This is a genomic window from Pedobacter zeaxanthinifaciens (assembly GCF_003313335.1).
In the GTDB taxonomy this organism is placed as follows: domain Bacteria; phylum Bacteroidota; class Bacteroidia; order Sphingobacteriales; family Sphingobacteriaceae; genus Pedobacter; species Pedobacter zeaxanthinifaciens.
The window spans coordinates 57,672-115,342 of the sequence record NZ_QMHP01000003.1; the positions used below are offsets into that span (position 1 = coordinate 57,672).

The following is a 57,671-nucleotide window of genomic DNA, read 5'->3' on the forward strand; positions in this document are numbered from 1 at the left end:
TAGCGAACATTGCGCACTCATTGTAGACAAAGGATTAAACGAAGTTGCTGAAATTGAAACCCACAAGATTGAATTGAATAACAATAGGGCAGTAATTAAAGCAAAAAAATCTCCTGAAGATGCCATACAGGCTGTAGTAAAGCAGATAAGAAGTTTAGGCTACGATGTATCAACAGTGAAACAGACATTCCCTGTTGTGAATCTTTCTTGCGCCTCTTGTGCAGCTAATACCGAAGCCATTTTAAATCACCAAGCGGGTGTAGTTAAAGCAGAGGTTAACTATGCCAATACCTCAGCAAAAGTAGAGTACATCCCAAGCTTGGTTAATCCCGAAACGTTGAAAAAAGCGGTACAGGCTTCAGGTTATGATTTGCTGATTAGCGAGCAGGCCAAACTAACCATTGATGACATCAAAAATAAGCAGTATGACGTACTAAGAAAAACTACTATTGGGGCTGTAGTTTTAGCGCTGCCTTTGTTCATCATTGGAATGTTTTTTATGGACATGCCATTTGCCAACTATATCATGTGGGCATTAGCCACGCCGTTGGTTTTCATTTTTGGTAAGCGGTTTTTTGTTGGCGCTTGGAAACAGGCCAAACATCGCTCTGCGAATATGGATACCTTGGTTGCTATAAGTACCGGAACAGCTTACATTTACAGCGCACTGATTACGCTTTTTCCCGAGTCTATGCATCGATTGGGAATTCATTCGCATGTTTATTTTGAAGCTGCTGGAATTGTAATTGCTTTTATCCTTTTAGGGAAGCTGCTGGAAGAGAAAGCTAAAGGCAACACCTCATCAGCTATAAAAAAATTGATCGGTTTGCAACCTAAAGACGTGACTTTAGTTCATTTGGATGGCCGTCAAACGCAAGTGCCTATTCAAGATGTGAAGGTTGGCGATACCCTTTTAGTGAAACCTGGTGAACGCATTGCCGTAGATGGCACTGTGACTACGGGCAGCTCCTACGTTGATGAAAGCATGATTAGTGGCGAACCAATTCCCGTTTTTAAGGAAGAAAGTACTCTTGTTTTTGCCGGTACAATCAATCAAAAAGGAAGTTTTCAATTTAATGCCCAAAAAGTTGGCAGCGATACCTTGCTGGCGCAAATTATTAAGATGGTAGAAAATGCCCAAGGAAGTAAAGCTCCTGTGCAACAACTGGTAGATCGAATTGCTGCTGTTTTTGTACCTATCGTAATGAGCATTGCAGTTTTAAGCTTGCTACTTTGGGTAATTTTAGGCGGAGAGAACGGCCTAAGTCAAGGCATAGTGGCGTTCGTTACCGTATTGGTTATCGCTTGTCCCTGCGCTTTGGGGTTGGCAACACCTACCGCAATCATGGTTGGCGTGGGAAAGGGAGCGGAAAGCGGCATTCTTATTAAAGATGCGGAAAGCCTGGAGCTAGCTAAAAAAATTAATGCCGTTGTATTGGACAAAACCGGCACCATTACCGAAGGGAAGCCTCAAGTTAAGGGCTTGGAGTGGTTTGTTGACCAGAACCAGCAGCTAACTAATATCCTTTATAGCATTGAGAAGTCCTCAGAGCATCCATTGGCAGATGCCATTACCGAATTTTTAGCTCCAAATGCGCAATTTGTACAAGACATTGACATTGAGAACATTAGTGGACAGGGCATAAAAGGAACATATGATAACGAAACTTTTATCATTGGCAATGAACTGCTAGCTAAGGAAATCCATATTGAGTTCACTGAAACGGCAAAAAGCTGGGTTAACAAACAACTTGAAGCCGCTCAAACTGTAGTATTATTTTGCAGCAGCACATCGCTATTGGCTGCAATTGCCATTGCAGATCAGATTAAGGTGAGCAGCAAAAAAGCAATCCGTGAACTTCAAGACAGCAATATTGAAGTTTACATGTTAACTGGTGATAACGCCCAAACTGCAAAAGTTGTAGCCAATGAAATAGGCATAGGTAATTACAAAGCAAATGTTTTACCTAACGATAAAGCGGCGTTTGTAGAAAGTTTACAGCTGCAAAATAAAGTGGTTGCGATGGTAGGTGACGGCATTAACGACAGCACAGCTTTAGCGCAGGCAGATGTGGGCATTGCTATGGGAAAAGGCAGTGATATTGCCATTGATGTGGCTAAGATGACGATCATTTCATCCGATTTATTGAAAATTCCTGAGGCCATTAGCTTATCAAAAAGAACGGTGAGGACAATCAAGCAAAACTTATTTTGGGCTTTCGTTTACAATGTAATTGGCATTCCGATAGCTGCTGGTTTACTTTTTCCAATTAACGGTTTTTTACTTGATCCAATGTGGGCTGGTGCTGCCATGGCGCTAAGCTCTGTGAGCGTAGTGAGCAATAGCTTGAGGTTGAAATATGGGGCTTAACTTGTTAATGGTTAATGGTTAATTGTTAGTGTTAAGTTTAGAATATCTTAACTAATTTGAATTATGGCTATATTTTAACTACATCTTAATAACTTACTGAAGGCTCGTATTGACCTGTCGCAAAGTGAACGCTGTGCAGTAAAATAAATTCGGCATCACAAAGCTACAATAATCATCACCTTGGATTTATTTCAGGTTCAATTAAGCTAGCAACACTATCATTTTAAATTAATGACCGCTACAAAATTTTTACTTTAAACTTCACTTAACAAATGGAAACATTAAAATTTAAAACAACAATAAACTGCGGCGCATGTGTAGCCAAAGTAACGCCGATACTTAACGAGCAAGAAAACGTTAAAAACTGGTCGGTAGATACAGGAAATGCGGATAAAATACTAACCGTTGAAGGAGAAAATATTGACGAGGCAACGTTAATACAATCTTTATCTAAAATTGGCTATAAAGCTGAAAAGATATAGCAATACCTTGTTATTCTGAGCTTTGCGAAGAAGCTGACAGCTATGGGAAATTCTTCGCAAGCTTAGAGTGACAAATCAGCTCTATTTAATCTCTGCCATTAAATTGGGATAATCCGTAACGATACCATCAACACCTAAGTTTTTAAGGTAATTGATATCCTTTACTGTATTCACCGTCCAAGGTATAATTTTAACACCCGCAGCGTGGCATTTATCTACCAATCCCTTACCTACTAGCGGCATGTAAGGACTGTAAATAGTTGGCGTAAAACCTAAGGCTTTAATATTATTTTCGAAATCTTCTTTTTCATCAATACCTAAAGAAGTAGGAATTTGTGGATATTTTTGATGCAAATATTGCAGTGTTCGAATATCGAAAGAATGAATTGTAACTCTTTTTTCTAGCTTCTTATCTTTAATCACAGCCATTATCAGCTCTACATATTCTTCGGGACTAGGCTGAAATTCGCCATCGCCTTTACGAATCAACTTAGTTTCAATGTTGTAATGTGGTTTTGGCTTTTTTTTCTTTGCCACAAAAAACTCCACTTTATCAATCAAATCACTTAACAAAGGTTTTTCTACCCTGAATTTTTCTTGCTGTGGAAACCTTGGATTTGGCTTAGAGCCCACATCAAACTGTTTAACTTCCTGATAGTTCATTTGATAGATGTTAAACTTCTTCTCGTTTTTCAAGGTGATTTCCTCGCCAGTTGGCGATATACTGATGGCATGGTTGAAATATGGTTCCTGAGAAACCACCACTTGTTTATCTTTCGAAATTACCACTTCCATCTTTAGCGTAGTAGCACCAACTTCTAATGCCTTAATCATACCCGGAATGGTATTTTCGGGCATTAAGCCCCTTGCCCCACGGTTTCCTTGAACTTCAAAAGGCACCTTTTTCTGTGAAAAAACGCAATGAGCAAAGCAAAACAATAAGGCAAAGGTGAAAGTAAATCTCATATCTATCCGTTTTAATGATAACGTCGGAAACATCAAATATTGGCAAAATAATAAAATTATCCAGTAGCTAGAAAACAAAAAAGGACCTTGACACCCGGTCAAAATCCTAGTTTATATTGATGTTGGTTTATGCGCTGTTATCGCTCTGCTAAAGTGTATATCTGTGAAATGATATTCCAATTGCCATCATTTTGGCGTTCCCAAATAAAAACGTAGTTAAAACTTTCTCGCAAATCGGTTTTATAATCAATAGTGGCCAAACCATAAGTGTAAGCTAAATCTCCACCTAAAGCTTTATCTGCCTGTGTTGTTTTAAGGTTAATTTTATCAATCATCCGATTGTTAAATGCTAAGATAGCATCTTTTCCCAAAATAGTTTCGGTACCAGGAAACATTAAACGAGCATCGGGATTTAAAAAGCCTGAAAAAGCATGCACACCATGCGTTTTAAGCATCGTATTTAGCGTTCTTTCTGTACCATAAATAATTTCAGTGGCCGCTTTAATATCTTTGGCAGAAGCAAACTTTGGACTATAAGTGCCGCTAGGTTCTACAAACGTGTTTTTTGGCTCCTTACCTTTAATTGGTTTTACCGCTTCGGCACCTAAATCAATCACTAACTGCCATTCGCCATCTTTTCCTCTCCATACTGAAAGGTAATGACCGTATGTTTTTTTATCGCTACCTGCAACGTAAGTACCCGAGGTAACCCCCCAATCTCTGCTTCTAGATAAGCGAGCATAATTTGGTTCCCAAGTTAGTTCTTTAGTATCAGCAGCGCTAGCAAAATACTTTTTTGCATTAATGGCATTAGGACGAAAAACGATACCATCAGCCGCAGCAAACTCCATAAAAGCAGCGTTTACGCCATCTTTAGCAGCTTTTTGAGCGAAAGACTTTTCAGTACTTACTAATGATTTTACCGTACCGTCTGATTTTTGAGCATAAACACTTGACGACAGAGCCAAGGCAAGTACCGATAGATATATTTTATTCATTTTCTTTAATGTGTTTACGAATTTAGTGTTTTACACCAGCGAGTAGCGAAAAAAGTAATCAACAATTACACATTAAAATTAATTAAGGTGACAATAATTGATTAACATTTGCTAGCTATAATGCTGATTTTTCTCTGTAGATTGTTTCCAGCATGGTTTGCCCAACAGCCTTTAAGGTGTTGCGATCAATGTTGTTTAAATTATCCAATTGCGTATGCCAGTTGCTGTAAAAACCACTCGCATCCGAATAATGGATTACATCTATTGCAGGGATACCAGCTTGGTTAATCCAATAGTGATCGTCTATCAAATTGCCCGAAGCAACGTTGATAAAGTAGTTGCCATATCCAATTTCAGCGGCAATACTCCACACTTTACTTACTACCGTTGGTGCATATTTTCTAGAAACTTCGTCCTGCGTAAATTGTGCATTGCTACCGCCAACCATATCCAAATTGATTGCATAAATAGGCTTATATCCTTTTACTGGCGGATTTTTATACCAATACTGCGAACCTAGGCACCATGTAGTTTCATGGGGTGTTTCATCGTTGGCACTGCCATAATCTTCAATATCCCATAAAATAAAATCCACACCTACTTCAGGTTGTTTCTCCTTAATTTGGCGGGCCATTTCTAAAATTACCGCCACGCCACTTGCCCCATCATTAGCGGCATCAAATGGTTTATCCCTCATGCCCATGTTAGGATCTTCGTCTGAAAATGGGCGAGCGTCCCAGTGTGCCGTAACCAAAACACGTTGTTTTTTCTCAGGGTAAAAAGCAGCAATGATATTTTTAAGCTGATGCGATTTGCCGTCGTAAGTTTTGGCAGTAGTTTGTTGAATAAAAACCTCCCCTCCAAACGACTTTAGCTTAGATTCCAAATAGGCAGCGCATTTTGCATGAGCTGTTGTCGAAGGAATTCTTGGACCAAAATCAACCTGAGCTTTGGTGTAGGCAAAAGCACTATCGGCATCGAAACTTGGCGATTGCAGCTTAACTTCAGCTGCAGTTTCATCAGCAGCGGGCTTATTTTGCTGACAAGATTGAAAAACCGCAGCAGCCAACAGGCCTATAAAAATGTACTTTTTATTCATTGAAATATCTTTTACGCAGCAAGTAACGCACTTAGATTTTACTCCAAGTGGTGCCCTCTTTGCTATCTTTTAATTGAATTCCTATTTTCTGCAGCCCAATCCTAATCGAGTCAGATGTAGCATAATCCTTATTTTCTTTGGCTTCTCTGCGCAAAGCGATGATCATTTCCAGCACTTCGTTTAAATCGCCGCTGCTACTTTCTTCGTCCTTCAATCCAAAAATATCAACTACAAAATCATTGATTAATTGTTTTAAGGCTTCTAATTGTTCAGCGTTAATTTTTGCAGTGCCGTCATAAACAGAGTTGATGATACGAGCAGCTTCAAATAGTTCGGCAATAGCTACCGGACTGTTAAAATCATCGTTCATGGCATTTACACACCTTTCCCTAATTGGCGCAATATCGATATTTCCATCTGCCGCAGGCGATAATTTGGGCAACAATGCTACTGCGTTCATTAGCCTTCTAAAGCCCTTTTCCGAAGCATCCAAGGCATCGTTACTGAAATCCAAAGTGCTACGGTAATGTGCCTGAAGCATAAAAAACTTCACCGTCATCGGGCTATATCCTTTTCGCAACAACGGATGACTGCCCGTAAAAAGTTCATGTGGCAAAAATCCGTTACCAGCAGATTTCGACATACGGGTGCCATTAACTGTAAGCATATTGGTGTGCATCCAGTATTTAGCAGGCTGTTGGTGGGAGCAAGCTTCCGACTGTGCAATTTCATTGGTGTGGTGCGTAGCCGCTAAATCCATTCCACCACCGTGAATATCAAACTCGGCACCTAAATATTTAGCACTCATAGCCGAGCACTCGATATGCCACCCCGGAAATCCCATGCCCCATGGAGATTGCCATTGCATTAGTGTTTCTGGTTTGGCTTTAATCCAAAGTGCAAAATCTAAGCGCCCTTTTTTATCACCCTGGCCACTAAGTTCACGGGTATTTTCCAACAGTTCTTCTAATTTCCTGTTGGTTAATATGGTATAGTTGTACGCTTTGCTGTATTTCTCTACATCGAAATAAACCGTACCGTCAATTTCATAAGCATATCCGTTGGCAATGATTTTCTTCACCATCTCAATTTGCTCAATAATGTGTCCGGTAGCTGTAGGCTCAATGCTAGGCGGCAACGTGTTGAACATGGCTAAAACTTCATGAAAACCCAGTGTGTACTTTTGCACAATCTCCATAGGCTCCAACTGCTCTAGCTTAGCACGCTTTGCAAATTTATCATCTCCCTCATCCCTATCGCCCTCCAAATGGCCAGCATCGGTTATGTTACGCACATAACGCACTTTATAACCACTGTATTTTAAGTAACGAAAAATAAGATCAAACGAAATAAAAGTACGACAGTTACCCAAGTGCACATCACTGTAAACGGTTGGACCGCACACATACATGCCTACATGTGGCGCATTGATGGGCTCAAAAACTTCCTTTTTACGGGTAAGTGTGTTGTATAACTGTAACTTCTGTATCATAGCTGCAAATGTAAAATTTTTACCGCTGAAAAGATGTTAACCTTGTGTCTAAATTTAAAAAGCTATCTACCAAATGTATCATAGTTATCTTCGGCATATTTCTCAAATTTTTCCAATAATTTGATATTCTTTTTCTCTAAGGAAGTAAGTTCCTTTTCTACATTATTGCTAATTGGCACGTACCAATCTACATAATCAAAAAACTGCCGATAAGTTTCTTTCTTAAAGGAGTAGCCATGTCTTGCGAAAATGGTATTTCTTAAGATTTGAAGATCTAACTTGCGCAAATTCTTCAAATCACTTTCTTTAAGCTCTTGCATTGAGGAGTTGATTTTATATACAGCATCAGACGCACTTCTATAGTATTGATTTTCATAAACTTCTACTTTACCATCCACCGTAGCGGTATCTTTCTTTAACTTTTCATTGTGCCAATCTGTCAAATCATCTTTATCTGTCAACATAGCTGTGGCATCATAAACAAAAGCCTTTTTCGTTAGCTTAAAATTCCGCTTCGTAACATTAATATTCTTATTAAAAGACTCCCAGCTACCTTCAAATAAATCACCTTTGAAAATAATATCAAATTTTCCGTCATATTTATCATCACCAGGTTCTTCTAACGTCAAATGGAATTCCCCATCCTTTTCAATCAATTTTCCATAAAAAGGCCTGTCGTTGCCAGCAACTATACTGCGACCTGTAACTACGTCCTTTTGAATGTTTTTTATTATCAGCGTGATTTTGTTGGAGCTTTCAATGTTATCTTTTGATTCCGATGCAGTGAAATTCCCCACCCACGAACCAAGTAAGCTATCTCGGCTTAAGCCCGAAACAGCTATCGTATCTTCAACAACGTTTTCTGTGTTTTTTTCAACGGGCTTGCTTGTGCAAGCGTAAAATGCCGCTACAGCGACGATAGAGATCAATAGTTTTTTCATAAGGTTTGTATTTTTTTATTGGTATTATTTTTAATCAGCCATTCAACAAAAAGTAAATTAGGCACCCAGCCCAACCATGCAATAATTTGATAAACATCCATAGGTGCGGGTTGAAATAAATATACAAGAATTACTTTCCATAAGCGCAACGTAACTGCCGAAAAAGCTAGCGCAAAACTGCGAAGCATAAATTCTCGATGTCGTTTAAAATCCCTGCCTTTTGCGCTCAATGTAGCATTTAGGGTAAAAACAAACCATAAAATAGCGAGGATAACAAAAGCTACTTTTGAGCTTAACCCTCCGTTAGCAAACAAACCTATTACCAGCCCCGATGGCGCCGAGAAAAACAGCACTACGATTACATATAAATAACCTAGCACCCGATGTAAATTTCGGTAGCTTTTTAGGAGGGAATTATTGAATTGTGTAAAACCCGCAACAAGTACCAAGATAGAACTGTACACATGAACGTAAAACGTTGGCAGGTAAAATGAAACATTGTTAACTTCGGTTTGCTTGATTTGTAAAAATGCGACATCACTATTGAAAGGAAAATACTTTAAGGTGATTCGCAGCATTAAAAAAAACAAGAAGAGGAACGCCAATAGCCAAGCTAAGTACCAATAATTGCGGGTTAATTTGCGCAAAAAAGCCATGGGACTTACAACAACTTTAGGATATCGTCCACATAATCCCTATTGTTGGCTAAACGTGGAACTTTGTGCTGACCTCCCAACTTACCCCTGTTTTTCATCCAATTATAGAAAGTATTTGGAGGGGCGTTATGTACTTTTGGCCTACGCAAAGCCATATCTTTAAAGCGCTTGGCATCATAATCCGAATTCACTTCACGAAGCGTTTGATCTAACACATCAACAAACTGTTCAAAGTCATCGGGTTGTTTTTCAAACTCAATGATCCACTCGTGCCCTCCAGCCTGCTCACCGCTAAAATAAATCGGACAGGCGGTATAGTCTTTCACCTTCGCTTGAGTGGTAGCACAAGCTTTAGTCAGCGCATTTTCTGCATTATCTATAATCACTTCTTCTCCAAAAGCATTAATAAAATGCTTGGTACGGCCAGTTATTTTAATTCGAAAAGGATAAAGCGAAGTAAAACTCACGGTATCGCCAATCATGTATCGCCATAAACCACCATTGGTACTAATGATAATTGCATAGTTTTTATGCAGCTCTACTTGCTCCAACGATAGTGTCTTCGGGTGTTCATCGTCAACATGCTCCAACGGTAAAAACTCATAGTAAATACCATAATCTAACATCAGCAACAATTCCTCTGAATTTGGCTGGTCTTGTATACCGAAAAAACCTTCCGAAGCATTGTAGGTTTCCAGGTAATACATTTCAGAAGTAGGTATAAGCTCTTTGAATTGCTCCCGGTAAGGCGTAAAGTTAACAGCCCCGTGAAAGTAAGCTTCTAAGTTAGGCCAAATTTCCAGCAAGTTTTTAGCACCAGTTATTTCCATCGCCTTTTTGGCCAAAACAATAGTCCAAGTAGGTACGCCAGAAATACTGGTTACATTTTCTTTGATGGTTGCTTCTGCCATCTTATCCATCTTCTGCTCGTAGTTGTCCATTAAGGCAATAGACATATCAGGGGTGCGGTAGTACTCTGCCCAAACTGGCAAATTTTTAATCAGCACAGCAGATAAATCACCGTAATGGATATCTTCACATAGTTCGTTTATTTGATGGCTACCGCCTAAAACCAAGCCTTTTCCGGTAAAAATTTGCGCATTAGGCCGGTTATTGCAATAGATAGACAGCATATCTTTTCCGCCTCGGAAATGGCACTCTTCCAAAGCTTCTTCAGATACCGGAATAAACTTGCTACGATCGCTGGTAGTTCCTGATGATTTGGCAAACCATTTGATTTCAGAAGGCCAAAGTATGTTTTGTTCGCCTTGCAACATTCGTTCGATGTAAGGCTTTAGTGTATCATAATTTTGGATGGGAACCCGTTCTTTGAACTGCTGTAAAGTCAAAATCGACTTGTAGTCGTACAGCTTTCCCCATTCGGTATTTTCGGCACTAGCAATTAAGGTATGCAACCATTCATCCTGTACATCTAACGGATACTTCATAAAAAGCTCAATTTGATGAATGCGCTTTTTCATGTACCACGTAAAAATAGAATTTACTATTGCCATGCTTAATTATAGATTTTTTTTACGTAGAACGAAGTTAGATCCTAAATATACTTTACGCACCATTTCATTGGCTGCAAGTACTTCTGGCGTACCAGATTCAAGGATTTTTCCCTCAAAAAGTAGATAAGCCCTGTCTGTAATAGAAAGCGTTTCCTGTACGTTGTGGTCGGTAATTAAAATACCTATATTCTTTTGCTTTAATTTAGCTACAATACTTTGGATTTCCTCTACAGCAATAGGGTCAACGCCAGCAAAGGGTTCATCCAACAAAATAAAGTTCGGATTAGCGGCCAATGCCCTAGCAATTTCCGTTCGGCGGCGTTCACCCCCGGAAAGCAAATCGCCACGATTTTTGCGCACTTTGTGCAAACTAAATTCGGTGAGCAATTCTTCCAATTTATCTTTACGTTCTTCCTTAGTCAGCTTTGTCATCTCCAAAATTGCCATGATGTTATCCTCAACCGACAGCTTGCGGAAAACACTTGCCTCTTGTGCCAGGTAACCAATTCCTTTTTGAGCACGACGATACATAGGATCTTTGGTGATGTCTTCTCCTTCCAAAAAAATATTCCCTTCATTTGGCTTAATCAAGCCAACAATCATGTAAAACGATGTAGTTTTACCAGCGCCGTTAGGGCCTAATAAACCTACAATTTCACCCTGACTTACTTCAAAAGATACATCATTAACAACAGTACGTTGCTTATATTTTTTTATGAGATGCTCTGCTTTTAAAATCATTTAATTTTGGTTGTTTAGATGGTTGAAGTATGGGTTTTTAGCCTTTGCGGGCTCAACACTTATTACTCACCACTTAAATTTTAATTCCTTTTATATTCAGCTGTAAACGCCTTTTATCTTTCCAAATGTTTTCTTCTATGGTATAACAAATAGAAAACGGCTGGTTTGGTTTTAACAATTTTTCAAATTCGCCCAAGTTAAAACCGATAGCTTCAAAAATAGTTGAATTTTGTTGTTTTACATTTATTTTTAAATGTTTTGCACCTACTATCTGCGGAAATCCCACTAAGCTTACCTGTTGACTGATAAAAACTGGCGCTAAATTTTGCGGACCAAATGGTGCCATTTGCGATAAAATTCTGAAGAACTTACCATCAATTTGTTGCAGCTCAATACAAGCATCGATATTAATTTCTGGAATAAGTAAAGACGGATGAATACTGCCAGCTACCACCTGTTCAAAACGTTCAGCAAACAATGGCAAGTTTTCCGGTGCAATGGTTAATCCAGCGGCATATTTGTGCCCTCCAAACTGGATGAGCAAATCGCTACATTCTACCAAGGCTTCGTACAAATCGTAACCCACTACCGACCTTGCCGAACCCGTATAATTTCCATTGGAGTGCGTTAACACAATGGTAGGCCTATAGTATTTCTCCGTTAACCTTGATGCTACAATCCCAATTACGCCCTTATTCCAGCTGTCTTGGAAAACAACCGTTGTTTTTCTATTAATCAATACTTCATCCTGTTCAATAATAGCCAATGCTTCAGCGGTAATATCTTGATCAAAGCTCTTTCTTTCCGAGTTTTGCAGGTTAATTAGTGCGCTTTGTTCATCAGCGATAAAGACTTCGTTGCTCAACAACATTTTTACAGCTTCGCTGGCATGTCCCATTCTCCCTGCGGCATTAATGCGGGGCGCCAGCATAAATACCACATCCGAAATGCTATAATTTTCGGTTTTACCGGCTATTTGCATTAATGCTTTCAGCCCCATTGATGGTTGCTGGTTCAACTTCAGCAAGCCATAATAGGCCATCACCCTATTTTCGTCGACAATGGGAACAATATCCGCAGCGATACTCACCATGCACAAATCAAGGTATTGCTCGTAAAGCTCGTCAGGCAAATCATTGGCCATGCAATAGGCTTGTGCCAACTTCAAACCAATGCCGCATCCGGCAAGTTCCTTAAACGGATAGTCACAATCGTTACGTTTTGGATCCAGCACCGCCACAGCATTGGGCAGTTGCTCGCCCGGCAAATGGTGATCGCAGATGATAAAATCGATACCCAAGCCATGAGCATAAGCTACTTTATCAACAGAGCGTATGCCACAATCCAATGCAATAATTAATGAAAAGCCGTTAGCCTTGGCAAAATCTATTCCCTGCGTGGATATACCGTAACCTTCGGCGTGCCTATCTGGAATGTAAAAATCAATATTGGCGGTAAACTGACTAAAAAACTGATAACATAGGGCCACTGCAGTTGTACCATCTACATCATAATCACCATATACCAATACTTTTTCGTTACTAGTTATGGCATTTTGTATCCTTACAATGGCTGCCTCCATATCCTTCATTAAAAAAGGATCATGTAAATGGGCTAACTGAGGCCTAAAAAAATGGCGGGCATCCTCAAACGAACAAATTCCACGCTGCACTAAAATGCTAGCCAAACTGCGGTCAATATTCAGTTGCTGGGCAAGTTCATCAACCTTCTCCTCATCATCGCACTTACTAATTACCCATCGTTTATTCATAGTTATGGCATTTTTTTTCGTTGCAGACCTATTATCAAAGCCTGTACGTATATTTGCAACCTGTAAATATATCATTAATTTTCTTTCGTAAAAAAAGATGGCTATACAAGTTTTCACCTTATCAGAAGGTTCATATTCGGTTGATGCAAGTAAGAAATTTATTCCTTTTGATCCTCAGAAAGATAATCCTAAAGACCGACCTGCGTCTTTGTTTATCCATGTACAGCCATTTTTAGTGAAACTGGAAAACAGCTTGGTGCTTTTAGATACTGGATTAGGTTACAGCAACGCCGAAGGAAAATTACATCTGCATGAAAACATTCGTAAAGCAGGTTTCGATCCTGATGATGTAGAGCTGGTGTTGATGTCGCACTTACACTTTGATCACTCGGGTGGTATGGTGCACCAACATGATGGCAAAATGGAACTCAGCTTTCCTCATGCTACTTACGTAATGCAGCAGGGCGAGTGGGAAACTGCATTTTCAAGCAAATCTTCATCATACTGCACCGAAATTTTTGATTTCATACAGCGCAATGCACAAATCCATTTAATTGAAGACAGCGGCAAGCTAACTAACGAAATCAGCTATGAATTTACAGGAGCGCACTGCCCGTATCATCAGGTTTTTTTAATTGAAGATGGGGAGGATAAAGTATTTTTTGGTGGCGATGTACTTCCAGAACCGGAAGAACTCATCAGAAAATTTGTAGCCAAGTATGATTACGACGGTCGTAAAGCAATGGAACTTAGGGACGACTTTGGCCTTAGGGCAGCAGCAGAAAAATGGAAATGCTTATTTTATCATTCCAAATCCAAAACGCAAGCCTTTGTTGAACTGAACGACGATAAATTTATAATCGTTTAGCGGATGGCTTCTAGCAATTCTTTCAATCTATCGATAGATAAAGGTTTGGAAATAAATCCTTTGACAGATTTGTAGCTTTTTGCCTTTTCGATGTCATTTTCATAAACAGATGACGATAGCATATACATGTCGTTATCAACATTTAGGTTAAGGGCTTCGTAAGCTTCTATAAATTCCCAGCCGTTAAGTATGGGCATATTGATATCGATGAGTACCAAATGGGGCAAGGCTTGGTTAGCAGCAACGAGTTCATTGATGTAATCTATAGCGAGTTGACCGTTATGTTTAGCGCAAATTTGCACGTTATACCCTGTTTTCTCTACAATTTTACTGATGATGAAAATGTTGATATCGTCATCATCGATAACGAGAAGGTTAATTTGAGAAGAGTGTATAGGTTGCATCTTAGTTTATGAAATACGGCTGTTTTATACGAAGGTATGTTATTTCATAAATGGATTTCAATAAAGATACATTATTTATTTCAAAAAAAAATCCGAGCAAAACTCGGATTTTCTAAACACCTATTTAATAGGAGATTATTTTTTTGCAACTAAGTTTACGCTAATAGTGAAATCATCGTAGATAAAGTTGTCGCCAATGCTACTGAAGATAGATTTTGATTTGTATTCGATACCATATTTAGTTCTATCAACTACAATTTTTTCAGCAACGGCACTCACCGATTTATCTGCGTTCCAAGTAAGTTTAGCTGGGAAACTTACCGAGTTGGTTTTACCTTTGATTGTTAAATCACCAGTAATTTTAACATCAGCGCCAGATCCTTCCACTTTTTTAATCACGAAGTTTGCAGCAGGGAATTTTTCAACACCAAAAAAGTCGTCATTTTTCAAGTGTTTTTCTAAGCCAGCACTTCCGTCAGCATCTTTAATTGTAGTCATGTTAGCTACAAAGCCACCACCAACTAATTTTTTACCTGTAAATTGTAAAGTTCCTGAAGTTAATGCCACAGTACCATTGTGTGATCCTGAGAATTTTTTACCTTCCCAAGTAACAGTTGATTTTGCCGCATCTACAGTGTAAACATCAGCCCTTGGCGCAAATGCCAAAAAAGAAAAGCTAGCCACTACAGCTAACATTAAAATAGAAGTGATTTTTAGTTTCATATTGATGAATAGTTTAATACAAGCAAATGTATTTAATTTCTATTCACTTCGTATTGACCTATGTTAAGATTTTACAATTTTGTGTTGGGTGCGTTGGTTTGTTGGTCGTTTGGTTCATTGGTCATTGGTGGGTTGGTTATTGGTTATTGGTTCATTAATCATTAACCATTACACCACTCTCATCTCCTTTAGTATCAACCATATGAAAACATGACTGTTGGTTAAGGCTTATTTTTGTAAATTAGCGGCTTTTAGAAAGCGAAATAAATGTCCGATATCATTCAACTTTTACCCGATAGTGTAGCCAATCAAATAGCAGCAGGAGAAGTAGTGCAAAGGCCGGCTTCGGCAGTAAAAGAATTGCTTGAAAACGCTCTTGATGCCGGTGCAGATAAAATCCAGTTAATTATTAAAGATGCGGGTAAAGCTTTAATCCAAGTTATTGATAACGGTTGCGGCATGAGCGTAACTGATGCCCGTATGTGCTTTGAACGCCACGCCACTTCTAAAGTACGCAAAGCGGATGATTTATTTGCCATCCGTACCATGGGTTTTAGAGGCGAGGCCATGGCTTCTATTGCTGCTATTGCGCAAGTGGAGATGAAAACCAAACGCCATGAAGATGAAGTAGGAACTTTAGTGGAAATTGAAGGTTCTACAATTACCAAGCAAGAACCCATAGCAACAGGTAACGGAACTAGCATTTGTGTTAAAAACTTATTTTACAACACGCCTGCCCGTCGTAATTTCCTTAAAAGCAACCCAACTGAAATGCGCTACATTATTGACGAGTTTCAGCGGGTGGCATTGGCAAAACCACATATTGCTTTTAGCTTACACCATGATGGCAACGAAATTTACCGCTTGCCAGCCGCTACCATCAAACAGCGTATTGTGCATTTGTTTGGTAATAATTATAATGAACGTTTAATTCCAGTTGAAGAAGAAACTACAATTATAAATTTGAAAGGCTACATTGGCAAGCCCGAATTTGCGAAGAAGACTCGTGGAGAACAGTTTTTCTTCGTTAATGATAGGTTTATTAAGGATAATTACCTGAACCATGCCGTTAATAAAGCGTACCAAGAATTATTGCCAGATGACAACTTCCCATTGTACGTGTTGTTTATTGATATCGATCCTGCGAAAATTGATGTTAACGTTCATCCAACTAAAACTGAAATCAAGTATTTAGACGAAAAATCTATTTACGCCATTATACATTCGGCCGTAAAACGTTCGCTTGGCAGGTTCAATATTAGTCCAACATTGGATTTTAACCAGGAAACGGCCTTTAGCAATATGATTACGCCAAAAGCGCCGGAAGATATTGTACCGCCTAGCATTTCATTCAATCCCGACTTTAACCCTTTTGGAACACCGAAAACTGCTAGTCCGAAAACCACGTATTTTAAAGAACAATATCAGCCAAAAGAGGTGAGCCAAAACTGGGGTTCGTTGTACGAGATTACTAATTACAGCCAACCTGAGCAAACCACTATTGCACTGAACGACGATAAAAATGATGAGCTTATTGCTACGACTAACAAGCAATACATGCAAATTCACAACCGATATATTGTGTCGCAAATTAAATCGGGGGTAATGGTAATTGATCAACAAGCGGCTCACGAGCGGATTTTGTATGAACGCTTTTTACTGCATTTGGAAGATCGGAAAGGTGCTTCACAGCAAAGCCTTTTCCCACAAACCGTAAACTTAAATGCTAGCGATTTTGAATTGGCGAAAAGCTTGCTGGATGATATCAAAAGTTTGGGTTTCGATGTACGAGAATTTGGCAAAAACACGTTAATTATTGATGGTATTCCGGTTGATTTAGGCAGTACCAATATTAACGAAACGCAACTTTTTGAAGATTTAATTGAAGGCTTTAAAAACTCTCAGCAAGAATTGAAGTTAAATAAACGCGATGCACTGGCCAGAAGCATGGCCAAAAACAGTGCAATAAAGGCGGGCACAGCGTTAAGTCAGCAAGAAATGAACAATTTAATTGACGAACTTTTTGCCTGCAAAACGCCTAACTTTAGTATTAATGGGAAGCCCGCTATACAAACCATCACTTTGGCAGAATTAGCACAAAAATTTGAAAAATAGAAGTAGCATTACAAAATGAATAACATACAAATACCTCCAGTAGTAAAAAATCTTTTGATCATCAACGGCATCATGTTGCTGGCTTCATGGGTTTTTGAGCAGCAACAAGGAAGAGAGTTGTCCGAATTATTAGGGGCTTACTATTTTGATTCTCCGAATTTTAAAGTTTGGCAAATTTTCACCTATATGTTCATGCATGCGGATATTTCGCATTTATTTTTCAATATGTTCGGTTTGTTTATGTTTGGTGGCATCCTTGAGCATAAATGGGGACCAAAAAAATTCCTTAACTTTTACTTTATTACTGGACTTGGTGCACTAGCGTTGCAATGGCTAGTGCAAGGAATTGAAGTTTATCAAATTACCGGTTCATTTTTAAACAAAAGCTCCTTACCGTTAGAGTTGTTTGCCGAAGGCAAATTTAATCCAAATGTTTTTTCTCCAAGTCAAGCCTCAACACTTTACTCATCTTATTTTGGCCCAATGGTTGGCGCCTCGGGCGCTGTTTTTGGTGTGATGACTGCCTTTGCGGTAATGTATCCAAACATGGAGCTGATGCTTTTGTTTATTCCATTCCCGGTTAAAGCAAAATATTTTATTCCCATTTACATCGTTATAGAATTGTTTTTAGGTGTAGCTCGTATTCCGGGAGATTCTATTGCGCATTTCGCCCATTTAGGCGGTGCTTTAATAGGATTTATTTTAGCGAAAATTTGGAAGGATAAAGACAGATTTTACAATTACTATGAATAACAACTTTGGAGATTTACGGTATCGATTTTTTAAATCGGGCAACCCTGCAATGCTATACATTGCAATTAATATTATTGTATTTATAGTAGTTGGAGTAGGTAGTTTGTTTTTACCAGCAAACATGGGCGATTACTACGTTAATGAATATTTGGCTTTTCCAGCGGATATTGCCCAGTGGCCTTTTAGATTTTATACTATAGTTAGCTATGCTTTTTTACATGGTGGATTATTACACATCCTTTTTAACCTGCTTTGGTTGTATTGGATGGGAAACTTATTTCTGGATTTCTTAAAACCTCGTCAATTTCAGGTGGTGTATTGGGGCGGTGCAATTGTAGGTGCCTTGGCATTTGCATTGATATTTAACTTAAGTCCGCAGTTGGACAGTAAAAATGCAACACTTATTGGAGCTTCGGCCGCTGTTATGGCTATTTTTAGCGCAATTGCCACGCTAGTTCCAAATTACAGTGTCCGTTTATTGCTATTTGGCGATGTAAGATTGAAATATTTGTTGTTGGTATATGTGCTTATTGATGTGGTGGGCGTTACTCCAAGATCGATGAACATTGGTGGCAATTTAGCCCATTTAGGTGGTGCACTATTTGGTTTCATCTATATCAAATCACTTCAAAGAGGAACTGACCTAAGCAGTTTTCTGATAAAAAAACCTAAGTTAAAGGTAATCAAAAACGAAAAACCTAAACAAAAAAGCGCCGCGGTAAACCAAGTAGAAATTGACGCTATTTTGGATAAAATTTCAAAGAGTGGCTACGAAAATTTAACGGCAAAAGAAAAACAAACTTTATTCGACGCAAGTAAAAACTAATGAGCCAGAAAGCAAAGCTTCCTTTATTCGATAAATTGATGTTAGTGTTGGCAGTAATTCTGCTGGTAATTTTGGCTATGGGAATGTTGGCCGGACAAACCAATCCAAAGGACAATGTATGGATTGCCTTTGCGGGATTAGGCTATACATTTGCATTGATAGCTAACGTACTCTTTGTGATTTTTTGGTTATTTAGACGACAGCTTTTATTTGCTGCAATTACTTTAGGCATTATCCTTATTGGTTGGAAACCGCTAACTGCAACGTATCGTTTTAGTGGGGAGGAAGGCGGAAACAAAAAAGACAGTGAACACTATGTACGTTTAATGACATATAACGTACATCAGTTCAAAAAATATGGAGAGAATAATGATGTTTCTACCAAAGATCAAATCATTAAACTGATTGAAGATCAGCACCCAGATGTGGTTTGCTTTCAGGAGTTTTTTAGCAGGAAAAAGGGCGAATTTGATTTGATAGATAGTGTAAAAAACCGTCTGAAATTAAAGCATTATTATTTCGCTCCTTCGGTAGATAATAACTATGAAGCCGCAGGCCTGGCCATATTTTCCCGCTATCCTATTCAAAATAAGGGGCGAATTTCTTTTGGCGAGTTTGCCGGTAACAGCAGCATTTATGTTGACTTAAAAATTGAAAATCAGGATTTTAGAATTTATAACGTACATTTCCAATCCATCTCATTTCAAAAGGAAGATTACGATTATATTGGGAAAGTAGCTAAAATGGATCCCGAGTATAAATCTTCGAGAAGGATTGCCAGCATGTTAAAATCAGCCTTTTTTAGAAGAAGTGAGCAAGTAAAACTGATGAAATCTGAAATGCAGCAATGCAAGCTCCCGTATGTGATTGCTGGCGATTTTAATGATACTCCGGCGTCGTATAGCGTTACACAGATTACCAGTTCGCTGAAAAATGCATTTAAAGAAAAAGGAAGTGGCTTTGGTAAAACCTACAATGGTGATTTCCCTAATTTCCAAATTGACTACATTGCCACCACCAAAAATTTCGATATCATCAATCACCACATTTCCAAAGAAAAACTATCCGATCACTTTCCAGTTAGAAGTGATTTGAGGCTGAATTTCTCAATGGAAAGTGACGATGCGTATTAAAAAAACGGGAAGATGCTTAATCTTCCCATTTCCATTCGCCGGCTATTTTAAGCGGCTCTTTTAATTTCTGACTTTCCAAAAAAGCTTTCAATTCAGCATCCGAAAATCTTTTCACAGGAATTGTTGGTGTGCTTGCCAAAGCATAGGTAAGCATGGCTGCGTAACGCACTGTATTTTTCATCCCTTGCTGATCAACTAAATGAAAACCATCCCCATCCGAATGATAAAACGGACCAGCATTATTTGGCAATTTCCCTCCCGCACCTCCGCCAGTGGGTACACCTTCTAGCATAAATGGTTGATGATCTGAATGCAAGCCAGCACCTGCCTGGAACATATTTTTAAAGCCTGTATCAATTTTAACCACCTGTTGTCCCCAGGTTTTAAACAAACTTTCCATTTCCTTTCTACTGGTCGAAAATCCTTTTGGATCGTTGGTCATATCGTAGTTCAACATAAAACGAACCTGTTCTAACGATTTATCTTTCAAGCTCTGCGCTACGTAAGCCTTTGATCCTAACAAGCCTTGCTCCTCGCCCATAAACATCACAAACTCAACCGTACGTTGAGGCTTCAAATTGAGTTTTTTAAATGTTCTTGCCATATCAATCACCGAAAAAGAACCAATGCCGTTGTCAATAGCTCCAGTAGCTAAATCCCAGCTATCCAAATGCCCACCAACAACAATTTTTTCATTAGGTAACGTACTTCCTTTGATAGTGGCAATTACATTACGAGCTTTGATCAAACCTGAAAAATTCGTCATATCAATTTGCGCATATTGCGCTGATGCCTTTAATTTTTCTTTCAATTGCATGCCATCTTCCAAACCTATACAAACTGCCGGAATTGGAATAAGTTTACCAGTAACCGAAGCTGTTCCGGTTAAAAGTACGCCACCTTTCACTTGGTTAATGATGATGACACCAATTGCACCATATTTTGTGGCAATGGCTGTTTTTTCTGATCGGTGCAAGGACGTAGTACCAGCGGGAGATCCAGGAAGCACACCGATATAAATTAATGCGATTTTACCTTTCACTTTATCATTAATCGACTGGTAGTCGGCTTCTAAACCATTGCCTGCATCTACAATTTCAGCGGTTACATTTGCTTTTACTGGCGAATGCGCCAACGTTACCGCCTTAACATTAGCTAAATCACTTTGTAAGGCCCCTATTTTTACAGAAAGTGTTTTACGATCCCAACTTTCTACCTCAAAAGGCTGATAACGAACCTCTAACCCGTAAGACTTAAATAGGTTATAGGCATATGCTTCGGCTTTTGCCCCGTTAACAGACCCAGTTAAACGATGTCCGATTTTTTCGGTAGCATCTTTTAAGTTTTGATAAGCCTGTGAGTTAGTTTGAACTTCAGTATTAATCTGTTTAAAAACGGGAGAGAAATTGTCTTGGGCCTTTGCATACCAGGTTAGGGAAGCAATTGCTACTGAAAAAATAAGTTTCTTCATTTAATTTGATATAGTTTAGCTAGGTTGAAGTTAACATTTTGCAGGAAGATGCATGACATATCGTTTAAATTTTACAATTAGATTTGCGCAAAAAGATGGATGCATCATCCCGCAATTTGCGTAGCATGTCCATTATATCATCTATTATACCCAAACTATCTGTTTCCAGTTGGTGGAATAATCACTTTAGCATGTTTCTTTTTTGTATAATACCTGATGATAAAAAAGGCAATCAACGCTGTCAAAAAGAACATCCATAATTTAGATAAAAACAAAACTAACTCTTTAAAATAAGACCACCCGTCAGTTAAGTTTAGTCCTAGTCTTCTAAAAAAACTCGGTTTATAGTCAAAAATGTTATCGTTAGCTACAATCATTGTTTTTACCGTATTATCTTGATAAAAATTCAGTGTAATGGTACTGTATTTCACTTGCTGATCTATCGCCAAATTTTGAATCTTTCGATCTACATAGTCATCCTTAAGACTTAAGGCACTTTGTACGTTAGGGCTTTTCTTAGATGCCACCTTATTAATTTGCGTCACAGCCTGCTGTCTATTTTCCGCCTTTAACTTATTTTCCACATAGGCCAAGCTTCTATCTTCCATTTTTAGGGATTGATTATCGACAAAAACTGCCATTTTAGCAATTGCGTTGGTAAATTCGTCTAAGTGTTCGGCGGGTATACGAGCCGTTAAATAACCATCAGTGGTGTAAGAGGTAATTTCTTGTAGTGAATCTGCACTGAATTTAACCTTTTCGGTATCCTTTACTGCACTGCTGATAGAAAATTCCATCACCAAGCCGCCTTGCTTTTTTAAAGTTTCACTTAGCTTTTGCTTGGTCTGTTGTACATCTTTAACCCTAAAACGCATATCAGCGGTTTTAGTCATTTTTTCAGCTGCAGTATCAGTAGAACTTAAATCAGCACTAACGGTATCAGCTGCAGCGTAATCAGCCATTTCAGCTTTTTTTTCGGAGTTACAGCCAAAGAAAATCATTGCGGCCAAAGCCACTAAGGCAAAATGTCTTTTCATTTTGTTTAAGGTTTTAAGTGTTTAAATTCCTTTCACAAAACTGTCTTAAGCATGCTAATTCCTTAAGGAAGACAATTTGTAAAGAGTTGTTTTAAGCTTAATGCCCGAAACCGAATAAGGTAACCCATTGCCTAGTTGGCGGCACACAATTGCTAGTTAACCGTTGGAGGTTTAACATTGTGTGATTCAAGCAAAATCTTAGAAAAAAGCGCAAAAAAAATCCTTTTGCTATTCACAAAAGGACTCTTTTATATTGAAAATAATTAAAAATTATTTTGCGTTCAAAATTTTGAAAGCTGTAACGCAGCACATTACGAAACCAAGCGCTAAAATAGCCCACGATACTAAAGATAGCGTTAGCGAATCAAAAGCGAAACGTAAGAATACGCCAATTACAGTAACTACTGTCCATAAAGCAAGTGAAGAATAGATAGCCGAATCGTTGGCTGTTTTCATGCTGTTTTCTCTTTGTTGAGCATCCATGTGAATTCGATTTTATTTTGTTAAGGCAAAAATAATATTTCTTTACTAAAAACTAGTATTGTTTAATAACTTTTCAACTTATCTAAACGCTGTTTAGCTTTTTCCTCTTCGTTAAATTTTCCTTCTTTATAAAGCAATTTCTCCCAATCTCCATACATTGGGTTAGGCAACACAATAAACTTTGTTCCAAAAAGCTGCTGATGGGCATCCACTTGTTGTTTGGTATCTTTCCCTTCCCTGTAAAAAACGTTAGAAAAATCGCTCAGGTTATCACCACACAGCAACAGTACGTTGTATTTTTCCAATATCTTATTTCTTCTTTCCTGTTTATCTGAAGTAGTGGTTTTAGTTAGCAAATGCGCTTCATCAACATACGGAAATCCCAACTTCTTCAAGTTTTCCATCGTCGCAGCTCTATCTGCAGCATCGCGGTTAGTTACATAAAAAGTTTCTACATTTTTACTTGCTGCAAATTTCAGGAATGATAAAGCACCCGGTACGGTATCTGCCATCACCTTTGATGTCCAAGCAGTCCAATGAGCGGGAACGTAGCTCACACCATTTTTAATTTCATAGCCTTGAAAACGAGAATTATCAATAATTGTCTCATCAGCATCAACAATAACGCAATTTGGTTTTCCATTTTGATTTTCCCAAAGGGCTTCTTTTAAAGAAAGCTTGGCAAAATTGTATGCCTGAAAAGCTAAAGCCCTGTACTCGCCACTGTATTGCTGCCAAAGTACCGCATTAGTCCAATCTCGCTCTGGGCCAGCTTTTTGAGCTACTGCCATTATTGGCGACGTAAGCAAAGCGATTATAAAAAGTTTTAATTTCATATTTGAATAGTATGATGCAAAGATAAAAAACATAATCGTTTTGAATTGCAATCCGGAAATCACAATCATTTTAGATTAGAAAGTAAAAGCACCATTGTTCACCTCGAGGGAACGAAGTAATATGACTACTACTGTTAAGCTATGGCAGCTTAATCCTTAGGATTGTTTCGTACCTCGCAATGACGAAAAGATGAAGGCAGATTAAAAGTTTCAATAAAAAAACCCTCATCGAAAAACGATAAGGGTTTATATTTTTTAGTGATTTGCCTAATGAATCAGTGAGCAAATGAACTTATTTTAGCCATTCAACGCTGCTGCTCCACTTACAATCTCGGTTAACTCGGTTGTAATTGCAGCCTGACGAGCTTGGTTATAAGCTAATTTTAATGATTTCAACAAATCACCAGCATTTTCAGTTGCTTTATCCATTGATGTCATACGTGCACCATGCTCAGAGGCATGAGAATCTAAAACAGCTTTGTATAACTGAATTTTGATAGACTTAGGAATCAATTCGGTTACGATTTCTTCTTTGCTAGGCTCTAAAATATAGTCTACGTTAGTTTCTTTGGTGCTAACCGCTTCTTCAGATTTTGGAAGAGGTAATAATTGTTCTGAAGTTAAAATTTGAACGGCAGCATTTTTAAATCTGTTGTAAACTACTTCTACCCTATCGTATTTACCGTCTACGAAACCAGCCATAATCGCATCGGTAATTTTTGTTACATTTTCAAAAGATAAATCTGCATATACCTCGTTATTGTTGCCAATAACATTATAGCCTCTTTTCTCGTAAAAATCTTGTGTTTTTTTACCGATAGCAACAATGCTCACGTTCCCTTTCTTAAATTGCTCACTATATTTTTCGGCAATTAAGTTATTAGCTGTTTTAATAACGTTCATATTAAACGCACCAGCTAAACCTCTATTTGACGACACAGCAACAATTAATACTTTGTTTGGCTCTCTCTCTTCGATAAACGGAGATGTTGAACCCTCCAAACTAGCCGAAAGATTTCCTAAAATTTCTTTCAACTTGGTTGCGTAAGGACGTAATTGAACAATTGCGTTAGTAGCACGCTTCAACTTAGCAGCCGATACCATTTTCATTGCTTTGGTAATTTGCTGAGTTGACTGCACCGAGGCAATACGATTTCTTACTTCTTTTAAATTGGCCATTTGTTAGTATTTAGTAGTTAGTAGTTAGTAGTTAGACAAAAGAAGTCTAAAGACAACTTCTAAACACTTATATTTTAGTTAGCTATTTAGTAATTAGTAATAGATAAAAATCTAAATACTAACTACTAAATACTTATAATCTAATTAATATTTACTTGAAATTTCTTTTGCTACAGTTTCCAATACACCAGTAATGGTATCATCAAATTTACCAGCTTTTAATGCTGCTAATGTTTCTGGATGACGCATTTCTAATGCTTGTAAATAATCTGCTTCAAATTCCCTAACCTTACTTACAGGTACGCTACGCATTAAGTTTTTAGTACCTGCGTAAACCATTGCTACCTGATTTTCAACTTTAAATGGTGTAAACTGTGCTTGTTTCAAGAACTCTACGTTACGAGCACCTTTATCCAATACAGATTTAGTAGCAGCATCCAAATCAGAACCGAACTTAGAGAAAGCCTCTAGCTCACGGTATTGCGCTTGGTCTAACTTTAATGTACCAGCCACTTTTTTCATTGATTTGATTTGTGCATTACCACCTACACGTGATACCGAGATACCTACGTTAATTGCCGGACGAATACCAGAGTTGAACAGGTTCGACTCTAAGAAAATCTGACCATCAGTAATTGAAATTACGTTAGTAGGGATATATGCAGAAACGTCACCAGCTTGAGTTTCGATAATTGGCAATGCAGTTAATGAACCGCCACCTTTTACCAAATGTTTGATCGACTCAGGCAAATCGTTCATGTTTTTAGCGATATCATCGTTAGCGTTGATTTTCGCAGCTCTTTCTAACAAACGTGAGTGTAAGTAGAAAACGTCGCCTGGATAAGCCTCACGACCTGGAGGACGTTTCAATAATAATGAAACCTCACGGTAAGCCACAGCCTGTTTAGATAAATCATCATAAACAATTAATGCAGGACGTCCAGTATCACGGAAGAACTCGCCAATAGCTGCACCAGCAAACGGAGCATAGAACTGTAATGGAGCAGGCTCAGCAGCACTAGCAGAAACTACCACGGTATATGGCATTGCACCGTTCTCTTCTAAAGTACGTACAATGTTTGCAACTGTACTTGCTTTTTGACCGCAAGCTACATAGATACAGAAAACTGGCTGACCAGCCTCATAAAATTCTTTTTGGTTGATGATGGTATCGATACAAACCGCAGTTTTACCAATTTGACGGTCACCAATAACCAACTCACGCTGGCCACGACCAATTGGAATCATCGCATCGATAGCTTTGATACCAGTTTGTAGAGGCTCGTTTACTGGCTGACGATAAATTACCCCAGGTGCTTTACGCTCTAAAGGCATTTCATAAGTTTCGCCTAAAATTGGGCCTTTACCATCAATAGCTTCACCTAAGGTGTTCACTACACGACCAAGCATGCCTTCACCAACTTTAATCGAAGCAATTTTTTTAGTACGTTTAATGGTATCGCCTTCTTTGATCTCGTCTGATGGGCCTAATAATACCACACCTACGTTATCTTCCTCAAGGTTCAATACAATTCCTTGCAATCCGTTAGCAAACTCAACAAGCTCGCCACTCTGAACTTTGGTTAAGCCGTAAACACGAGCAATACCATCGCCCACTTGCAATACCGTACCAACTTCTTCAAGTTCAGCTTCTGATTTGAAGCCGGCCAATTGCTGTCTGATAATTGCCGAAACTTCGTCTGGTCTTACCTCTACCATAATTTTATGTTATTTTGATATCTTTTTGTAAATGTAATCTCTTACTCTTTTGTTATTTCAGTCCCGGTTTTACATCGGGATTATAATTTCTGTAGTTCCTTTGTTATCGTTGTATCTTCAAATCTCAATACTCAATACTCAAATCTCCCTACTAACTAGCAAATTCCTTTTTAAGTTTAGCTAAGCCGCTAGCAATACTAGCATCAAACTGCTTGTCATCAACTTTTAAAATAAAACCGCCAATTAAAGCTGGATTTACTTTTTCTTTGATCACCACTTCACTAGCACCAAGCTCCTTTTTAACCAAAGCAATTACTTCGGTTTTGTTGGCTTCAGTTAGCGCAGTTGCTGAAGTTACCTCTGCTGTTACCACACCTTTAATTGCATTGTATTGAGCAACAAATTGCTTTGCAGTGTCAAATAAAATTGCACTACGGCCTTTGTTAACTACTAGTTTCAAGAAACTTTCGGTAATGGCATGTACTTTACCACCAAAAACACCTTGTAAAATACCTTGTTTTTTATCTAAAGGCACTATTGGGTTTTTCAAAATGGCTTCTAACTCTGGACTGTTATCAACCGTTTGTTCAAAAAACACCATATCATTTTTCACTTCTTCAACAGCATTTTGCTCTTTTGAAAGATCCAATAATGATTTTGCGTACCTAGCTCCTGCTTTACTTGACATATATTTTAGTTGTAAGTTGTAAGTGGTAAGTTATAAGTTGCTGACAAACATCAAGCACTAAAAACCTAAAACTTAAAACGTAATACTTATAACTTAATTTAATTCAACGTCCTTCAACAAATTGTTAACTAGCTCTTGTTGTTTTGCTTTATCATCTAATTGTGTACGCAAAACACGCTCAGCAATATCTAAAGATAAAGCCGAAACCTGACCTTTTAACTCTGCCAAAGCAGCTTTCTTTTGGTTTTCAATCTCGATACGAGCTTTCTCAATTAACTTAGCACCTTCTGCTTGCGCTTGGTTTTTAGCTTCGTTAACGATATTATCTTTTAAAGCTTTAGCTTCTTTCAAAATCTGGTCACGTTCTTCACGAGCTTGTTTCATCAACTCTTCGTTTTGAGAACTCAAACGACTCATCTCTTGTCTAGCCAATTCAGCTTTGTTCAATGCATCATCGATACTTTTCTCACGATCGTGAATTCCTTTCATGATTGGCTTCCAAGCAAACTTCGCCAATAAGAAAATCAATAAAAGGAATGATATCGTATTCCAAACCAACAATCCAATTTCAGGAACTAATAAATCCATTTTGTATGATTATATTTTTTTATGTTAAACTTTTAAACAAGCACCTTAACGGCAACCCCGAAAAGGTGCTTATCTTTTTTCTTCTTTGATTAATTTGCGATCAAAGAAACTACTACTGCGAATAACGCAACAGCCTCGATAAAGGCAGCAGCGATAAGCATAGCAGTTTGAATTTTTGAAGCGGCTTCTGGTTGACGAGCGATTGATTCCATCGCAGAACCACCAATTTTACCGATACCTAATCCAGCGCCAATTGCAGCTAAGCCTGCGCCGATTGCAGCTAATGTTCCAGTCATTTTTCTGATTTATTTATATTGTTTAACAATTATGTTCTAATTAATGATGCTCTTCTACCGCCATACCAATAAATAGGGCAGATAATGTTGTAAAAATGAAGGCTTGGATGAACGCCACTAAGAATTCGATCAACCCAATAAATACCGCAAAGAAAATAGAAGCAGGAGCCACCGCTATAGAGTTGAAGATAAAAATCAAACACAATAACGACATCACCAAAATGTGGCCCGCAGTAATGTTAGCAAACAAACGAATTGCCAATGCAATAGGCTTAGTTAGCGTACCAATTAACTCCAATGGAGCTAAGAAAATTTTCATCGGCACAGGAACACCCGGCATCCAGAAGATGTGCTTCCAGTAATCCTTATTACCTTTAAATGTTGTAATCAAATAAGTACAAAGCGCTAAAACAGCTGTCATAGCAATATTACCAGTTACGTTAGCACCACCCGGGAAGAAAGGCACCAAACCCAACATGTTATTTAACCAGATAAAGAAAAACACCGATAATAAATAAGGCATGAAAGCCGCATATTTATGTCCAAGGTTTGGTCTAGCAATATCATCACGAACAAACATAATGATGGGCTCTAAGAAAGACTGCATTCCTTTAGGCGCCTGACCAGCTCTCTTTCTATAGGCTGAAGCTACCGAAGTAAATACCACTAAAAGCACTACTGCAGACAGCAACATACTGAAAACATTTTTAGTGATAGAAAAATCTAGCGGCCTAGCATTGGTTACAATCTCTTCTCCTTTTTCGTTCGCAATGTGCGAAACATATGAACCATGCGCATCAGCAGTTGCGTTTGCATAGTAAATTTTATTATGAGCAATGGCAAAACGCTGTCCGTTTTTCTCAACAACCACCTTACCTGCATCATCAAAATTAAAAGCTGATGAACTAAAAGTAACTAAACCGTTGTTAGTCCAAAGGATAATTGGCAAATGCAAATGCAAACCATGCTCTCCATGACCCCAAACAGTAAAAAAGTGACTATCACTAATGTGATGAAAAATAAAGGAAGTAATATCGAAAGCTTTTTCTTCCTGTTTATGCTCTTCGCCATGAGCAGCAGAAGCGGTTGCTTCCTGAACATGATGAGCTACGCTATCAGTTTGCGCAAAAGCAGTAGCTCCAAATCCTAAAAACGCAGAAAAAAGCGTAAAAACAACAATTAGCCTTCTAACTTTCGACACAAAAACTCGGTTATAATCCATTTACTCGCAGATTTTTACTATTTATTTTGGTGGCGCAAGTTACGTAACAAACCTAATATTTCAAAGAGGGTAAACAATAAATATAAAGAAAAAAAATTGAGGCCAAAAACAAGGTTGGCGTCAGCACGTTTTAAACTGTAAATCAGCACAAAAGACATGGCGAACAACATTTTTATGATCACAGCGCCTAAAATTGCAAATACACCAGTCTGAGGATTTCTTTTTATCCCAAAATCCGCCAGTAAATAAGCCAAAAATGTAAGCACAGCTAAAAAACCATAGATCAACCAAAAGTGGGAAGTGATTGCTTGAGGCCAAAATCCCTTGATGCCCAAGGCTAAACCAGCCAACAACAACAAATAAAAAACATAGTAGGGAATGAATCGTAATAAAGTCACTGCAATTTTTTTCCCAAAAGTAAGTAATGCGATGTAAAGGCTCCGCTATTTTTCTTTATTAAGTGCTTTAACTACCTGATAAAGTGAAGCAGCTGTACCAATTAGCCCCAATATAGCCGTAAAAATGTAGTTTTCATTATGCTGATGTTGATCAATTTTATAGCCGATAAAAGCAGACAAACCAATGGTAACTAGCATCTGAAAGCCTACGGCGGTATATTTTATAAAATTCGAACTCGGTTTAGATTGATTGTCCATTGAAACATTTATGAATTAGTAAATTATACTTCAAAATATTAAGATTATATTGCCGAATAAAATATTTTTGCAGATATATTGTTATATACAAAATAACTTAAAACCTTTTGAATACCTACAGCAAAAACAAATACAGCATCTTAATTTGCGGCATCTTGCTCGCATTGCTTTATGGATGCTCCTCTCAAAAAGACACCGTTGCCAATAGGAAGCTCCAAAATCTATCGGCAAGATATAACCTTATTTACAACTCTAATGTTTTAATGGATGAATATTTAGAGGGAATCAATCAAAGTAACAAAGAAAATTTTGACAGCTTTTTACCGCTTTACTACGCACCACCGTTAGCAGAAGCGGCTACTGCTGGCACCAAAGTGAAGCAGCTGGATGAAATAGACCAGAAAGCCCGCACCATTATTGCTGAAAAAAACTTCAGTAATTACATTGATGATGCGTACATCCTTTTAGGAAAAACCAATTTTTATCAGGGCAAATATTATAATGCCAATGCCTATTTTGATTATGTAGCTAATGCTTACAAAAAAAACCACAAGGTATATTTAAATGCATTGAACTGGAAAGCTAGAACGCTTTTGGAATTGGAGGATCTTAATGGTGCCGAAAAGGTAATTGACACGGTTAAAATTGAGCTTGATTCGGTAAAAAGAGGAAAGGCAGAAGCTTTAGCGACTATTGCACAAATTAACATGATCAAAGGCAATGAACTACAAGCTATTGATTATTTGGAAAAGGCCTTGAAAGCTGGCTCAACCAATCTTAATAAAATCCACTGGACATATACATTGGCGCAGCTTTACGAAAACCAAAAACAGTTCGATAAAAGTTTAGCGAGTTACAGAAAAGTAGAGAAAAGTAATGCCGCTTTTGACATGTATTTTAATGCAAAATTAAGCCGTATTAGGATTAATGAACAACTAGCTGGCAAAAATTTTGACAGGAATGCGGCCTTATTAAGAATGCTGAAAGATGATAAAAATGCTGATTTTAAGGATCAGATTTATTTCGAAATTGCGGAAGACTATTATGCCGACAATAACTTTGGTAAGGCCGAAGAGTACTACAATTTATCTGTACGCAATAGCACTAGCAACAATGTGCAAAAAGCAATGTCGTATTTAAAAATAGCCGATTTAAACTTTAAGCATTACAATGATTACGTTGCCGCAAAGCAGTATTACGATAGCACAGCTTTAACGCTTCCAAAAACGCATCCACTTTATACATCCATTGCCAATAAGGCCGAAAATTTGGCCTATTTACAACAACGTTACGAAACTATTTCCCTACAGGACACTTTACAGCGTATTGCTTCTTTACCAGATGCTCAACGTCCTTCGGCTTTAAGCAATTATTTCGCATCGTTAGAACAACCTAAAATAGTTGCCGGTAATGGCACTTCGGGTGGCGGTCAACAGGGCGGCAAAGCTAATGGCTCTTCATTTTCGTCGGGCAACAGTTCTTTTTATTTCGCAAATGCCAATGCCATTAGTAGAGGCTTTAACGAGTTTAAAAAGCGTTGGGGCAACAGAAAATTAGAACCTAACTGGCGACAAAGCAACAAGTCAAGTCAGGAGCAAACCTTGACAGCGGTAGCGGTTAACGACGGCATTGGGGCTTTACCTACAAGTCCTGATAACGCGGCAGCGCAATCCAATGCCGGAGCAAACAAAGCAACATTATATCTGGACTCTATCCCGCTCACTCCGGTCCAATTGGAGGCATCCAATCAAAAGTTAATTAATGCTTATTTAGAAATGGGCAGTTTCTATCAGCAAGTGCTGAACGATAAGCCAGAGGCTATTAAAACTTATCAAACTTTGTTAAAGAGATTTCCGAACAATGCAAAACTTGATATGATTTATTACAGCTTGTACCTAGCTAACCAAGGCATTGACAACGGGAAAGTGACTGAGTATAAAAATTTGGTATTGAGCAAATATCCCAATTCCGTTTATGCAAAAATAATACTAGACCCTAATTTTTCCGCTAAACAAAATCAGCTAGAAGCTACCTTAAATAGAACGTACGAAACGCTATTTACCAAACTCCAAAGCAAAGAATTTGGCGATGTAATTACAGGGGTAAATGCAATTAACCAGCGTTTTCCAGGCAATGCAATGGAAGCGCAATATGCCTATTTAAAGTCCATCGCTATAGGCCGAACTGAAAATGTAGATCAATTATTGGCCGCATTTAATGAAATAGCCGAAAAGTACAAGGCAGACAAATTGATAAAGCCATTGGTTGATCAGCATATTGTTTACGTAAATGCGCATTTACCAGAGTTTAAAAAGCGAAAAATTGCTTTGCCAAGTTACGACCCTAATGAGTTACCATTTGCGGAAAACAAAACTGGCATCAGACTAAATGAGCCAATTATAGCCAATGTGCTTGATCCATCTGGTAACAAAAAAATTTACGTAGCTCCTCCAGTTGAAAAACCTATTGAAAAGCCTGTTGAGAAACCTCAGGTAAAAGAACCGGTGATAGCCAAAGCAGCACCTAAACCAGAACCAAAGGAATCAGTAAAAGAGGTAAAAAAAGAACCTGTTGTAGCGCCTATTGAGAAGAAAAAAGATACTGTAGTGGCGAAGTTGCCTGAAGTTAAAAAAGATAGCGCAATTATTGCTTCTGTACCGAAAAAGGATAGCGTAATTATTGCTGCAGCACCAAAAAAAGACAGTGTTGCTACAGCCACTATCAAACCGGAACCGGTGAAGGAAACATTGTTTAATCCGGCTTCTTCAAGCACCTACTACCTAGTGGTTGCAGTTAATACCAACACCTTAAATGTAAGTAGCTCTCGTTTTGGCATTGGCCAGTTTAATCGCGGAAACTACGCCGGTAATAATTTACGCCACCAATTGAGGGAGCTTGACCAAGATCAGTTGATTATTGTGGGCGACTTTAACAGCGTAACTAACGTACAAGCATATTATCAGAACATAAAACCACAATTAGGCAGAATTATGAAAGTACCTGCCGCTAATTATACTACCTTTGCTATTAGTAAGGAAAACCTAGAAAAAATCACCAACCGTGACACTTTAGAAAGGTACATCAGATACATCAGCAACAATGAATTATAGTAACAATAGAAGAAGCAGCACTTTAACACCAGAATTAATAAAGAAATACAATTGGCGAATTTGGAAAGCACTAATTTTTGGTGTGTTAGCATTTGCCATCTTTATTTTAATGATAGGCTTGGGCGTTTTTGGAGATATCCCTTCTTTTAGGGCTATTGAACACCCCAAAAGCAACGAAGCTACAGAGGTAATTTCTGAAGATGGAAAAGTATTAGGTACTTATTTTGTGAAAAACAGATCGAACGTTAATTACAGCGAGATTTCTCCCAACGTAATTAATGCGCTTATCGCAACGGAGGATATCCGTTTTCGCTCTCACTCGGGAATTGATTTTAAACGTACATTCACCATTTTCCTTTATGCTTTAACAGGTAAAAAGCAAGGTGGTAGTACCATCACCCAACAGTTAGCGCTAAATCTTTTCTCTGAAGAAGGGCGAGCAAAAAATTTCTCAAAACGTATCATCCAAAAATTCCAAGAATGGATTATTGCCATTAAACTGGAACGCAATTATACCAAAGAGGAAATCATCACCATGTATTTAAACACGGTTGATTTCGGAAATAATGCTTACGGCATCAAATCTGCGGCAAGGGTATATTTTAATACCACTCCTGATAAATTAACGATTCCGCAGGCTGCTGTTTTGATTGGATTGCAAAAGGGCATTACCCGTTACTCCCCTACTAAAAATCCAGAAAGATCTTTGGAACGTAGAAACACTGTTATGGCACTCATGGTTAAGGAGGGTTATATCAGTCAGGATGAATTTGCAGGCGAAAAAGAAAAGCCTTTGAACCTACATTTTAATGCTGCAAGTAACAACGATGGAATTGCACCATATTTTAGATCAGTGCTAAAAAGTGAAATCAAGAAAATTCTTGAAGAAAGGTCCATTAACAAAGCTGATGGTACGCCGTACGATTTGGATAGAGATGGGCTTAAGGTATACACTACTATCAACTACGATATGCAAGTGTATGCAGAAGAGGCACAGAAAGAATACATGAAAACGCTGCAAGATCAGTTTAGCAAGAGTTGGAAAGGGAGAAATCCTTTTAGAGGAATGGAAAAATTGATTGATCAGGGCATAAAAAGATCTGACAGGTACAAGGCATTGAAATTGGAAGATAAATCGGATGATGAAATTAACGCAGATTTCAATACGCCAACCAAATTAACCATATTCACTTGGAAGGGTAATATCGATACGGTAATGAAACCCATCGACTCGGTAAAATACTACAAGTTATTGCTTCGTAATGCCATGATGGCCATGGATCCAAAAACAGGGGATATCAAAGCTTGGGTGGGTGGTATTAATTTCGAGCACTTTAAATACGACCAAGTAAAAGTGGGTACCCGTCAAGTAGGTTCAACGGCTAAGCCATTTACCTATGCTGTTGCTATTGAAAATGGCTATTCGCCTTGCTTAACGGTACCTAATGAGCCTGTAACCATCGAAGGCTATGGCAAACCTTATACTCCTGGAAACTCTGGCACGCCACTTCCGGGATCAATCACCTTACAGAAAGCATTAGCCTATTCGCAAAACTATATCGCAGCCTACCTCATGAAACAAGTTGGCCCTACTGCAGTAGTTAATGAAATCAAAAAAATGGGAATTACCAGCGATGTACCTGCTGTGCCATCCATTTGCCTAGGTACTTTCGATGCTTCTATTTATGATATGGTTGGTGCTTATGGTGTATTCGCTAATAAAGGTGTTTGGACACAACCTAACTTCATTACCAAAATTGAAGATAAAAATGGTGTTGTACTTTACGAAAGCAAGCCAATTATCAAAGTTGCCATGAATGAAGAAGTGGCTTACGTGATGACCCGTATGCTACGTGGCGTGGTAACAGGTGGTACAGGCTCTAGATTAAGCTACAAGTATAAAGTTAACGCTCCAATTGGTGGTAAAACTGGTACTACCCAAAATAACTCTGATGGTTGGTTTATGGCCATTACACCTGATTTGGTAGCCGGAGTATGGACAGGTTGCGAAGACCGAGCTTTCCATTTTACCAGCACAAGTTATGGCGAGGGAGCTAACTCTGCCCTGCCAATTTACGCAGGCTTTATGAGGCGTGTATATGGTAACCCTAATTTAAAAGTGGGTAAAAATGACTTTGCACCACCAACAAGCGGGGTGAGCATTGTTTACGATTGTAATCAATACCAGCAACAAGAGCAAACTCCTACTGAATTAGACAAAAAACTAGGTTTCTAGTAAATAAATATCCAATAAGACCTCGTAGGCTTCATAAACCTGCGGGGTCTTATTTTTTTATACGCAACCAATTCATTTCCTCGTCTGATAGCTGAGAATGAAAATTTAAATCGTTTTTTTAGTTTAAATTTGTAACCGTAATGAGCAGTTTCGATTATAAAAAAGCAATAAAGGATATCCCACACAAACCCGGAGTTTATCAATATTTTGATGCTGATGATCAGTTGATTTATATCGGAAAAGCAAAGGATTTACGGAACAGGGTAAGCTCCTATTTTGTACAGGATAAACAGCTCAACGGAAAAACCAGGGTATTGGTTTCCAAAATTAGGCGTATACACTTTACCATTGTTGATACTGAAATAGATGCTTGGTTGTTGGAAAATAGCTTAATTAAAAAGCACCAGCCTCGCTACAATATCATGCTAAAGGATGACAAAACCTATCCTTGGATTGTGATAAAAAAAGAACCCTTTCCCCGTGTTTTCTCCACCCGTAAAATGATTAAAGATGGCTCTATCTACCTTGGCCCTTATGCCTCTGTAGGAATGATGCATACCATCTTAGGCTTAATTAAAGAAACTTATACCTTAAGAACTTGCAACTTACCCCTAACAGAAGAAAATATCAATGCAGGCAAATTTAAGGTTTGTTTGGAATACCAAATTGGTAACTGTAAGGGGCCTTGTCAAAATTACCAAAGCAAAGCCGATTACGAGCAAAACATAGCCGAAATAAAGGACATATTGAATGGGAAAATTAGCACTGTAATTAAGGATGTTAAGCAGGTGGTAAAAAATGCAGTAGAGAATCTGAACTTTGAACTAGCTCATAGCTATCAGCAGAAGCTCAATGTGTTGGAAAAATACCAAAGTAAATCCACCGTGGTAAGCAGCGCTATTACAAATGTAGATGTGGTAAGCATTGCCAGCGATGAACGTTACGCTTTTGTGAACTACCTGAAAGTAATGAATGGTAGCATTATACAAACCCAAACTATCGAAATTAAGAAACGTTTGGACGAAAGCGATGAAGAACTGCTATCTATTGCTATTGCTGAATTCAGAACTAAATTCAAGAGTACATCGAGAGAAATCATTGTACCTTTTGAAATACCTTTAGATGATCAGAACATAAAACTCACCGTCCCTAAACTTGGTGAAAAGAAAAACTTATTGGAACTTTCGGAAAAAAACGTGCTGTTCTTCAAAAAGGAGAAGCTTAACCAATACGAAAAGTTAAATCCAGAACTACGTACTGAACGTCTCCTTACGCAAATGAAAAATGATTTGCGGCTAACACAGCTGCCGCATCATATTGAGTGTTTTGACAACTCTAACTTTCAAGGCAAATATCCTGTTTCGGCTATTGTGGTATTTAAAGATGCCAAACCTAGTAAAAAAGATTATCGGCACTTCAACGTGAAAACAGTAGAAGGCCCTAATGATTTTGCTACCATGCAAGAGGCTGTTTACAGGCGCTACAAACGCATGTTAGAAGAAAATCAACCCTTACCTCAATTGATCATCATTGATGGTGGTAAAGGACAGCTTTCGTCTGCCGTGAGTAGTTTAAAGAAATTGGGCATCGATAGAAAAGTAACCGTCATCGGCATTGCCAAAAGGTTAGAGGAGCTTTTTTACCCTGGTGATAGCTTACCGATGTATCTTGACAAAAAATCAGAGACACTGAAAATCATTCAGCAATTACGTGATGAAGCGCACCGATTTGGCATTACCTTTCACCGCAAAAAACGCGACCAAGGAACTTTAAAAACTGAATTGGAAGAGATAGAAGGTATTGGCAAAAACACTGCCGACAAGTTACTTAAGCAGTTTAAATCCGTGAAGAAAATCAAGGAAGCAAGCGCAGAAGATTTAGCTAGCGTACTCAATAAAAAGCAAGTAATTACACTGCTGAATTATTTTAATAATACGGAAGAAGTTTAAAAGCGATTGAAAAAGTAGTCTGGCAAGGCATGAAGCGATCGTACAACCTTGAAGGTCTAGCAACATTATGCTTTAGGATTGCTTCGTTCCTCGCAATGAAGATCTCAATAAAATGAAAAAAGAGCAAACCTTATCGATTTGCTCTTTTTATTATTTCGTTCGATGGCGCTTAGTACTCCCAAAGTCCTTGCTCCATATCTGCCATTTTTTTCTTGATACGCTCGCTCTCTAACAAACGCTGACGAGGATCACTGATTAGATCTTTTACTTTGTAGTCGCCCGCATTAGTTTCTTTCACAATATTACTTGAAAACAAACGGTGGATAAAGAAATCATCCATGCTTAATGGTGAAGAATCATTTAAAGAACTAAACAATCTTTTGGTTGCCAAAATGTCTCTAGCCTCTTCATAAGCAATCCAAAATACTGGTTGCCACTCCTTGGTTTGGTCATTTAGCTTTAATGGAGCTATAGCAATGATACGAGGTTCAAAAACGCCTCTTTTACCATCAAACACCCAGTCTTCCTTAATTCTGAATTTTAAAAATAAAGCCGGGTTAAATTCGCCAGCAACTTGCGTTACTGTACCGGTTTTATTATTAGTTACGTTTACGGTACCATTAGCCAATCTAATTGCTTCAGTGGTATCTAAAGGAAAATCAAAGTTATCTACATCATCCAAAGTTGTTGGATTTTTAGGATTGTAGGCTGTTAATTCTTCATTTTTAATGTGATTTAACAACACTTCAATTAATCTCGCCTTCGGATAATTAAGTACACCGTTAATGGTATCACGCAAATCGATATCTCTCCAAACACGCTTTGTATAAACTACATCTTCATCTTTAATGACAGGTAAAAAAGCCTTTTCCGAAGCTGTATCTCTCAGTTCACGTTCAATAGCATAACCGTCCTTTGGTTTCACTTTAGGCGCTTTTTTAGGCTTCTCTACCGCTGCTGTTGGCGGAGCAGTTTGTACAGGAGCTGCTGTTGTAACCGGTGTGGATACTGCAGGCTTCTTAGTTTGAGTAGTGGTTTTTTTCTTCTGAGCAAAACCAACAACCGCTAAGGCCATTAAAAAAAACAGTGATAACGTAATCTTTTTCATCTGTATCATTTTTGTTTTCACTTGATGAACCGATTTAAATTGTACAACAAATTAAATCGGTTCTATCTAAATTTATTTTACTGTAAATACCAATGCAGGTAATACTTTTTGTCTTCCATCAGGACCTTGAGAAACAATTTGATCAAAAATAACCCTAGTACCTGGAGAAACCGCATTAATTGCACTTCTCACCGCACCAGTAAAGTTACCGCCCTGTCCTGAAATGGTAATCGCATCTGAACGTGGTTTAATAACTGTTAGCTCAAATCTCACTATCTTAAACTTCACATCAAATGGGAAGTCGTCCAAATCAGCCTAAATTTCCGACTCGCTTTTTAACTGTACCGAAGCAATATCTCCACCGCCATAGCCACCTACTTTAGCTACCGGAGCAGGGATTGCTTTCACTCTGAACTTAGGCGCACCTAAATTAACCGTTTTACCATCGTTAGTACCAGTAACACTTATCGACACTTCTTTCCCTACCAAAGAACCCGGAACGTTAATCATATATTTACCGCCGCTACCGCTTAATGAACCTCCACTAATTGTGGCATTTACACTTGGGAAACCCGGTGCAGAGATAGTAAACGGATTTGGTATACCTGCATAAATAACGTTCAGCTTATCAGAAGAAACTGTTGCAGAAGGCGCAGCTACTTGATAAGTTTGAGGTTTAGTTTCGTAGGTTTTGATATTTCCGTTTCTCTCTTTAACTCTAATTGTACCTTTCCATGTAAAAGTTCCAACACTACCTGTACCGCCGGTATAAACACCTTTGCCTTTATCAGTTGGCACTTTATTACCGTTTACACTAATATCAGGACTTGATTTTGAATCACTTGCGGTTAAATAAATCTCTGCTTTATAAGGCTGTCCCTGAATCACATAAGACGTAGGTGCCACCGCAACAGCTTCAAATTGATCTAGCACTACAATAGGCTTATCGGCCAAAATTTTATTGATAATATCAGCTTCCATGTTTTTAGCATCATTTTGAATCATCGTTAAAATGGTTCTAAACGCAGCTAAAGGCACACCTTCACCAAAATTATTGCCGGTCCATGTTTTCGGTTCGCCTGCTTTAGGCTTAGCCGGATCTAATGCCTGCAATACGAAAGTTGGCTTACCTTCGTCAGCCTGCAATAGTGCTGCTAACTTTTTACCAGTTTCGTTAATTTTTGCTTGTAGCTTTTTACCTTCTTTATTTTCAGCGTCATTACCCATGATATTTTGACCAATATCTAGGTTGTTTTTCTGCACCAAGTCGCCGTTTTCATCAAAGCCATCAGCTGCAATTTTCTTCTGAAGATTATCAATATAGCTAATTAAATCTTCGCCTATTTTCTGCGCTTCCTTTGCTCTATTAAGCTTCAACAAATTGTCGCCACTTTCTTTTGCTTTGGTGCTTTCGTAATTTCTTAAAAGTTGAGTGATATTATTTCCAACGTTCTCTTTGGAAGTATTTAAGCTATCATTAATATTTCTGAAAGCCTTTAACACCAAATCCGAAACGTTAAGGGCAAGCATAGCTAGTAGTACCAAATACATGATACCAATCATCTTCTGCCTTGCCGTTTCCTTACCTCCTGCCATATTATATCAATATTTTATATGTTAAATAATATGACTAATTAAGCACGTGGTTGGTTCATAGCCGTTAACATATTGCCATAAATAGCATTTAACGACGAAAGATTTTTTGCTAGCTTACCAACTTCTTCTTTAAACTGTTTGGAGTCCTCCATAGAATCGTTGAAGTTATCCATTGTTAAAGCGATATTTTGGTAAAATTTATTCATTGATTTGAAATGAGCACTAGAATCTTGTAACTCTAACTCATAAACCGCGTTTAACGCAGATAAATTTTTCGCTAAATTATTTACTTGTTCGTGATAAGCTTTAGAATCAGCGTTGCTTGCACCTAATTCCGCTAACTGAGCGGTAGCTTTATCAAAAGCGATATTCATATTACCAAGGCTATCACTAGCACCTTTAACTTTAGCAGTAAATTCAGTAGTTGCCATTGAAGCGTCAGCAACATTTGAAATACCAGCAACTTTATCGCTAAACGTACGTAAACCGTTACCTAAGCTTTCGATCAACTCTGGACCAATTTTTTCATTCACTAATTTGTCCAAAGCACTGGTAGCACCGCCACCACCAACAGCTGCTTGTGGAATTGCATCAATTGGAGTTGGCTTACCATCTTTACGCAACTGCGGATAAACTTTATCCCATTCTACATCTGGATGTGGAGGAAACAAACCCCCGATTAAGAACAAAAAGGCCTCAACTCCAAGTCCTACACCAATCATGATACTTCCCCAAACGCCTCCCAAGTGAAGAATTTTAAATAACGCACCTACAATTACAATTGCTGCACCAACAGAGGTTGCAAGATGCAGTTTAGCTTCATTTGTAGCATATTTTCCAGCCATAGTTCTTAATAGTTAATTTTTGGTTTATTAGTTTTATTTAGTTTTTTACTTAATTCAAGATGTTGTTACCTGGATAATGCGATACGCATCTGAAACCAATGTACGACCTAGGCACGTCCTGATATTCATGCTGCGCAACCGAATTTTGAAGGAAAAATCCGATGTCTTTCCAAGAGCCACCTTTCACTACTTTTCTTCTGCCTCTTCTAAAAATTGGGTTTTTGTCTTCAGGTAGTGAAGTATTGTAAGAGTTCAAAGTCCACTCAGCTACGTTACCAGCCATGTTGTATAAGCCATAATCATTTGGCAAATAAGCTCTAGCCTCTACCGTATACAATGCACCATCATCTGCATAATTACCTCTACCTACTTTAAAGTTTGCCTGTAAACAGCCTTTAGCATTCATAATGTAAGGACCGCCCCAAGGGTATTTCGTCTGAGTTCTCCCCCCACGTGCAGCGTACTCAAATTCTGCTTCCGTCGGTAAATCATATCTTAACCTAGAGTTCATTGGAAGCTTTCTTTGACGAGCCACATTTTCGTAGAATTGTGTACGCCAGTTAGTAAAAGCTTTAGCCTGATCCCAAGTAATACCCACTGCCGGATACCTGTCATAAGAAGGGTGGTTAAAATAAGCCTCCACCATCGGATCGTTATACTCATAAGTATAGTCTTTTCTCCACACAAGCGTATCAGGATACACCATTACAGATGGATGCTCATTAACTTTACCAGGAGTAGGATTATCTGTGTAGATATCATAATCATCAATACGCTGCCTGTTTGGAGAAGCCGAATTCTCTAAAGCCATATCAGAGTTTTTCTCTACATAAGCATAGCGCAATAACTTGATATCGATATCCTTATCGTTTCTACCATGGGTAAAATTAGAAAGGTTATCGTTGATATACATCGCTTTTAGCTTGGTTTGTACATCAGTTTTTTTGTTATTCCAAAGATTTGATCCGTTGCCTACTTTTCTCCAGTCAATTACTTTGAATTTCTGGGCCCCAGCGGCAGCATTACCTTTTGGTTTAATAAAATAATCGTCGATATTACCTTTAGTGATAGCGATAGAATCTCTTACCCAATTTACAAATTGCCTGTATTCGGCATTGGTGATTTCGGTTTGGTCCATAAAGAACGGGCTCATAGAAACCATTTTGCTTTGCTTGCCCTGATAAAAAGTAATGTCCTCATCAGTCATGCCCAAAAGGTTCCTACCGCCAGGAACATACACCATCCCCAACGGGATTGTATTGTTTTTAAATTTTCTGTTATAGGCTCCCACCAATTCTCCCTGACCACCTTTTCCACAGCTAGAAAGCAGTAAAGCTAGTGAGGAAATTGCAAGAAAGTAAAATTTCTTCATATGTTGTCTAAGCAATTTTATAGCAATTTTATCAATTAACATTGAGATTAACAACTATTCGCACAAAAAAATCCACACTTTTTGCGACAAAATAATTTATTAACATTTTGTTTTTGTTAAAACCATTGGTTTTTAAGCATAAATAGCTTGTTCTTGTTAACTAAAAAACAGTTCAAATACCTCTAAATTAGCACAAAAAGCGAACTTTTAATTATCCGATTTTGTAAGCCAGTACAAGTTAACGCCATCAACAACAAATTATTGCTTTGACATATAAAAATTGCAAAATATTTCCTGCAAGTTATCTGTTAACGAATTGCTTTTCAATACCTAAAACTAGGTATCTTTAAAATTATTTGTTAGATTTTTTGATATAATTTTCCAAAGCCATGATCATAGATGGCGCTTCGGGATTTGGAGCTGCAATATCCACAATTAAACCTTTATCAGCTACGGCTTTCTGCGTATTTAAGCCGAAAGTTGCAATTCTGGTATTGTTTTGTAGAAAATTGGGGAAATTTATATACAACGACTGAATACTCGATGGACTAAAGAAAGCCAGCACGTCATAAAATACATCAGCAAGATCAGAAAGATCGCTCACAACAGTTCTAAAAAGCACAGCTGGAGTTACATCATAACCGTTTTTTTGAAGAAAATTCATGGTGTCTTCTGTTGCAACATCCGAACATGGGTACAGGAATTTGTCACCGGCATGCTTCTTTAACACTTCGGCCAAATCCGCAGCGGTTTGTTTTCCAAAGAATATTTTACGTTTTCTATACTGGATATATTTTTGCAGATAAAGTGCAGTAGATTCCGAAATACAGAAATATTTCAGATTAACGGAAACTTCAAACCTCATCTCTTCGCAGATTCTAAAGAAGTGATCCACAGCATTTCTACTGGTAAAAACCACAGCAGTATAATCCGCTAAGTTGATTTTCTCTTTTCTAAAATCTTTAGCCGGAACACCCTCTACATGTATAAACGAACGGAAATCGATTTTTAGATTATATTTTTTTGCTAAATCAAAATATGGGGACTTCTCAGTTTCTGGCTTAGGCAGGGTTACCAATATACTTTTAACCTTACGTAATCTGTCTTCTTTATTTTCTTGCATTTCCTAAATAGCACTTTAAAAACCTATTGCCTTGATTAATATCAATATAGGGCAAATTTCGAGGGTGCAAAAATACAAAAATAAATACAATTTAGGAAACCTATACTGTGATAAAATATTTACACTTGCTCTGATGAATTGAAAAACAAAAATAAGTGCCAAGGCCGATATGCCTAGTACAATGTATCCAGAGGCATATTTTTTGGCTGAAAGTGCAAATGCAATGATGATAGGAATGAACAATAATGAGGCATTAAAATAACTTAAATATAATATAGAAACATATTGATGGAGTGGTTTCTGTAGGTCGAAAACGAAACCTAGCACCCTTAAACATACGATTTTTAACAAGTACAGAAAAATAACACCTACCGAAATGCTAACAAAAAAGCTAAAACCTCCCTGCATTGCCCTAGGTAGCTGCTGCTGCTGTGCGGCAAGGTAAAAAAACATCCCAATGGTAAATCCAAACTGAATAAAAAGTAATAAGAACGACCATGAAGTAACTAAATTATCTTCCTTATTTAAGTTATTTAAGGCCCTATTACTATAAAATGATTGCACAACGGCAGACAATTGTTTACCGAATGCATTTTTTAAAATTGCGAAAAGCACCAAGAGAAATGCTATAATTGCCAACACCCAAACATCGCCTTTTGGCAACAAATCTCCTTGCTGATAACTTACTTTTTCTGTTTTATTGGCGGCGCTTATGATATCATCCAATGAAAAAACGCCAAACCCGTAACCTTTGCTCAAGCTATCTAACCAATGCGCCTGCGTCAGCGAATCCCTCATTTTTAATATGGGAGGAGTTAGCGTATCTATTTTTACCAATTGCGCACTGTCTGTTTGCAAGCTATCTGTTAACCTAACAAACTGTGTACTATCAACAGCAATGCCTTGCGCATGAGCACATGTAATTATTCCAAACGCAAATAGGGCTAACCAAAAGTTCTTTAACATATCAAAACAGTGCAGTAATACCAAAATGGATTTTACCTTGCCGCAAATTTAAGGGAATATTTTTTTGTTTACCCAAAGCATAGCTGATAGAAAGTATTCCTAAATTGGTTTCGAAGTTTACGCCAGCACCAAAACCTAAGGGATAATCATTTGATTTGAGCTGTGGTGTTTCATAATGAAGGTAGGCCTGATTATAGAATAGGAATAAAAAAGAATTTTGTTCTAACAGATAGCGCAGCTCTGCGTTAGCATAGGTATAGGCATTAGCCAGCAAAGAAAGTTCGTTAAAACCACGCAAACTTCTTTGTCCGCCCAACCTAAACACCTCATTGGCCAACAAATACTTACCACTTAAAATTCCAGTTTGGTTAGATAAGGCTGCTACTAGCTGCTTAGCCAACGGTAAATAAAAATTAAGCTGACTAAACCACCGATAAGTAGTACTACTCATTGGTACATTTTGATAAAGTGCCGGAGGTATTCCGGCATTTTGCCTGATCCTTTTGCTACCAACGGCAATATCGGCATTGATGCTGTATCCCTTTTGAGGATTGAACCGATAATCTAGATTTTCTAAATTCAAACCTAATCCGTAGAAAGTAGTGTTAGCGTCAAGAATAGACGGAAGAGCTGTTGCGTTTTGGTAGGCCTCCACACTTGAGAGCCTTGTGGACCTATTCTCCACGAAAAACTGGAAAGAATTATTTCCCTTGAGCAGGTAATTAAAACCCAGTTTGGTGTCTACATTTAGGAAGGAAGTATCTTGCTTGTACAAATACAGGCTTGGCATAATTCCAAAGTCAGTACTAAAAATATGTGGCACAATTACCTTAATATCTAACAGCTGACTTTGTTGCGCTAGCCCTTGATAGTTGAAATTTAATTGCTCACCCCTTTTAAACGCATTTTGCAAATTTAACTTAAGATTCCCTACCAATTGATTTTTACCCGTCACTTGATTTTGTTGAAGCCCCAAAATACCGTCGAACTGACTGGCGTCTTTCTTATCTGCAAAAATCCTGAGCGTTGCTTTTTCGTTGGAGAAATCCACTTCAGAAGGTTTCAAAATTTGCAGAAATGGCAATTCTCTCAAGCGATTTTCAACCTGTTTAACGGCCTTTTCATTATAGGCAAATCCGTTTTTAATATTAAGATATGATTGTACATATTTTTGCGCCAACTGAGCAGAACCCACCACTTGAATGGTATCAAACAAAATTTTTTGATTTGGCTTAACCTCAATACTGGCACTAACGTTATTACTATCTAAAACTACCTGCTGCAAACTTAAGCTCGCAAATGGATAGCCCGAATTTTCATAGTAGCCTAATAGCTTCTCAAATAACAAGTTTAGGTTTTGGATATTGAATGCAGCGGCACGATAATCTCTTTCCCTAAACCCTACCTCCTGCCTTACCGCCGAAGGTAAATTACCTGGCAGTAAATTTACCCACCTAAACTGCTGATTAGGGATGATATTGATCACAGCAGATTTTTGAGCAAAGTTTATTGACGATATTTCTGCCAATAAGTAGCCTTTAAACTGCAATTGCGCTATGACCTTTTCGGCTTCTTTATACACCGAAAGGCTATCCTTTACTTGATTTGCATAGCTGATATTTTTAAACTGATGGCTAGCAGCACCCTCCCAATGCACATTGGTTTGATAGCCAGTTTGTGCGACACTACTGATCCACAAACAACAGGCAACTATAACCAATATCCATCTCATATTATTTTTGCAGCTTAGCAAAATTAAACCCGGTGCTACAATCCGTACTTGCAGTGATAAGCTACAGGGATGGCCACCCGCACTTTAAAAGAAGAATCTGCTTCTACCTCAAATTTCTCTCCCGCTTGGTAGGTTTTCCACGAATCAGCTTCTGGTAATGACACCTCCATTTCACCTTCTACAACAGTCATCACTTCGTAGGTAGATGTTCCAAATTCGTACTCGCCCGGATTAATAACGCCAACTGTAGATTTACCATTGTTATTGTATCCTAAGGATTTTACCTGACCGTCAAAATATTCGTTTAAAGCTATCATAAGGCTAATATAGGAACATCGGCGCACAAAAACTTCATCAACATAGATTTGTAGTAATTTTTAATCCCGATTTTTTGCCGCAGCTATCTTAAATTTTAACCATAACTTTGCGGCATGGCCGGAATTTACATCCATATCCCATTTTGCAAAAAAGCCTGTACTTATTGCGATTTTCACTTCACCACTTCTACCACTTACCTAAAGGAAATGGTAGAAGCAATTTGCAAGGAAATTGTGCTAAAAAAGCACAGACTAGCGGGCCAACAAATTGGGAGCATTTATTTTGGAGGTGGTACGCCCTCAGTGTTACCAGCCACAGCTTTGCAACAAATTTTTGGCACAATAGAAAAACATTTCAGCGTAGCAAGCAATGCCGAAATCACTATTGAAGCCAATCCGGACGATTTGACGGCTCAGAAAATAGCTGAATTTAGAAAGTTACCCGTGAACCGTTTTAGCATTGGTACGCAATCATTTTTTGATGAGGATTTGCTTTGGATGAATAGAGCACACCATGCAGATGAAGCAGTGGCAAGTATCAAACGGAGTCAGGATGCAGGATTTGAGAACCTTACCATCGACTTAATTTATGGCTACCCATTGCTGAGCGATGAAAAATGGAAGAGTAACATTAATACCGCTTTTGAACTGCAAATACCACATTTATCAGCCTATGCTTTAACAGTTGAGCCCCGCACCGCATTGGCACATGCCATTGATAAAGGCAAGCAACACAAAGTGGATGATGAACAAAGCGCTGCTCAATTTTTGATGCTCATTGAAGCAATCAATGCAAAAGGTTTTGAGCAGTATGAGATATCCAACTATAGTTTGCCAGGACGTTATGCCGTACATAACACTAATTATTGGAAGGGCGTTCCCTATTTGGGCATAGGCCCGTCGGCACATGGCTTTGATGGCGACAACAGATTTATTAATATCGCTAATAACGCTAAATACCTAGCAGCTATTTTTGCGGAAAAGCTACCGGAAACGGTTGAATTATTGAGTATAACCGATCGATTTAACGAATACGTGATGACAGCGTTACGTACCATGTGGGGCATTAACATTAAGGAAATTGAGCTGCGTTTTGGTAGAAGTTTTGCTGATCAAACTAAAAAACAGGTAAAACCATTTGTTGCAAATGGGCAGTTGTTGATGGAACAAGATACCATTAAATTAAGTACTGAAGGTAAGTTGTTTGCAGATGGCATTGCAGCCGAACTTTTCGCAGAAGAAAACGATTAAAAATTGACAGTGTATGAAAAATAAAGTGGTTTGGATTACGGGAGCCTCATCGGGTATTGGGGAAGCGTTAGTTTACGAACTGAATGCCGCTGGAGCTAAATTGATTATTTCTTCCCGTAACCGGGATGAACTTTTTCGTGTAAAGCAACAATGTCGTAACCAAATTGATGTCCACGTACTTTCTTTAGATTTAGAGAACAAGGAAACACTTCCCGAGAAAGCGGAAGATGCCCTGAGGATTTATGGACATATCGACATGCTTATCAATAGCGGAGGTATTAGTCAGCGGGCTTTGGCTTTGGAAACCGACTTAGCAACCGAGCAGCGTTTGATGGACGTTAACTTTTGGGGCACGGTAATTTTAAGCAAAGCAGTGTTGCCGCAAATGATTAAAAGAAACACTGGAACTATTGTGTGCGTAAGCAGTTTGGTAGGCAAGTTTGGTACACGTTTCCGTTCAGCATATTCGGCTTCAAAGCATGCACTACATGGTTATTTCGAATCGTTGCGAATTGAACTAGATAACCCCAACATTCACTTGATGCTGGCTTGCCCCGGTTTTATAAAAACTAAAGTGACCATTAACGCACTTACTGCCAATGGCAGCAAACAAGGCACTATGGATGAGGCGCAAGCCAATGGAATGCCAGCCGAAGAGTGTGCAAAACAAATTATAAAAGCCATTGAGCAGAAAAAGGACGAAGTTTACATTGGTGGAAAAGAAACTAAAGGCGTACTGCTCAAAAGGTTATTCCCTAGTTATTTTGCAAAAATCATTAAGAAAGCTAAAGTTACGTAAAACTGATTTGCATCATATTTTTCACATTTTATTACCGCATCTATACAGCGTAATCATTTAAATTAGAAATTTGCATCTTTTAACTTTTTGTTAATTTTAATTAAAAGTTTATCACAACATACAAATGAGCTTTATATTAAGACCTGTCGATACTGTTGAAAGCATCAGCAAAGAAGACTTTAAAAAAAACTATTTGGATCCTAAAAAACCTTTGGTAATTAAAGGATTAACAAAAGATTGGCCTGCCAGAGAGAAATGGACAACCGAGTATTTGAAATCTATTGCTGGCGATGTGGAGGTTCCGCTTTATGATAACTCAAAAGCCGACCCTAGTAAACCAATTAATGCGGCAGTAGCTCATATGAAGTTTGGCGATTATTTGGACTTGATTAAACGTGAGCCCACAGAATTACGAATTTTCTTGTTCAATCTTTTTAAAAAAGTTCCAGGATTGATTAATGATGTTAAAATACCGAAAGGCTTGATGGGAGGCGTAATGGAAAGCGTACCTGCTATGTTTTTTGGTGGCTCTAACTCTGAAACGTTTTTGCATTACGATATTGATTTGCCTAACATTTTACATACCCACTTTGGTGGTCGCAAACATGTAATTTTGTTTGATTATAAATGGAAAAAACGCCTTTATTGCTTACCTAATGCCACTTATGCGTTAGAAGATTTTAATGTAGGCAAACCTGATTTCGAAAAATTTCCGTCGCTAAATGGTATTGAAGGTTACGAAGTTATTTTGGAACACGGCGATACGTTATTTATGCCAATTGGCATGTGGCATTGGATGAAATATTTGGATGGTTCATTTTCGTTAAGTTTAAGAGCTTGGGACCAATCAATAGCCGGTAAAGCTGCAAGTTTATGGAGCTTATTTAAACACGGCGCTGTGGATAGCTTGCTAAAAATGGCTTTTAAAGCAAACTATGCTAGTTATAGGGAAAAGCTAGCCGTAAAACGAGCTGAAAACGCTTACGCAAAGGGAAAACTTTAATGCTAAGTGATTAAAATTACATATGGCGGGGCATCGATAAGATAGCCCCGCTTTTAGTTTAAAGGTTTTTTAGCGTTTATATGTGAAAGTGGTTTTGTTGAATATGCCTTTGCGTCCTTAGCGGAACTTATTTCCCTTTGCGTTAAAAATTAAACCGCAAAGTTTGGAAGTTAACGCAAAGCGGCGCAGAGGAAAAAACCAACTTTTTGAAATTGAATATACCCATGCTTCCTTAGCGGAACTTATTTCCCTTGGCGTTAAAAATTAAACCGCAAAGTTTGGATGCTAGTACAAAGCGGCGCAGAGGAACAAACCAAGCTTTTAAATTGAATATGCCTTTGCGTTCTTAGCGGAACTTATTCCTTGGCGAAAAAAATTAAACCGCAAAGTTTGGAAGTTAACGCAAAGCGGTGCAGAGGAAACTCCAACCTCTTAAAGCACCAAAACATCATCAAGGCACTGCGCAGTTACCAACCTAGTAGCACAGCACCTAGTTAAATAAACCCGATTGCAACGGCAGCTCCCGATTGCAAAGAGGGACTAAAGTGGAAAGCGGGGCTACCGTAACCATCACAAACTGAAACTGCTTTTCAAAAGAAACCACACAGATTCGCCACTAAAAGACACCAAAATATCATAAAACCAAAAACTTTCGAAAGCCAATTGCTGCATCGTTAATTTTGCGCTATTGTTACCAAGCTGAAATGACCGAAAAAGAAAAAATGCTGGCTGGAAAGGCTTACCAGGCTGGAGATAAGGAATTATCGCGAGACAGGCTGAAAGCTCGTGAAATAGTTTTCGAGTTTAACAACCTTGCTCCTAAGCAAATTAAACAGCGCAAGCAGCTTATAAAACAGTTATTTGGCAAAACAGACACGATGTTTTACATTGAACCACCTTTTAGGTGCGATTATGGCTATAACATTGAAATTGGCGACCACTTCTATAGCAACTTCAACTTAACGATTTTAGATTGTGCGAAGGTAAGCATTGGTTCGCATGTGTTTTTTGGGCCTAATGTGGCAATTTACACTGCCGGACATCCATTCCACCATTATTTACGTAATAAAGAATATGAATGGGCGCAACCTATTACCATAGGCGATAATGTTTGGCTGGGTGGCAATGTTGTGATTAACCCTGGTGTAACTATTGGCCATAACGTGGTGATAGGTTCGGGGAGCGTGGTAACTAAGGCTATTCCGGATAATGTTTTTGCGGCGGGGAACCCCTGTAAGGTAATTAGGGAAATTACTGATGCAGATAAGGAATTTTACTACAAAAACTTTACGCTAGAACAGTAGCTAATAACATGATTTTTAAAGAAATAGATTCATTAAAATAAATAAAATGGATACGCAGATAGCAAAAATAAACACTGAAGCAGCTGATTTAAAGGCACAAATTGTTAATCATAAAGTTTACACGCAAATAAGTGATTTGCCTGAGCTTCGCATTTTTATGGAGCATCATATTTATGCCGTTTGGGATTTTATGTCGTTGTTAAAAGCGCTTCAAATTAAGTTGACCTGCACCACCTTGCCTTGGTTTCCGGTAGGTAATGCGAAAACTAGGCAGTTGATTAATGAAATTGTGGCCGGAGAGGAATCTGATTTGGATGAAAAAGGTGAAATTAAAAGTCACTTTGAACTGTATTTAGATGCTATGGAACAGGTAGGTGCCAATACTAGCCCCATTCGCAGGTTTATTGCGGCATTGCAAGCTGGACAAAATTTTGAGGAAGCTTATGCAGTTGCACAGGTGCCCAAGGCTGCTCAAGATTTCATGAATAGCACTTTCTCGATAATTAATGCAGGTAAAAATCATGCAACGGCGGCAGCCTTTACCTTTGGCAGGGAAGATTTGATCCCCAACATGTTCCACAGTATGGTGAACGATTTGAACAGCAAGCACCCCAATCAGGTTACTGTTTTTAAATATTACTTAGATAGACACATTGAAGTGGATGGCGACCACCACAGTCATTTGGCCTTGGCCATGACGAGCGAACTTTGTGGCGATAATTTGGCGCATTGGGCGGAGGCAGCGGCAGCCGTGAAGGAAGCTCTACAACAACGTATCAACTTATGGAACGCTGCTTTGGCTGAAATTAAGCAGTTGAGCGTGGCCGAAGTTGCCAACTAAATTATTTTGGCCCAAGGGTTTATTGCGGGCTTTCTTCCAACGGTAATGAATTGAACCAAACATCGTTCATGACCTACTAGAATGTTTCAAATTTGTTGAACAAATGGATTTTATTTTGCTCAACAAATTTGGCGTTTTGCGCCGCGAAGAAAATGTTAATTCTCTTAGAGATGTCTCGTTCCTCGACAAAAAGTATCTATGAACTATGATCGGCTACTACCTTCCATTGCCCGTCTATTTTTTTCAACAACAAAGTGAAATAACCTTTAGGCTCATCTTTTTCACGTTTCAAATTCCAACTGCCTAAAACAAAGGCTACATCTTTCGCCAAAAATTCTACTTTTTTAATACCGAAGGTTAAAAAACCCATGGCACTTTTATCGGGGTAACCTCGTTTGTAATTATCCAACGTTTTTTGCCAACCGTAAGTTGGGCCGCTTTTACCTACGAAAAGTAGGCTGTCGCTTTTCCAATAACCTTGCATGTAGGCTTCCATATCTGCTTTATTCCAAGCCTGCCTTTGATTTTCGAGCACCGTTAAGATTGCCGTTTTATCCTTTGCACTTTGTGCCCATACTGTATTGCCCCAAACCAGTAATGCCAACCATATTATTTTTTTCATACCGCTTGTTTAATTGAAAATGTAGCTTAAATTAGGTGAATAATACTACCAAAACAAATGCAACAAGAAGAAAAGACCTTTAGGTTTGACAAGCAGAGTTTCCTTATAGCCGCCGCTATTTTTATTGTAGAGGTTTTAATTGCATTATTTATTACCGACCACTTTGTTAGGCCCTATGTTGGCGATGTATTAGTTGTAATTTTAATTTACTACACAGTAAAATCATTTGCCAATATAGCTGTTAAGCCGTTAGCCATAGGCACCCTCCTATTTTCGTATTTGATAGAAACTTTGCAGTATTTTCAATTTGTTAAGCTGATTGGCTTGGAACATAACCGATTGGCAAATGTGGTTATTGGAAATTATTTTGCTTGGGAAGACTTACTTGCCTACACCATTGGTATCATCATTGTAATTATAGTGGAGAGAAAAAGACTTTTACACGATTAGAAATTAAGAGATTTTAGCTATTGCCTATTTCTACAATTTCAAAATATTATGACATACGTCTTAAAAAAATAAGGCGACGAAACCTTTAACTTAGTTCCTACGTTAATTTATAGGATGAAAGGTTTTCAATTTTCTAAGTTTTTACCTAACGAGCGCCCTAAAGGTGGTTTTGATGAGATGCTTAAGTTATTTACGCAGCTTTTAAACTACACCGCAGGTGATGCCGGCGAAGCTTTAGCGTGGATGAACGAGCTGGATAAGCAGTACAAATTCACCAACAACGACTATGGCATGGGCGATTTTATGGAGGATTTAAAGGAGAAGGGTTATCTAACTGAAGAGAATGGAGAAACTAAAATTACTGCCAAAACAGAGCAAACCATCCGTCAATCAGCTTTAGAAGAAATTTTTGGAAAGCTCAAAAAAGCTGGAAAAGGTAATCACAACAGCAATATTTCGGGCATAGGCGAAGAAAAAAATGCCGACAGAAGAGAGTTTAACTTTGGCGATAGTTTGGATCAGATTGATATGACGGCATCTATCCATAACGCTCAAATTAATCATGGTATAGGTAATTTTACGCTTACCGAACGCGATTTGGAGGTAGAAGAAAAGGACTACAAAACACTTACTTCAACTGTGTTGATGATTGACATCTCTCACTCTATGATTTTATATGGTGAAGATCGAATTACTCCAGCCAAAAAAACGGCAATGGCATTGGCCGAATTAATTAGAACAAAATATCCGAAAGACACCCTTGATATTGTTGTTTTTGGCAACGATGCCTGGCCAATTACCATAAAAGATTTATCTTATCTGCAGGTGGGCCCTTACCATACCAATACCTTTGCTGGTTTAGAATTAGCTACAGATTTACTGCGAAGACGCAAAACGCATAACAAACAAATTTTTATGATTACCGATGGCAAGCCAACTTGCTTAAAAGAAAATGGCAGGTATTACAAAAATAGCGTTGGCCTAGATAGAAAGGTAATTGCAAAAACCTTAAATATGGCTGCGCAGTGTAAAAGACTGAATATTCCAATCACAACATTTATGATTGCAAAAGATCCATACTTACAGCAATTTGTCCGCCAATTTACGGAAATTAATGGCGGAAGAGCATTTTACAGCTCGCTCAATGGCCTAGGCGAATACATATTTGAAGATTATATCAAGAATAGAAGAAGAACAGTTCGGTAGACGGAAGTCAGATGTCCGAAGACCGACGTATAACGTACTACTTATAACTTACAACTTAAATGCAAGCAAAAACACTAGGCGAATTAAAAGCCACCTCATACCAATCACTAAGCGTTAAAGACGAATTAAGAAAAAACCTAATTGCGCAACTGCAAAATAAAGAAGCTGGCTTCGAAGGAATTTTAGGTTATGATGAAACTGTTATTCCTGAATTACAAACAGCGATTTTGGCCAGGCATAATGTGCTGTTACTGGGTTTAAGAGGGCAAGCAAAAACCCGTATTGCCCGTTTAATGGTTAATCTTTTAGACGAATACATTCCCTACATTGAAGGTAGTGAGATTTTTGATGATCCGTTGAACCCAATATCGTGGTACGGAAAAAATGAAATTGCCACCAAAGGCGATGATACACGTATTGCATGGTTGCACCGCAGCGAGCGCTATACCGAAAAATTGGCTACTCCAGATGTAACAGTTGCCGATTTGATTGGAGACGTTGACCCTATTAAGGCCGCTAACCTAAAACTTACTTACAATGATGAACGGGTGATTCATTTTGGTTTGATCCCAAGGGCGCACCGCAGCATTTTTGTAATTAACGAATTACCTGATTTGCAAGCACGTATTCAAGTGGCTTTATTTAACATGTTGCAGGAAAAAGACATCCAAATTAGGGGCTTCAAATTGCGTTTACCTTTGGATATTCAATTTGTTTTTACCGCCAACCCTGAAGATTATACCAACCGTGGTAGTATTGTAACTCCGCTGAAAGACAGGATTGAAAGTCAAATTTTAACGCACTACCCGAAAACCATCGAAATCTCTAGAAAAATTACTTTCCAAGAGGCGAAGTTAACTAACGAGCAGCGCTTAATTGAAGCTGATGGTTTAGTAAAAGATTTGGTAGAGCAAGTGGCATTTGAGGCCCGCAAAAGCGAATACATCGATCAAAAATCAGGAGTATCTGCCCGTTTAACAATTTCAGCGTTCGAAAACCTCATCAGCAATGCGGAAAGAAGAATGTTGGTGAACAAGGAGAAATCTACTTTTGTACGTATCTCCGATTTTAGTGGAATTATTCCGGCAGTAACTGGAAAAATTGAATTGGTATACGAAGGTGAATTGGAAGGCCCGGCCAAAGTAGCCTATACGTTAATTGGAAAAGCCATTAAACAAATGTTCGCTAAATATTTTCCTGATCCTAACAGGGCCAAGAAAACCAAAACAGCCAACCCTTTTGCTCAAATTACAGAATGGTTTACCGATGGCAACACGGTGGACATTGATGACAACCTTACCTTTGAGAATTATAAAAAAGAACTTAAAAAAGTTCCAGGATTAGAAGAATTGGTAAAAACTTTTCATCCTAAACTGAGTGAAAATCAAACCCTACTGCTAATGGAGTTTGTTTTACATGGTTTATCAGAATTTTCTCAACTGAACAAGAACTACCTCAATGGAGGCTTTGGCTTTTCTGATATGTTTGATAGTTTATTTAATGCCGACTTAGATGACGAAGACGAAGATTTTGGATAAGGTTAATCTTACTGAAACAAACAACTTCACTATACATCTAAATAAAAACCATTAAAATTGCCCAAATGGGAAGAACAATATTTTTAACGATACTTTGCCTAGTAGTTATTTTATTAGACATTTATTGCTATTACGCCATAACGGCTGTTTTTAAAAAATGGAAGCCAACTACAAAAATCATATTTAAACGAGCTTGGTGGATCATCAACATCGGATTAATTGTAGGGGTATTTTGTGCCATTTACCTTAACTTATTTTTAACGGCCAGAGCAATTATTTTAGTTGCCTTTTTCTTGCTTACAGCCAGTAAAATAGTGATGTTGCCTTTCTTATTGATTGATGACTTACGAAGGCTAGTTATCAAAATTTTCAAGAAAAACGTTAACAAAACAAACGAAGAAACCACCGCAAGTTTGCCAGGTGAACCTATTAGCCGTTCGTCATTTTTAGTAAAGGCGGGGTTAATTGCGGGTGCTGTGCCCTTAAGTTCACTCAGTTGGGGCATCATTTCAGGCGCTTATGATTACCAGGTGCGCCGCGTAACGTTAAAGCTTCCAAATTTGCCAAAGGCTTTTGATGGTATTACGCTTGCGCAAATTTCCGATATCCATTCGGGCAGCTTTTACAATAAAACTGCGGTACAAGGCGGAGTAGACTTGCTCATGGCTGAAAAACCAGACTTCGTTTTTTTTACTGGCGATTTGGTAAATAACCTAACCAGCGAGGTGAAGGATTACCAAAATATTTTTAGCAAAGTAAAAGCACCATTAGGCGTTTATTCGGTATTGGGCAACCACGATTATGGTGACTACCATTTTGGAAAAGGTACATCGCCGGCAAAAGTTAAAAACTTACAGGATATGATTGCCACCCATAAAATAATGGGTTACGATTTATTGATGAACCAACACCGCCGACTAAAAGTTGGAGGGGAAGAGATTGGCATTGTAGGTATTGAAAATTGGGGTATGGGAAGATTTCCCAAATATGGAAAGATGGAACTTGCAATGCAAAATACCGATGATTTACCTGTAAAGCTATTGCTATCACATGATCCATCGCACTGGCGTGGCGAAGTTTTACCAAAGTACAAAGACGTTGATGTGGCCTTCGCCGGACATACACACGGTATGCAGTTTGGCGTACGTTTGAAAGAAATGCAATGGAGCCCGGTGCAGTACATCTACAAAGAATGGGCGGGTTTATATCAAGAACAACAGCAACAGCTTTACGTTAACGTTGGCTACGGGTTTTTAGGTTACCCTGGCCGTGTTGGGATTTTACCAGAAATTACGATATTTACATTGAGCAGAGTTTAATGCTGAAAGTTACAGGTACTAATCGTTACTTTAACTTGCTTGAACTAGCCAGCTCGCAATAAAACATGTTAAAGAAATTAGGTTCCGCTATCTTAGATTTTCTGCTGTTCAGCAATTTTTTTATTGCAATTTGTGCCGTTGCACAGGGCTTGGTAACTTATCATTTACTGAAAGTTAAACCTAGCGAATATGTGTTGGCGTTCCTTTTTTTTTCAACGCTGCTGATTTACAACTTAGCAGTGCTTCTTGCCAAACCAAAAGACCCACAAAATTCTCCATTTAAACGAGTGAGATGGATTTTTGCGCATCACAGATTAACCATTTCAACTACGTTAATTGCGGCGCTTTGTTTAGTACCTTTAGGCTTGTTGTATTTAAGTTTTGAAGCCAAACTGCTGATGGTGTTTGTTGGCCTGCTTGCCGTTGCTTACAATATTCCTTTCCTTACGCTTAACGGCAAAAAAATTGGTTTAAGGAACATCCCAGGCATTAAATTATTTTTAATTGCCTTTGTTTGGGCCAGCAGCTGTGTGCTGTTACCCATTGTAGAAATAGAAAGTACATTACAAATTCAAGTGCCACTGAGCGAAACTGTTTTATTGGTAGCCAAGCGATTTTTATTTATCTGTGCCATAACGGTACCTTTTGATATCAGAGATCTATTTCAGGATAAACTTTACGAGCTTAAAACCATACCGGTAATTTTAGGCGAAAAAAAGGCCTGGATATTTTGCCAAGCCCTATTATTAGTTTACCTACTACTTCTCGTTTTATTTACCCAAGGCATTACTATTGATGTAGTTGCGCTAACCTTAACTGTTTTGTTAACAGGCTGGCTCATTTTTAAATCAAATATTAAAAGGAACGAATATTTTTACTTTTTTTATTTAGATGGCACTATGCTACTTCAATACGTGATGCTTTTGGCGTGTAGCTATCTGAGTACTTACCTATAA

Annotated in this window: 53 protein-coding genes (1 of these 53 only partly in view); 20 read left to right on the top strand and 33 right to left on the bottom strand. The window is 38.3% G+C overall.

All coding sequences use genetic code 11. The features are described 5' to 3' along the window. Both DUT68_RS05175 and DUT68_RS05180 read left to right on the top strand, forming a co-directional pair. A protein-coding gene (locus DUT68_RS05175; RefSeq protein ID WP_237088261.1) for a heavy metal translocating P-type ATPase crosses the window boundary here: on the top strand, positions 1-2,371 show its 3' portion. Its footprint begins 83 nt before the window's first position; 2,371 of the gene's 2,454 nt are visible here — the last part of the coding sequence; the start codon falls outside the window, past its left edge; the stop codon is at positions 2,369-2,371. A gap of 272 nt (positions 2,372-2,643) precedes the next feature. Next, the gene (locus DUT68_RS05180; protein WP_113636433.1) at positions 2,644-2,853 is read left to right on the top strand and encodes a heavy-metal-associated domain-containing protein; all 210 of its coding nucleotides are present in this window, start codon (positions 2,644-2,646) and stop codon (positions 2,851-2,853) included. An 81-nt stretch (positions 2,854-2,934) separates the two neighbouring features. On the opposite strand, the gene DUT68_RS05185 is transcribed toward DUT68_RS05180, so the two are convergent. The 9 genes from DUT68_RS05185 to recJ form a co-directional block, all read right to left on the bottom strand. Further along, positions 2,935-3,819, bottom strand: coding sequence for a glycerophosphodiester phosphodiesterase family protein (locus DUT68_RS05185; protein WP_113636435.1), 885 nt, complete (start codon positions 3,817-3,819; stop codon positions 2,935-2,937). A gap of 137 nt (positions 3,820-3,956) precedes the next feature. Beyond that, complete coding sequence (locus tag DUT68_RS05190; RefSeq protein WP_113636437.1) at positions 3,957-4,817, bottom strand: nuclear transport factor 2 family protein; 861 nt, start codon at positions 4,815-4,817, stop codon at positions 3,957-3,959. Positions 4,818-4,932: 115 nt separating this feature from the next. After that, positions 4,933-5,916: a M28 family peptidase gene (locus DUT68_RS05195; protein ID WP_113636440.1), complete on the bottom strand. Its 984-nt coding sequence runs from the start codon at positions 5,914-5,916 to the stop codon at positions 4,933-4,935. Positions 5,917-5,947: 31 nt separating this feature from the next. Next, the gene (cysS, locus tag DUT68_RS05200) at positions 5,948-7,408 is read right to left on the bottom strand and encodes a cysteine--tRNA ligase (protein WP_113636441.1); all 1,461 of its coding nucleotides are present in this window, start codon (positions 7,406-7,408) and stop codon (positions 5,948-5,950) included. Between the two features lie 62 nt (positions 7,409-7,470). Continuing rightward, positions 7,471-8,349 (bottom strand): YARHG domain-containing protein, encoded by an 879-nt coding sequence (locus DUT68_RS05205; protein WP_113636443.1) that lies wholly within the window; start codon positions 8,347-8,349, stop codon positions 7,471-7,473. Next, the gene (locus DUT68_RS05210; protein ID WP_237088262.1) at positions 8,346-8,927 is read right to left on the bottom strand and encodes a DUF2306 domain-containing protein; all 582 of its coding nucleotides are present in this window, start codon (positions 8,925-8,927) and stop codon (positions 8,346-8,348) included. Before DUT68_RS05210 ends, DUT68_RS05205 begins: the two co-directional genes overlap by 4 nt. A gap of 83 nt (positions 8,928-9,010) precedes the next feature. Beyond that, positions 9,011-10,519: a GH3 auxin-responsive promoter family protein gene (locus DUT68_RS05215; protein ID WP_113636447.1), complete on the bottom strand. Its 1,509-nt coding sequence runs from the start codon at positions 10,517-10,519 to the stop codon at positions 9,011-9,013. 6 nt (positions 10,520-10,525) lie between these two features. Beyond that, positions 10,526-11,260: an LPS export ABC transporter ATP-binding protein gene (lptB, locus tag DUT68_RS05220; RefSeq protein WP_113636449.1), complete on the bottom strand. Its 735-nt coding sequence runs from the start codon at positions 11,258-11,260 to the stop codon at positions 10,526-10,528. Positions 11,261-11,333: 73 nt separating this feature from the next. After that, the gene (recJ, locus tag DUT68_RS05225; protein WP_113637027.1) at positions 11,334-13,031 is read right to left on the bottom strand and encodes a single-stranded-DNA-specific exonuclease RecJ; all 1,698 of its coding nucleotides are present in this window, start codon (positions 13,029-13,031) and stop codon (positions 11,334-11,336) included. Positions 13,032-13,128: 97 nt separating this feature from the next. Between recJ and DUT68_RS05230 the strand changes: the two genes are divergently transcribed. After that, a complete protein-coding gene (locus DUT68_RS05230; RefSeq protein WP_370738849.1) occupies positions 13,129-13,899 on the top strand; it encodes an MBL fold metallo-hydrolase in 771 nt (256 codons plus the stop codon). Here the strand turns inward: DUT68_RS05230 and DUT68_RS05235 are convergent. Both DUT68_RS05235 and DUT68_RS05240 read right to left on the bottom strand, forming a co-directional pair. Beyond that, positions 13,896-14,303 (bottom strand): response regulator, encoded by a 408-nt coding sequence (locus DUT68_RS05235; protein WP_237088263.1) that lies wholly within the window; start codon positions 14,301-14,303, stop codon positions 13,896-13,898. The genes DUT68_RS05230 and DUT68_RS05235 overlap by 4 nt on opposite strands. Positions 14,304-14,438: 135 nt before the next feature. Further along, positions 14,439-15,026, bottom strand: coding sequence for a YceI family protein (locus tag DUT68_RS05240; protein ID WP_113636450.1), 588 nt, complete (start codon positions 15,024-15,026; stop codon positions 14,439-14,441). A 267-nt stretch (positions 15,027-15,293) separates the two neighbouring features. Between DUT68_RS05240 and mutL the strand changes: the two genes are divergently transcribed. The 4 genes from mutL to DUT68_RS05260 are packed head-to-tail and all read left to right on the top strand — an operon-like array spanning position 15,294 to position 19,853. Next, positions 15,294-17,141, top strand: a complete 1,848-nt coding sequence (gene mutL, locus DUT68_RS05245) for a DNA mismatch repair endonuclease MutL (protein ID WP_113636452.1) — start codon at positions 15,294-15,296, stop codon at positions 17,139-17,141. A gap of 15 nt (positions 17,142-17,156) precedes the next feature. Continuing rightward, positions 17,157-17,894: a rhomboid family intramembrane serine protease gene (locus DUT68_RS05250; RefSeq protein WP_113636454.1), complete on the top strand. Its 738-nt coding sequence runs from the start codon at positions 17,157-17,159 to the stop codon at positions 17,892-17,894. After that, a complete protein-coding gene (locus tag DUT68_RS05255; protein ID WP_113636456.1) occupies positions 17,887-18,720 on the top strand; it encodes a rhomboid family intramembrane serine protease in 834 nt (277 codons plus the stop codon). The genes DUT68_RS05250 and DUT68_RS05255 overlap by 8 nt, the downstream gene beginning before the upstream one ends. Then, positions 18,720-19,853 carry an endonuclease/exonuclease/phosphatase family protein gene (locus tag DUT68_RS05260; protein WP_113636458.1) on the top strand — a complete coding sequence of 378 codons (1,134 nt, stop codon included), beginning with the start codon at positions 18,720-18,722 and terminating at the stop codon, positions 19,851-19,853. The genes DUT68_RS05255 and DUT68_RS05260 overlap by 1 nt, the downstream gene beginning before the upstream one ends. Before the next feature lie 16 nt (positions 19,854-19,869). Here the strand turns inward: DUT68_RS05260 and DUT68_RS05265 are convergent, their stop codons facing one another. The 12 genes from DUT68_RS05265 to DUT68_RS05320 form a co-directional block, all read right to left on the bottom strand. Continuing rightward, a complete protein-coding gene (locus DUT68_RS05265; RefSeq protein WP_113636460.1) occupies positions 19,870-21,324 on the bottom strand; it encodes a M28 family peptidase in 1,455 nt (484 codons plus the stop codon). Between the two features lie 155 nt (positions 21,325-21,479). Then, positions 21,480-22,361, bottom strand: a complete 882-nt coding sequence (locus DUT68_RS05270) for a DUF4349 domain-containing protein (RefSeq protein WP_113636462.1) — start codon at positions 22,359-22,361, stop codon at positions 21,480-21,482. Positions 22,362-22,631: 270 nt separating this feature from the next. Further along, complete coding sequence (locus DUT68_RS05275; protein WP_113636464.1) at positions 22,632-22,844, bottom strand: hypothetical protein; 213 nt, start codon at positions 22,842-22,844, stop codon at positions 22,632-22,634. Positions 22,845-22,906: 62 nt separating this feature from the next. Beyond that, on the bottom strand, positions 22,907-23,680 hold the full coding sequence (locus DUT68_RS05280) for a 5'-nucleotidase, lipoprotein e(P4) family (protein WP_113637032.1): 774 nt from the start codon (positions 23,678-23,680) through the stop codon (positions 22,907-22,909). A gap of 297 nt (positions 23,681-23,977) precedes the next feature. Further along, complete coding sequence (gene atpG / locus DUT68_RS05285) at positions 23,978-24,859, bottom strand: ATP synthase F1 subunit gamma (RefSeq protein ID WP_113636466.1); 882 nt, start codon at positions 24,857-24,859, stop codon at positions 23,978-23,980. 144 nt (positions 24,860-25,003) lie between these two features. Continuing rightward, on the bottom strand, positions 25,004-26,578 hold the full coding sequence (atpA, locus tag DUT68_RS05290; protein WP_113636468.1) for a F0F1 ATP synthase subunit alpha: 1,575 nt from the start codon (positions 26,576-26,578) through the stop codon (positions 25,004-25,006). 151 nt (positions 26,579-26,729) lie between these two features. Further along, on the bottom strand, positions 26,730-27,266 hold the full coding sequence (atpH, locus tag DUT68_RS05295; RefSeq protein WP_113636470.1) for an ATP synthase F1 subunit delta: 537 nt from the start codon (positions 27,264-27,266) through the stop codon (positions 26,730-26,732). A 93-nt stretch (positions 27,267-27,359) separates the two neighbouring features. After that, positions 27,360-27,854 carry a F0F1 ATP synthase subunit B gene (locus tag DUT68_RS05300; RefSeq protein WP_113636472.1) on the bottom strand — a complete coding sequence of 165 codons (495 nt, stop codon included), beginning with the start codon at positions 27,852-27,854 and terminating at the stop codon, positions 27,360-27,362. 89 nt (positions 27,855-27,943) lie between these two features. Then, positions 27,944-28,150, bottom strand: a complete 207-nt coding sequence (gene atpE, locus DUT68_RS05305; protein ID WP_113636474.1) for an ATP synthase F0 subunit C — start codon at positions 28,148-28,150, stop codon at positions 27,944-27,946. 40 nt (positions 28,151-28,190) lie between these two features. Then, positions 28,191-29,372 (bottom strand): F0F1 ATP synthase subunit A, encoded by a 1,182-nt coding sequence (gene atpB, locus DUT68_RS05310; RefSeq protein ID WP_113636476.1) that lies wholly within the window; start codon positions 29,370-29,372, stop codon positions 28,191-28,193. Positions 29,373-29,389: 17 nt separating this feature from the next. Next, on the bottom strand, positions 29,390-29,722 hold the full coding sequence (locus DUT68_RS05315; protein ID WP_237088264.1) for a hypothetical protein: 333 nt from the start codon (positions 29,720-29,722) through the stop codon (positions 29,390-29,392). A gap of 93 nt (positions 29,723-29,815) precedes the next feature. Continuing rightward, positions 29,816-30,028, bottom strand: coding sequence for an AtpZ/AtpI family protein (locus tag DUT68_RS05320; RefSeq protein ID WP_113636481.1), 213 nt, complete (start codon positions 30,026-30,028; stop codon positions 29,816-29,818). A gap of 107 nt (positions 30,029-30,135) precedes the next feature. Here DUT68_RS05320 and porW point away from each other — a divergent pair, with 107 nt between their 5' ends. The 3 genes from porW (at position 30,136) to uvrC (ending at position 37,323) form a co-directional block, all read left to right on the top strand. Further along, on the top strand, positions 30,136-33,138 hold the full coding sequence (porW, locus tag DUT68_RS05325; RefSeq protein ID WP_157960780.1) for a type IX secretion system periplasmic lipoprotein PorW/SprE: 3,003 nt from the start codon (positions 30,136-30,138) through the stop codon (positions 33,136-33,138). Then, positions 33,128-35,374: a transglycosylase domain-containing protein gene (locus DUT68_RS05330; RefSeq protein ID WP_113636485.1), complete on the top strand. Its 2,247-nt coding sequence runs from the start codon at positions 33,128-33,130 to the stop codon at positions 35,372-35,374. Before porW ends, DUT68_RS05330 begins: the two co-directional genes overlap by 11 nt. Before the next feature lie 140 nt (positions 35,375-35,514). Then, on the top strand, positions 35,515-37,323 hold the full coding sequence (gene uvrC / locus DUT68_RS05335) for an excinuclease ABC subunit UvrC (RefSeq protein WP_113636487.1): 1,809 nt from the start codon (positions 35,515-35,517) through the stop codon (positions 37,321-37,323). A gap of 169 nt (positions 37,324-37,492) precedes the next feature. Here uvrC and porN read toward each other — a convergent pair whose 3' ends face one another. The 9 genes from porN to ppnP form a co-directional block, all read right to left on the bottom strand. Then, positions 37,493-38,431 (bottom strand): type IX secretion system ring subunit PorN/GldN, encoded by a 939-nt coding sequence (gene porN / locus DUT68_RS05340; RefSeq protein ID WP_237088265.1) that lies wholly within the window; start codon positions 38,429-38,431, stop codon positions 37,493-37,495. 72 nt (positions 38,432-38,503) lie between these two features. After that, complete coding sequence (locus tag DUT68_RS18655; RefSeq protein ID WP_370738850.1) at positions 38,504-38,740, bottom strand: GldM family protein; 237 nt, start codon at positions 38,738-38,740, stop codon at positions 38,504-38,506. Positions 38,741-38,746: 6 nt separating this feature from the next. Next, positions 38,747-40,027, bottom strand: a complete 1,281-nt coding sequence (gene porM / locus DUT68_RS05345) for a type IX secretion system motor protein PorM/GldM (RefSeq protein WP_370738851.1) — start codon at positions 40,025-40,027, stop codon at positions 38,747-38,749. Between the two features lie 38 nt (positions 40,028-40,065). After that, positions 40,066-40,872 carry a type IX secretion system motor protein PorL/GldL gene (porL, locus tag DUT68_RS05350; protein ID WP_113636491.1) on the bottom strand — a complete coding sequence of 269 codons (807 nt, stop codon included), beginning with the start codon at positions 40,870-40,872 and terminating at the stop codon, positions 40,066-40,068. 49 nt (positions 40,873-40,921) lie between these two features. Then, positions 40,922-42,244 (bottom strand): T9SS ring complex lipoprotein PorK/GldK, encoded by a 1,323-nt coding sequence (gene porK / locus DUT68_RS05355; RefSeq protein ID WP_113637035.1) that lies wholly within the window; start codon positions 42,242-42,244, stop codon positions 40,922-40,924. Positions 42,245-42,596: 352 nt separating this feature from the next. Next, the gene (locus DUT68_RS05360; RefSeq protein WP_113636493.1) at positions 42,597-43,367 is read right to left on the bottom strand and encodes a uroporphyrinogen-III synthase; all 771 of its coding nucleotides are present in this window, start codon (positions 43,365-43,367) and stop codon (positions 42,597-42,599) included. Between the two features lie 15 nt (positions 43,368-43,382). Then, positions 43,383-44,333 carry a DUF4271 domain-containing protein gene (locus DUT68_RS05365; protein WP_113636495.1) on the bottom strand — a complete coding sequence of 317 codons (951 nt, stop codon included), beginning with the start codon at positions 44,331-44,333 and terminating at the stop codon, positions 43,383-43,385. Position 44,334: 1 nt separating this feature from the next. Further along, positions 44,335-46,065 carry a BamA/TamA family outer membrane protein gene (locus DUT68_RS05370; RefSeq protein ID WP_113636497.1) on the bottom strand — a complete coding sequence of 577 codons (1,731 nt, stop codon included), beginning with the start codon at positions 46,063-46,065 and terminating at the stop codon, positions 44,335-44,337. A gap of 35 nt (positions 46,066-46,100) precedes the next feature. After that, the gene (gene ppnP / locus DUT68_RS05375; protein ID WP_113636499.1) at positions 46,101-46,382 is read right to left on the bottom strand and encodes a pyrimidine/purine nucleoside phosphorylase; all 282 of its coding nucleotides are present in this window, start codon (positions 46,380-46,382) and stop codon (positions 46,101-46,103) included. Between the two features lie 114 nt (positions 46,383-46,496). Here ppnP and hemW point away from each other — a divergent pair, with 114 nt between their 5' ends. The 5 genes from hemW (at position 46,497) to DUT68_RS05400 (ending at position 51,580) form a co-directional block, all read left to right on the top strand. Beyond that, on the top strand, positions 46,497-47,633 hold the full coding sequence (gene hemW / locus DUT68_RS05380; protein ID WP_113636501.1) for a radical SAM family heme chaperone HemW: 1,137 nt from the start codon (positions 46,497-46,499) through the stop codon (positions 47,631-47,633). 13 nt (positions 47,634-47,646) lie between these two features. Beyond that, positions 47,647-48,432 (top strand): SDR family oxidoreductase, encoded by a 786-nt coding sequence (locus DUT68_RS05385; RefSeq protein ID WP_113636503.1) that lies wholly within the window; start codon positions 47,647-47,649, stop codon positions 48,430-48,432. Positions 48,433-48,556: 124 nt separating this feature from the next. Continuing rightward, positions 48,557-49,435 (top strand): cupin-like domain-containing protein, encoded by an 879-nt coding sequence (locus DUT68_RS05390; protein ID WP_113636505.1) that lies wholly within the window; start codon positions 48,557-48,559, stop codon positions 49,433-49,435. A gap of 704 nt (positions 49,436-50,139) precedes the next feature. Next, the gene (locus tag DUT68_RS05395; RefSeq protein WP_113636507.1) at positions 50,140-50,739 is read left to right on the top strand and encodes a sugar O-acetyltransferase; all 600 of its coding nucleotides are present in this window, start codon (positions 50,140-50,142) and stop codon (positions 50,737-50,739) included. Positions 50,740-50,785: 46 nt separating this feature from the next. Next, complete coding sequence (locus DUT68_RS05400) at positions 50,786-51,580, top strand: DUF3050 domain-containing protein (RefSeq protein WP_113636509.1); 795 nt, start codon at positions 50,786-50,788, stop codon at positions 51,578-51,580. A 196-nt stretch (positions 51,581-51,776) separates the two neighbouring features. Here DUT68_RS05400 and DUT68_RS05405 read toward each other — a convergent pair whose 3' ends face one another. Further along, a complete protein-coding gene (locus DUT68_RS05405; protein WP_113636511.1) occupies positions 51,777-52,202 on the bottom strand; it encodes a YybH family protein in 426 nt (141 codons plus the stop codon). A gap of 57 nt (positions 52,203-52,259) precedes the next feature. On the opposite strand from DUT68_RS05405, the gene DUT68_RS05410 reads away from it, so the two are divergent. The 5 genes from DUT68_RS05410 to DUT68_RS05430 all read left to right on the top strand — a co-directional run bounded on the left by DUT68_RS05410 (position 52,260) and on the right by DUT68_RS05430 (position 57,671). Continuing rightward, a complete protein-coding gene (locus DUT68_RS05410; protein ID WP_113636513.1) occupies positions 52,260-52,652 on the top strand; it encodes a ribosomal maturation YjgA family protein in 393 nt (130 codons plus the stop codon). A gap of 114 nt (positions 52,653-52,766) precedes the next feature. Continuing rightward, complete coding sequence (locus tag DUT68_RS05415) at positions 52,767-53,858, top strand: vWA domain-containing protein (protein WP_113636515.1); 1,092 nt, start codon at positions 52,767-52,769, stop codon at positions 53,856-53,858. A gap of 59 nt (positions 53,859-53,917) precedes the next feature. Continuing rightward, the gene (locus tag DUT68_RS05420; protein WP_113636517.1) at positions 53,918-55,396 is read left to right on the top strand and encodes a sigma 54-interacting transcriptional regulator; all 1,479 of its coding nucleotides are present in this window, start codon (positions 53,918-53,920) and stop codon (positions 55,394-55,396) included. Positions 55,397-55,461: 65 nt separating this feature from the next. Beyond that, positions 55,462-56,715, top strand: a complete 1,254-nt coding sequence (locus tag DUT68_RS05425) for a metallophosphoesterase (protein WP_113636519.1) — start codon at positions 55,462-55,464, stop codon at positions 56,713-56,715. Between the two features lie 65 nt (positions 56,716-56,780). Next, on the top strand, positions 56,781-57,671 hold the full coding sequence (locus DUT68_RS05430; RefSeq protein ID WP_113636521.1) for a UbiA family prenyltransferase: 891 nt from the start codon (positions 56,781-56,783) through the stop codon (positions 57,669-57,671).

Coding starts and splice junctions, on each gene's coding strand:
- DUT68_RS05180 (WP_113636433.1), top strand. CDS start 2,644: ATGGAAACATTAAAATTTAAAACAACAATAAACTGCGGCGCATGTGTA.
- DUT68_RS05185 (WP_113636435.1), bottom strand. CDS start 3,819: ATGAGATTTACTTTCACCTTTGCCTTATTGTTTTGCTTTGCTCATTGC.
- DUT68_RS05190 (WP_113636437.1), bottom strand. CDS start 4,817: ATGAATAAAATATATCTATCGGTACTTGCCTTGGCTCTGTCGTCAAGT.
- DUT68_RS05195 (WP_113636440.1), bottom strand. CDS start 5,916: ATGAATAAAAAGTACATTTTTATAGGCCTGTTGGCTGCTGCGGTTTTT.
- cysS (WP_113636441.1), bottom strand. CDS start 7,408: ATGATACAGAAGTTACAGTTATACAACACACTTACCCGTAAAAAGGAA.
- DUT68_RS05205 (WP_113636443.1), bottom strand. CDS start 8,349: ATGAAAAAACTATTGATCTCTATCGTCGCTGTAGCGGCATTTTACGCT.
- DUT68_RS05210 (WP_237088262.1), bottom strand. CDS start 8,927: ATGCTGCGAATCACCTTAAAGTATTTTCCTTTCAATAGTGATGTCGCA.
- DUT68_RS05215 (WP_113636447.1), bottom strand. CDS start 10,519: ATGGCAATAGTAAATTCTATTTTTACGTGGTACATGAAAAAGCGCATT.
- lptB (WP_113636449.1), bottom strand. CDS start 11,260: ATGATTTTAAAAGCAGAGCATCTCATAAAAAAATATAAGCAACGTACT.
- recJ (WP_113637027.1), bottom strand. CDS start 13,031: ATGAATAAACGATGGGTAATTAGTAAGTGCGATGATGAGGAGAAGGTT.
- DUT68_RS05230 (WP_370738849.1), top strand. CDS start 13,129: ATGGCTATACAAGTTTTCACCTTATCAGAAGGTTCATATTCGGTTGAT.
- DUT68_RS05235 (WP_237088263.1), bottom strand. CDS start 14,303: ATGCAACCTATACACTCTTCTCAAATTAACCTTCTCGTTATCGATGAT.
- DUT68_RS05240 (WP_113636450.1), bottom strand. CDS start 15,026: ATGAAACTAAAAATCACTTCTATTTTAATGTTAGCTGTAGTGGCTAGC.
- mutL (WP_113636452.1), top strand. CDS start 15,294: ATGTCCGATATCATTCAACTTTTACCCGATAGTGTAGCCAATCAAATA.
- DUT68_RS05250 (WP_113636454.1), top strand. CDS start 17,157: ATGAATAACATACAAATACCTCCAGTAGTAAAAAATCTTTTGATCATC.
- DUT68_RS05255 (WP_113636456.1), top strand. CDS start 17,887: ATGAATAACAACTTTGGAGATTTACGGTATCGATTTTTTAAATCGGGC.
- DUT68_RS05260 (WP_113636458.1), top strand. CDS start 18,720: ATGAGCCAGAAAGCAAAGCTTCCTTTATTCGATAAATTGATGTTAGTG.
- DUT68_RS05265 (WP_113636460.1), bottom strand. CDS start 21,324: ATGAAGAAACTTATTTTTTCAGTAGCAATTGCTTCCCTAACCTGGTAT.
- DUT68_RS05270 (WP_113636462.1), bottom strand. CDS start 22,361: ATGAAAAGACATTTTGCCTTAGTGGCTTTGGCCGCAATGATTTTCTTT.
- DUT68_RS05275 (WP_113636464.1), bottom strand. CDS start 22,844: ATGGATGCTCAACAAAGAGAAAACAGCATGAAAACAGCCAACGATTCG.
- DUT68_RS05280 (WP_113637032.1), bottom strand. CDS start 23,680: ATGAAATTAAAACTTTTTATAATCGCTTTGCTTACGTCGCCAATAATG.
- atpG (WP_113636466.1), bottom strand. CDS start 24,859: ATGGCCAATTTAAAAGAAGTAAGAAATCGTATTGCCTCGGTGCAGTCA.
- atpA (WP_113636468.1), bottom strand. CDS start 26,578: ATGGTAGAGGTAAGACCAGACGAAGTTTCGGCAATTATCAGACAGCAA.
- atpH (WP_113636470.1), bottom strand. CDS start 27,266: ATGTCAAGTAAAGCAGGAGCTAGGTACGCAAAATCATTATTGGATCTT.
- DUT68_RS05300 (WP_113636472.1), bottom strand. CDS start 27,854: ATGGATTTATTAGTTCCTGAAATTGGATTGTTGGTTTGGAATACGATA.
- atpE (WP_113636474.1), bottom strand. CDS start 28,150: ATGACTGGAACATTAGCTGCAATCGGCGCAGGCTTAGCTGCAATTGGC.
- atpB (WP_113636476.1), bottom strand. CDS start 29,372: ATGGATTATAACCGAGTTTTTGTGTCGAAAGTTAGAAGGCTAATTGTT.
- DUT68_RS05320 (WP_113636481.1), bottom strand. CDS start 30,028: ATGGACAATCAATCTAAACCGAGTTCGAATTTTATAAAATATACCGCC.
- DUT68_RS05330 (WP_113636485.1), top strand. CDS start 33,128: ATGAATTATAGTAACAATAGAAGAAGCAGCACTTTAACACCAGAATTA.
- uvrC (WP_113636487.1), top strand. CDS start 35,515: ATGAGCAGTTTCGATTATAAAAAAGCAATAAAGGATATCCCACACAAA.
- porN (WP_237088265.1), bottom strand. CDS start 38,431: ATGAAAAAGATTACGTTATCACTGTTTTTTTTAATGGCCTTAGCGGTT.
- porM (WP_370738851.1), bottom strand. CDS start 40,027: ATGGCAGGAGGTAAGGAAACGGCAAGGCAGAAGATGATTGGTATCATG.
- porL (WP_113636491.1), bottom strand. CDS start 40,872: ATGGCTGGAAAATATGCTACAAATGAAGCTAAACTGCATCTTGCAACC.
- porK (WP_113637035.1), bottom strand. CDS start 42,244: ATGAAGAAATTTTACTTTCTTGCAATTTCCTCACTAGCTTTACTGCTT.
- DUT68_RS05360 (WP_113636493.1), bottom strand. CDS start 43,367: ATGCAAGAAAATAAAGAAGACAGATTACGTAAGGTTAAAAGTATATTG.
- DUT68_RS05365 (WP_113636495.1), bottom strand. CDS start 44,333: ATGTTAAAGAACTTTTGGTTAGCCCTATTTGCGTTTGGAATAATTACA.
- DUT68_RS05370 (WP_113636497.1), bottom strand. CDS start 46,065: ATGAGATGGATATTGGTTATAGTTGCCTGTTGTTTGTGGATCAGTAGT.
- ppnP (WP_113636499.1), bottom strand. CDS start 46,382: ATGATAGCTTTAAACGAATATTTTGACGGTCAGGTAAAATCCTTAGGA.
- hemW (WP_113636501.1), top strand. CDS start 46,497: ATGGCCGGAATTTACATCCATATCCCATTTTGCAAAAAAGCCTGTACT.
- DUT68_RS05385 (WP_113636503.1), top strand. CDS start 47,647: ATGAAAAATAAAGTGGTTTGGATTACGGGAGCCTCATCGGGTATTGGG.
- DUT68_RS05390 (WP_113636505.1), top strand. CDS start 48,557: ATGAGCTTTATATTAAGACCTGTCGATACTGTTGAAAGCATCAGCAAA.
- DUT68_RS05395 (WP_113636507.1), top strand. CDS start 50,140: ATGACCGAAAAAGAAAAAATGCTGGCTGGAAAGGCTTACCAGGCTGGA.
- DUT68_RS05400 (WP_113636509.1), top strand. CDS start 50,786: ATGGATACGCAGATAGCAAAAATAAACACTGAAGCAGCTGATTTAAAG.
- DUT68_RS05405 (WP_113636511.1), bottom strand. CDS start 52,202: ATGAAAAAAATAATATGGTTGGCATTACTGGTTTGGGGCAATACAGTA.
- DUT68_RS05410 (WP_113636513.1), top strand. CDS start 52,260: ATGCAACAAGAAGAAAAGACCTTTAGGTTTGACAAGCAGAGTTTCCTT.
- DUT68_RS05415 (WP_113636515.1), top strand. CDS start 52,767: ATGAAAGGTTTTCAATTTTCTAAGTTTTTACCTAACGAGCGCCCTAAA.
- DUT68_RS05420 (WP_113636517.1), top strand. CDS start 53,918: ATGCAAGCAAAAACACTAGGCGAATTAAAAGCCACCTCATACCAATCA.
- DUT68_RS05425 (WP_113636519.1), top strand. CDS start 55,462: ATGGGAAGAACAATATTTTTAACGATACTTTGCCTAGTAGTTATTTTA.
- DUT68_RS05430 (WP_113636521.1), top strand. CDS start 56,781: ATGTTAAAGAAATTAGGTTCCGCTATCTTAGATTTTCTGCTGTTCAGC.